Below are 56,494 nucleotides of genomic sequence, written 5' to 3'. Positions count from 1 at the left end.
AGCCCACTGGAACGTGCCAGTGAACCCATGGCCGATCTCTAGGCGTCATCGCTTCTTCGCTGCGATAGAGCCAGCAACATAGTCGGCGTAGACTGTGAGCGATTGAAATCGCCACGTGCCATCGTTGCCCTTTACAAAAGAGGCCCGGGCATCCGCCGAATAGTCAAGAACCGGTGCCGGAGAGTGGGAGTCCTGCAGAGTGACCAGGACTATCGATTTGGTGTTCACCGTCTTATCGTCAACCACGTCGAACAAGGTATTGGTCACGAGGTGTCGAGTCTGGAGGCTATCGGTTTCCATTTTCTTAAGTATTATTGTCATCTGCCCGAGGAGATCGGTTGCCGACTCCGGGCCAAAGCCGAGTGTCAACTTGAGGATACTGTTGCCTGAACTGCAAATCTGATAGTAAGACGATCTCGGTTCCGCAAAGAGAGCAGTGAACGCGGCCGCATTTCTTTCGTCGATCGTCCAGGCATAGCGGGACAAAAGATCTTGAATTACCTGGCGATCTTCGGTCGGAGGATTCTCGATATTCCAACCGGCAGTAGCCTCTGCGCATGAATCAGCTGAAGCAGTGCCGCTGAAAGCAAAACAGAACCCACAAACCAGGGCAAAATTTCTCAAACTCGCGCAGTTAGTGATTATGCCTTTCCAACGCTCGCTCATGATGGCCCCCTCTTATGGAGCTTGATGGGAAAGTACCCATTCATCTTATACCACCCCAAAGAAGGTGTCAGCCGAAATCGATGGCATACGAGGCCACGGACATGATTTCGTGTTCCTTTTTTTTGAATTTGCGGTAAGTTGCAATGCCCGGCCTGCAGCAATTTCATTCCTAACTTGCAACATAGGCCGTTGGCGATTCAGGTATGTTATCGCAAACTAAAAACTCACTTAGACGAAACAATAAAGTCTAATCGTGGTTATATAGGAGCATAAAATGCCGAGTATTGTCCGAAATATTATATTGCTGCTTTCATGTTTTTTAGGCGTCATGCCTTTGGCGTTTGCGCAGCAGAATCAGGAAATTGAGATAGTTCTGCAATCGCGCGTGCCTTCTTATGGAAACGATACCCCCCTAATTATTGATTTTACTCTCACGAACCGATCACGCAGCCCGATCAGGCTGCTCAGGTGGACCACGCCGATCGACGGCGTCTCGGGCGAAATTTTTTCAGTGACGAGAGGGTCGCAGCCAATTCAGTATATCGGCCGTTTGGTAAAGCGAGGAGAACCCACCGAGGCTGACTTTATCAATATCGAACCCGGACAATCGATTTCGGTGCCCGTCGATCTGTCGTTGTACTACGCCATCTATGAGGCAGGGAACTATGCGGTTACCTATGATACAGAGAGAGTGGGTCTGCTGGTTGGCCCTCAAGGTGCCCTGAGACGCGCCCAGGTTCTGAGCAACGCCGCCACGTTCAGGCTTCTATCCGGTCGAATTCCTCCGGAACGGACACCGCTCTCGGCACCCAAATTCGATCAGTGTGACAACCCTCAACAGGATGATATTGGCACTGCGCTGGCGGAAGCAAACAACATAGCCTCGGCTGCCCTGCACGTTTTGCAGGACACGCCTCCAGCCCAACAGCCGAATTCCCAACGATATCTGATATGGTTTGGGGCGCATACCGTAGGACTGTACGCAAAGGCCACTGGAAATTTCTCGAAGATTTTGGATGCTCTTGGAAACAAAACAATATCGTTTGGATGCCACGGCAGCGAGTGCAATCCAGAAGACTATTCATATGTGCACCGTGATCAACCGTACAGAATCTTTGTTTGTCCTAAGTTCTGGTTAGCCGCTCTGAAAGGAACAGATTCAAGGTCTGGAACGATTATACACGAAATTAGTCACTTTTTTGTCGTCGCCGGAACAGACGACTATTCCTATGGTGGTCAGAATGCCGCCAAGCTACTCGCAGTTGAAAACCCACCGCAAGCCACAGAAAATGCCGATAGTCATGAATACTTTGCGGAGAACAACCCGGATCTTCCGATGTGAGGGACACCCAGGCAACTGATCCAGCATGGATGAGGGTGCCAGCTGGCGATCTTCTCCAACACGCCCGTTGGAGGAAGCTAAGGCCGACCATCGGACATTAAGGCCAGCGTCGCTGTGCGCTCGGAAACGGACCTTGCGATACAGAATCGGCAGGCGGATGCACCAACAAGCGCGCCGACGAGCAAGCGCGCCGTAAAGCAGGCGCGCTCGGTCGAAAAGTCTGGCACTTGCCTGTGACGGAGTCGGGTCCCAAGCCGATTTCAGGCCGCCGCGCTTCACGTTATTGCAAGAAGTTCAAATTTGAGCTTTCGCACTCATGCTTTGTCGAGAGTATCTCCTGTAGTCTCTTAGACCTTCTGCGCCTTAGGTTTTAGCCTCTGAATCGCCGTCGGCGACGATGACGACAAAATAGGAGAACGCAATGGCTCGAAATCACATTGAACGTCTTGGAGAGTTCAGGGAAATCCTGGTCGCGACCCGACGCGAAGGAGTCCGCAACGTGCACCATACGCGCGACGCAATGCGGGCAAGTGGCTTTCAGATCGGGGACAGCGACGGCTCGAGCTACGGAGCCGAGCTGAAGTTGCTCCAGGAGGAAATTGAGGCAGTCGATCGAGCCATCGAAGACGAGAAGCGGTTGGCCTTGGCCGACGAGAGCGCAGCTCAATCCGTCCGGCCGGCTAAACCGAGAATCGTCAAGGGAACATAGAGTCGGGTACGGCCGTTTGGCGCCGGTCGCGTCGATCGCCTGCCGCATGGTGTCGGGCTTGCCGCCGCCGTAGCGAGCGCCCTGAACGTCATCCGTTGCCGGCGTCAGATCCTGCGAAGCGCGTCAGCTGGGAGAAGGCGCGTGGCGCGCCAAGCCGGGTAGAGCGCGCCTAGGGGGCCGGCGATGAAGACGAAGATCAGCGCCTGCGCGATCGACCAGCCTGACAGGTAAGGCACGATCAGGCCCGCCGCGAACTTTGTCTTGGCCGCCATTTCCATGGTAAGGGCGCCGAGAACGATCCCTATAGCCCCGCCGGCTGCGCTCATGATCACGCCTTCGATGAGAATGAGCCGAAGAATCCGCCGCGGTGACCAGCCAAGCGCTGCGAGAACTCCGATCTCGAACGTCCGTTCGTTCACGGCCATCAGAAGTGTATTGGCAACGGCGACAGAGGCCATCGCCATGACAACCAGTGAAATCGTCTGGGCAATCGCCCGAAGCAGATCGAAGATGCGGATGCTGTTAGCAAACTGCTCGGTGTCGCCGACCTCGAACCCCGGTGCGGCTGCGATGAGCTGGGTTCGGGCAACCGCGATGTCGTTCTTGTCGAGCGGGCGCTTCAGTCTCACCTCGTACAAGGTAAACACGTCCTCCCGCGACAGGAGTTGCTCGAGCCCCTCGAGCGGAACGATCGCGCTGTTCTGGTTCAGCATGGACGAGAACGACGCGATGCCGACAACCGTATAGGGCTGGAACTGCAGCTCGACAGTATCACCGACCCGCTTGTCCAGGGCGCTGGCGATCGACTGGCCAAGGATCACCGGCCACTGGTCCCCCGGTGCAGGGATTCGCCCCGTCACGAGGTGCATGTCCTTCCACAGGAAACTGCCGCTCGGCCAGCCGGCCATGACAATATTTGCGGCGTCGTCAGCGGTGGTGATGTTCAGGAGAACGCCTGACACAGCCTCGACGTTTGGCACTGCGGAAAGCCCGGAGCCCAACGACTTGGGCACGGTGCTGCTCACCAGGTTGAATGCGCTGCGCTGGCTTACCACCAGGTCCGCACCGTTCTCGTCGATTCCCGATGCAAACGAGTGCTGGACGCCAGCGGTCAGGCCGGTAAGCGCCACAAACCCCGCGACCGCCAGAGCGATGCCGAGAACCGTGAGCAGGGTGCGAAGCGGGCGTGCAATGAGACCGCGCAAGGGGAGGGTCAGCTCAGTCATGGATTGGCGGATCGCGGCGCTGGCACCGGCGTCGCCGCCGTTCGGTTGTCCGAACGGATGCGGCCGTCGGAGATCTCGACGCGCCGCCCGCACAGTGCGGCCACGTCGTCGTCATGCGTCACCACGACCACCGCGGTACCGAACTCGCGATGCAAATTGCCAATGATGCTCATTACCGATTGGCTCGTCTGCACATCGAGGCTTCCTGTCGGCTCGTCCGCAACGAGAAGCTTCGGACGGTTGGCAAGCGCGCGGGCAATGGCAAGCCGCTGGCGTTCGCCACCCGAAAGCTCGGCCGGCCGGAGCGTAGCGCAGTCGGCAAGACCGAAATGGGCCAGAAGTTCGAGCGCGCGAAGGCGGCGCTGCCGCGCTCCGCTGAGGTTTCCCAACAACGCCACCTCGATGTTTTCGCGCGCCGACAAGGACTGGAGCAGGAAGAAGTTCTGGAAAACGATGCCGATACTGCTGGCCCGGACGGCTGCCCATGCAGCCCTGCCGTTGACCGCCCGTCCTTCGAACCAAACTTCGCCACGCGTCGGCCGGTCGAGCCCACAGATGAGGTTCAGGATCGTCGACTTGCCGCTCCCGCTGCGGCCGACAATGGCGACGGTCTCGTCATTCCCGATTGTGAGCGACACATCATCAACGGCGACAATGCGGCCGCCGTCAAAGTCGCGGCCGACATTGCTCAATTCGACGAGGGTGGACATGAAGACCCGCGAAAAGTCATACCCGGCCTTTCCTGAGATCGGCGACAAGCGCGGGGATCGATCCACCATTGCCAGCGAGCATCTGGGCAACGCGGTCCCGCTGCTGCACGGTCACGGAGCCGCCATCGACAAAGACATCGCCGATGCAGAGTTGTCCGCGGCAGTGGCGGACACGCCAGTCCACCGATGTTGGCCCGTGGAGCGGCCGGCGGAATTCGCTGCGCACCAGGATGTCGCCGTTGGCCAAAGCCTTTGTGCCGAGCACGGTGAAAGTCTTGTCCTGCGTCCGCTCCAGTTTGTCGGCCAGCCTGTGTGCAATGGCATAAAGAAGCGCATCGACCACCGAGGCGCGGTCGTCCGCACTCGCCCGGCGCCAATACGTCCCGAGCACGGCTTGCGCGATCCCCCTACCGTCGAACGCCGCGGAGATCGAGCGGAGCTGCCCCTCGGCGGATCCACCATGCCCAAGCATGATCGCCGCCTGGCGCACGGTCTCAACCAACCTGACAGCGTCACTCTGCTCATCTGCGGATGCCGAAAGCGGTTGGGCGCAGGTCGCGATCAACAGAGGGACGAGCAACAGCCGGGCCAAGGCTGCCCAGCTTGCGTGCGACCATCGGGCTGTCGTCATCATCCCATGTCATCCAATGCGCGGTTGGCTGTCAATATTGAGCGTCCCGGGAGCCTGCGCCGGCGCATGCCCAAAAGCGGCTGCCAGCGGTGCCAGGCGCGCTACGCGCGCTTTCTGCCTTTCCGTCAGGTCGGGATGGCGGCTGCGCACCTGTTTGCCGAACGTCGCGGCGACCTGCAGCATCCGCTCCTCGCAGCCGCGGGAAAATGGCAGGCCGAGTTCGCCGTAGATACGCCTCATCTCGCCCACGGGGTCGGCACTGAGTTCCTGCAGCCGCACTTCCGCGAGGTCGGCGGCTGGAATCTGGGCTCTGTCCGCCAGATAGTGCATCTCCGTCGCGAGATATTCGTGAGCGATGATCTCTTCCTGCTCGTCCTCGGGCAGTGGCGACTGCAGGGCAAATGCACGCTGCAATTCGCGCGCCAGAACGAGGTTGGACCGGAACACCACTTCCGGCGAACGGGAGATGTGGACAAACTTGGCGCCCGGGAACAGTTCCTGGAGGTAGCGGACGCGCGCCGTATGGCTCGGCGACTTGAGCAAAAGTCGCCGCCCGCCTGCAACCAGAGTGAGCTTCTGGACGAAAGCCAACTGATGTGAGCGCCAGCGGCTCAACTCGTCCGCCGAAAGCCCGTCGAGATCGTGAAATCGATTGAAGAAGGCCTGCCGGCGGGGAAGCACGGCGCGTCCCGCGAGGATCGACATCCCGCCCAGATTGTTCAGCGCGAAGTCGTCCTCCGCCGGCAGCCTGGCGCCCATGGGCACGACGGCGTCGAGGCGCGTCAACGGTAGCAAGGGGACGAAAAGGTAGCGCAGCAGAGCCCAGCCAAGAACGAATGTCTGAGGCGCCAGGACCTGCGGCCAGCTCGGCGATCTCAGGTTCGGATCGGCTGCCATCAGGTTCTGCAAGAACGTCGTCCCGGATCGGAAGTAGCCGAGGACGAACACAGGGGCTTTGTCCCGCTCCATCCGGGGAGGGCGCAGCCGCAACCATGCCCCAAGGATCACGCGCTCCGGCAGGGAGGCGATCGTGTTGATCCCCGAAAGCAGGAGCAGGAGCACCAGGCGCGGCCAGTAAGCGGGAGGGATCTGGCCTTCCGCACGCCATAAGACCCGCAGCACGGCGTCAAGAGGCGCCACGCCCATGAAGTGCGGATACGGCAAATAGGGCACCAGCCAACGGGCTGCGAAAGCTCGGATGCGGTGCCGGTTCGATGGCATCAGGCAGTCCGGAACATCATGGTCTCGGTGGTCAATCCCGGCCCGAACGCCATGCCGCAGCCGAGCAGGCCCGACGGCTCCTTCAGCATTTCGGCCATCACGAACATGACGGTTGCCGACGACATGTTGCCGTATCGCCGCAGCACTTCGCGCGATACGTCGAGCGCGGTCGGCTCCAGTTTGAGTGCCCGCTCGACCGCGTCGAGCACGGAACGGCCGCCGGGATGCACCGCCCACAAATCGATCTCCTTAGGCGGCCTGCCGCCGAGGATGGCCGGATGGTCGTTGCGCAGCGTCTCACGCACCGCGCCGGGAACCTGGCCGGACAGCACCATGTCGAAGCCGTCGTCGCGGATGTGCCAGCTCATCAGCTCCTTGCGCTCCACTGCCACGATGGCGTGGAAGCTTTCGAGCAGGATGCCGTGCGGTTCGGCTGTTACCAGCGAGGCGGCGCAACCGTCACCCCACAGGCAGAACGAGATCAGCTTCTCAAGCTCGGTGGCTTCCCTGAAATGCAGCGTGCACAACTCGATGTTGACGATCAGCACGCGGGCCTTCGGATCGGAGCGCACGATATGGCGTGACAGCTTCAAGGCGTTGATGGCGGCATAGCACCCCATGAAGCCGACGATGGTGCGCTCGACCGACGTCGCCAGGCCGCATCGCTGCACCAGCTCGAGGTCGATGCCAGGCGCCGAAAAGCCGGTGCAGCTCGTCACGATCAAATGCGTGATCAGCGAGCGGTCGTCGTCGGCCAGAAGCTTGTCGACGGCCTTTTGCGCCAGTTCCGGCGCGGCGGCCTCGTACATCTCCATACGGATTGCGGTGCTGGCGAACGAGCCCCTGACCGAGGTGCCGTCGCGGTCGATTGCCCCGCCGCGCGGATCGTCGGCGGGCGCAAAGCAGGAATAGCGATGTTCGATCCCGGCCAGAGCGACCATTCGCTCGAAGAGCGTAAGGCGCTGGGCATCGTCTTCAAGCAGCAATGCTCCATAGCGGAGGTAGAACTGATGCACGTCGTGTTCTGGAACTGACGTGGCAATGCCGTTCAGATACGCTTGAGGTGACAAAATTGCTCCGACAATGAGCCCAATCGGGTCTCACAAGAGGTCCAGGAATTGGGGAAGCGCTTCCTAAGGCTAACGCCGGCATAGAGTATTTTATTGCGTGGCGCCGATATTTCTCATTGGCAAACTGTGATACCAGCCTCCGATGTTCTACGAAAGGGACGGACCTTCGGCTTCGCCACCCAGATTTGCGCCATCTCCGATCCATCGCATGACCGACATGAATACCAGGCATCTGGAGCCAGAGCTCCTCGACGGCCTCCCGGCCGGTGATCCTCGTGCGATCGCATCCCGTCGTGATCTCGTTCGCATCAATGCATTGATGTTCCAGGCCAGGTTCATGGCATCGCTCTTGCGGGCCAACGTGCAAACGCCGCCGCTGCGCATCCTCGAAATAGGCACCGGTGACGGAAAGTTCATGCTGACGGTGGCGCGACTGATGGCGCGACGTTGGCCCAACGTCGAGATCGTCATGCTCGACAGGATCGGCCTGATCGGCAAGGATGTGTGCGACGCTTTCGCCAAATTTGGTTGGCGGGCGCAACCCGTAACCGCCGACATATTCGATTGGACTGGGGACAGGCCCTTCGATCTTGTCTGCGCCAACCTCATCCTCCACCACTTCGACGACGCGCGCCTGCTGGAGCTGTTTTCCCGGATCATGGCGATGGCCCCAATCCTCGTCGCGACGGAGCCGCTCAGGGCCAAGGTGCCACTTGTCGCGACCCGGTTGCTGCCATTGATCGGCGCCTGCGCGGTGACACTGAACGATGCGGCGCAAAGTGTCCGCGCCGGTTTTCGCGGCACGGAACTTTCCCAATTGTGGCAACTGTCAGGGGGAGCCCCCCTGATCGAGGGCCGCAAAGGCCTGTTCACTCAAGCTTTTGTCGGTGCCACCGTGCCCGGCACCGGATGATGCACGACGCAATTGTCATCGGTGCCGGCCCTGCCGGCAGTTCCACCGCCATTGCGCTGGCCCAGCATGGCTGGTCGGTGGCAATGGTGGAGAAGGTGGTGTTTCCACGCCGAAAGGTCTGCGGCGAATTCATGTCGGGGACCAGCCTTGCCTTGCTCGACCGGTTGGGCGTCGGTGACGTCTGGCGCGCGGAAGCCGGCCCCGAAATCCGTCGCGTCGGGTTCTTTTCGGGCGATGTCTCGGCGCAGGCGCGAATGCCGATCGCCAGGACGGGTCTCGGCCGCGCGCTCGGCCGCGATCGTTTGGATTACATCCTGTTGCAGGCCGCCGAACGTGCGGGTGTCGAGATTCTCCAGCCTTGCAAGGCGGTCGCCGTTGATCGGCGCGACGATCTGCAATTCGTGACCGTGGAGGCGGGCCAGCAGGACAAGGTTTTGAGCGCACCTGTCATCATTGCCGCGCACGGATCCTGGGAACCCGGGAAACTCCCAAGCCAGCTTCAAAGAACAAGCCGACCCTCCGACCTTTTCGGGTTCAAAGCGCATTTTACCGGCGCCGCGCTGCCGCCCGACCTGATGCCGCTGCTGGTATTCCCAGGCGGCTATGGCGGAATGGTAACGGCGGACCGTGGCCGGGTGTCGATTTCCTGCTGTATCCGCAGGGATGTTCTATCCGGACTGCGCCAGCGCTTTGGGAACATTGCGGCCGCCGACGCACTGTGGCGCCACGTTTTGGCCTCGTGCCGAGGCGTAGAGACTGCGTTGGCCGGTGCCGAATTGCATGGCCCATGGCTCGCCGCGGGACCGATTCATCCCGGCATTCGAGCCGGCTATGATCAGGGCATCTTCCGCGTCGGCAACATCGCAGGCGAGTCGCATCCTGTCATCGCGGAAGGCATTTCGATGGCGCTGCAATCCGGCTGGCTCCTTGCGAGAGAACTGGTCGCATCGGGCAAAGGTCACGAGGGCCACGACGAGATCGGACGTCGCTATCAAAGCGAGTGGCGTCGACAGTTCTCGACTCGTTTGCGTGCGGCGGCCTTGATTGCCCGAATAGCGCTTGGGCCTGGTGGCGCGACGGCCATGCGTGCCGTGATCAAGAATTTTCCGGCGGCTTTGACGCTTGGCGCTCGATTGAGTGGAAAGACCCAGCCTGTTCCGGGCTTTTGACGACAAGTAGCGCTGCTGCCACTTGAGGGGAGATGGCCGGCAGGCCAGAGAGGGGCGCTGTTCTGTAAACCTATCACCCGCTTCCAAAAGACCGATACCATGGGGAAAAGTTCGCCCAGCCTGGACTAAACTCCCAAGATCGGATTTTGGTGTTACATCTCAGGCAGATATCCCTAAAGAACGGATGGCGGGAAGATCATGGGATTTGGGGTCTTCATTCACCGCTCAGATTCGATCTACGATGATAGCCCCGCTGAGCAATACCAGTTTCCCCGTCAATATCTGCGTCGTGTCGAAGCATGCGTCGGTGACTGGGTCATCTACTACGAGCCCAGCAAGGTAAACGAGACACGCGGCTATTTCGCCGTGGCCAAAGTCCAACAGGTCATTCCCGACCCCGCAGCGCCTGACATGTATCTCGCGCTGATCGAACCCGACACCTACCTCGATTTCGCCAACCCTGTTCCATTTAACGGGACCGACGGCCTCGTTGAACGAGGCTTGCTCAATGACGAGGGACGGATTTCTGGTCGCGCCCAGTCGGCGGTCCGTCCGATCAGCCCAGGCGACTTCAACCGCATCATCGATCTGGGTCTGGACACAGGTGAGCCATTGCTGCCCCGCGTTGACGAGATCGGTACTGACTTGGAGGAAGAGCAGGCACCATTCGAGTTCGAGCAGACCCGCAGCCGCGTAAGCTATCTTGGATCGCGGATCATGCGAGACCGCGTTTTCCGCAGCATCGTCCTGCGAGCCTATGACGAGCGCTGCGCGATCACCGGGCTCAAATTGATCAACGGCCGCGGCCGAGCTGAGGTGTCGGCCGCCCATATTCGACCAGTCGAAATGAATGGCCCGGATGTCATCAACAATGGAATCGCACTATCGGGTACAGCCCACTGGATGTTCGATCGCGGATTGATCAGCCTTTCCGACGATCTGGAGATCCTGATCTCACGACAGGTCAACGACTTCGAGAGTGTGCAGGGGTTCATAAACAAGACCGGTCGGGCGCTTCCGCCTCGCCGGCAATTTGAGCGTCCGCACCCTCGTTTCCTGCAATGGCACCGCGAGAACTGCTTTAAGCAGTGAGCTTCCCCTCCAACGCCAGAACGCCAACCTACCCCCTTGCCATCCCCGCCACCTTCCCCTAATCTCCTCGTGAGAAAACCTTTTCCCAAATCGCCCGCAAGCGCTGACCTCACCAGTCAGCCCCTTGCAGGGCGGTAAGAGAAAACCTTTTCCCAACTAAGGGATTTGCCGCGCATCATGTCGTCCGACGCCTCGCCAGCGCCCGCCAAGACCCCGGTCACCCTGCGTGAGGTGGCCTCGGCCGCCGGCGTCAGTGTCGCCACGGCGTCGAAGGCGCTGAACGGGCAGGGGCGTATGACGGCGGAGACGCGCGAGCGCATCCGCGAGACGGCGCAGCGGCTGGGTTTTCGGCCGAACAGCCTGGCGCAGAGCCTTTTGCGCAAGCGCTCCTTCACCGTCGGGCTGCTCACCAACGATACCTACGGCCGCTTCTCGCTGCCGCTGATGGCCGGCGTGTCCGATGCGCTGGTCGATGCCGGCGTCTCGGTGTTCCTGTGCAATGTCGAGGACGACCAGCGGCTCGGCCAGCTGCATGTCGAGGCCATGCTCGACAAGCGCGTCGACGGCATCATCGCCACCGGCAAGCGCATCGACCGCCACCTGCCGGTCGATCTCGCCAATCTGCGCATCCCGGTGATCTATGCCTTCACCCAGCCCGATCCAGATGCCATCGGCTTCGTCTCAGACGATGCCGGCGGCGCGCGGCTGGCGGTCGAGCATTTTTGCGCGCTCGGGCGCCGGCGCATCGCCCATGTCAGCGGTCCCGCGAGCTTCGCCGTGGTGCATGAGCGGGCGCGGGCCTATCGCGAGGTGCTGACCGAGCACGGCCTGCCGGTCGCCGAACCGCTGCTCGGGGCCTGGTCGGAAGCCTGGGGGCACGAGGCGGTGGCAAGGCTGTTCGACGGCGGGGCGGGCCAAGCTTTCAACGGCAAGGTGGGAGAACGGCCGGATGCCGTCTTCTGCGGCAACGACCAGATCGCGCGCGGCGTCATCGATGCGCTGCGCGAGCGCGGCATCAACGTGCCCGCCGATGTAGGCGTCATCGGCTTCGACAATTGGGAGATCGTGGCCGAGGCGACACGCCCGCCGCTGACCTCGGTCGACATGAACCTGGCGGCGCTCGGCCGCGAGGCCGGGCTCACTCTGCTTTCGCTCGTCGGCGGCCAAGCGGCCGCGCCGGGCATTCGAAAACTGCCGTGCCGGCTGGTGGTGCGTCAGTCATGCGGCCGCCCGCCGGGCGGCTGAGGAACTAGGGCTGCGTGTCCGGTTTTCGCTGGGAAGCGCGGCCACAGGGAGGAGAAGAAAACCATGAGGAGGAGAACCATGAAGACCATGATCGCCGGGCTCGCCTTTGCGAGCATTTTGGGCACGCTGGCAACAGCTTCTGCCGCTGACACCGCCAACATCTGGGTTCGTGCCGACGGCTCGAACTTCATGCCGCGCATCGTCGATGCCTTCAACAAGGGCCATGAGAACCAGGTCAAGCTGGACATCATTCCCAATGCCGAGATCATCCCGAAATATGGCGCTGCCGCCGCCGGCGGCACGGCGCCCGACGCGCTGTCGCTCGACCTGATCTACACGCCGTCCTTTGCCGCCGCCGGCCAGCTGGAAGACATCACCGACTGGGCGAAGTCGCTGCCTTATTTCGCCAGCCTGTCGCCGGCGCATGTCAAGACCGGCACCTACAAGGACCACATTTACGGCCTGCCGTTCTCGGCCGACGCCTCGGTGCTGATCTGGAACAAGAAACTGTTCAAGCAGGCGGGGCTCGATCCCGACAAGGGCCCGACCAACTGGGCCGAGATCGCGACTGATGCCGAAAAGGTCAACGCGCTCGGCGGCGACATCAAGGGCTTCTACTTCTCCGGCAATTGCGGCGGCTGCAACATCTTCACCTTCACGCCGCTGATCTGGGCCTCGGGTGGCGACATTCTGAGCGAAGACGGCTCGAAGGCGACGCTCGACAGCCCGCAATTGCGCGGCGCCATCGACCTCTACCGCTCGATGGTCAAGAAGGATCTGGTGCCGGCCGGCGCGCAGACCGACACTGGCGCCAATTTCTTTGCTGCCTTTGCCGGCGGCAATATCGGCATCTCGCCATCCGGCGCCTTCGCCATCGGCGCGCTCAACACCCAGTATCCCAATGTCGACTACGGCGTCACCTTCCTGCCGGGCAAAGACAGTGGCTGGTCGTCCTTTGCCGGCGGCGACAATTTCGTCGTCACCAAGGGCACCAAAAAACTCGCGGTGGTGAAGGAGTTTCTGGACTTCGCCTATTCGCTCGAAGGCCAGACCATTTTGGCCAAATACGGCAGCCTGCCAGTGCGCGGCGACATCGCCAAGGACGCGCTGAAGGATCTCGATCCGCGCTACCAGATCGCCGCCGAAGCCATGGCCAAGGGCCGCACGCCCTATTCCGTGGTGTTCAACGATCTGATCAACTCGGCCAACGGTCCGTGGACGCAGATGATCAACGAGGTCTTCTTCGGCGACGACGTCGATGGCGCCATCGCCAATGCACAAGAGACCATGCAGTCGATCATCGACCAGGCGCAGAAATAAGGACTGGCCGGCGGCAGGGGTGGCGCAACGCCCCTGCTGTCAAAAGTCCTGATCCGGCCGCCCGCCCCGTCTCCCTGGACGGGCGGCCGGCGCTCCTTACCCTCCCCCTTGTGGGGAGGGTCGCTGCGAAGCAGCGGGGTGGGGGTCAGCGCCGGCACCCCCACCCGGACCTGCGGTCCGACCTCCCCACAAGGGGGAGGTGGGGCGACCAATTGGATCCGACGGAAGAACAGGCAAGGTATGACCGCCATCGCAACCACCACCCCGTCACGCGCCAGAAAACTGGTCGGCGCCGGCCGCCGGCAGTGGATCGGCTTGCTCTATGTCGCGCCGGCCGTGGCGCTGGTGGTCGTGTTCTTCATCATTCCGCTCGGCATGACGGCCTGGATGTCGCTGCACAATTGGCCGCTGATGGGCGAGCATTTTTACATCGGCTTCGACAATTACCTGGCGATCCTGCGCGACAACCGGTTCTGGAACGCGCTCAGCTTCACCGGCTACTACACGGTGATCGTGACCATCGCGATCTTCGCCGTCGCCTTTCCGCTGGCGCTGTTCATCGAAAGACCGCGGCAGCTGACCGGCTTCTACCGGACATCCTTCTTCATGCCGGCGGTCGTCGGTTTCGCCTCGGCCAGCCTGCTCTGGTCATGGCTGCTCAATGTCGATTCCGGCCTGTTCAGCCCGGCCGCCTTCGACCTCGGCCTGACCACGAAAAAGTTCAACCTTTTGGCGACGTTCCAGCCGGCCTTCTGGTCGATCATCGCCATGGTCGTCTGGAAGGTCGCGGGCTTCACCATGATCATCCTGATGACCGGCCTGCAGTCGATCCCGACCGATCTGCAGGAAGCCGCGATGATCGACGGGGCAGGGCCGTTCGCCCGCTTTCGTGCCATCACGCTGCCCTTGATGCGCCGCACGCTGGCGCTGGCGCTGATCCTGTCGGTCGCCGGTTCGATCCTGGCCTTCGACCAGTTCTACATCATCCTGCGCGGCGGCCCGCGCAACCAGACGCTGACCGCCGTCTACTGGATTTTCAACCAGTCCTTCGTCTCGTTCAAGCTGGGCTATGGCGCAGCGCTGTCGATGATCCTGCTGGCCATCCTGGTGGCGCTCAGCCTGGTTCAGCTGTGGCTGCTGCGCAAGCCGGAGGGCATCGACTGATGGCGCAGGCACGAAGCCGCAGGAGCCGCCTCGGGCTCAAGATCGCCGAGCATTCGACCGGCATGATCGCGTCGGCGCTGTTCATCGCGCCGATCGTCTGGGCCGTGCTGTCAACCTTCAAGCCGGCGCAGGAGGCGCGCCAGCCGCCGCTGCCGCCATGGCCGACGACAGGTTTTTCGGTCGAGAACTACCGCACGCTCAACACCTTTGGCGACGGCCTCTGGCTGCCGGCGCAAAACAGCCTCTATGTCTCGGTGATGACGGTGATCCTGTCGGTCATCGTCAGCGTGCTGGCCGGCTACGGCTTTTCGCGCTTCCGCTTTCCGATGAAAGACCTGCTCTTCATCGTCATCCTGTCGACGATCATGATCCCGTTCCAGTCGATCCTGACGCCGATCTTCCTGGTGCTGACCAAGATCGGCCTGCACAACACGCTGACCGGGCTGGTCTGCGTCTACACCACGCTGCAATTGCCGTTCTCGATCTTCATGATGCGAAACGCTTTTGACGCGGTGCCGCGCGAGATCGAGGAAGCCGCACGCATGGACGGCGCCAACAACGTCACCATGCTGTTGCAGGTGATGCTGCCGCTGGTTTGGCCGGGCATCGTCACCATCGCGCTGTTTGCCTTCCTCGGCGCCTGGAACGAGTTCCTGGCGGCACTGGTGCTGATGACCGACCAGTCCAAATTCACGCTGCCGATCATGATGACGGCGCTGCAGTCCGGCCGCTTCGGCGCCATCGACTGGGGCGCGGTGCAGGCGGGCGTCACCGTGATGATGGTGCCGTGCCTGGTGCTCTTCCTGCTGCTGCAGCGCTTCTACATCCGCGGCCTGATGGCAGGGGCCGTGAAATGACCAATACGATTTTCCAACGGAGTGACCCATGACCGTCCAACCATCCGCCAAGCCCGGCAAGCCAAAACTCGCCTTCCGCCCGCTGCCGGTGCCGCAGGTCGACGTGCGCGGCTTCTGGGGCGACCGGGTCGATGCCGTGGCGTCACGCACCGCCGACATCCTTTACGAGCGCTGCGTCGAGGCGCGCATGCTGGAGCAGATCGACCCGGACCGGCCCTCGCCGGGCGTCGTCATCCCGTTCCATTCGCCGTCGCCCGACGAGGCGGCCAGCCCCGGCTTCACCGGCTCGACGGTGACGACGCAGATGTTCTGGGACTCCGATTGGGGCAAGACCATCGAGACCGCGGCCTATTCGCTCTACCGGCGCAAGAACGCGGCACTCGAGAAGAAGATCGACGCCGTCATCGACCTGTACGGCAGGCTGCAGCAGGAAGACGGTTATCTCTCCAGCTGGTACCAGCGCATCCAGCCCGGCAAGCGCTGGACCAATCTGCGCGATTGCCACGAGCTCTACTGCGCCGGCCATCTGATCGAAGGCGCGGTCGCCTACTACCAGGCCACGGGCAAGCGCAAGCTGCTCGACATTATGTGCCGCTATGTCGACCATATCGCCGACACGTTTGGTCCCGAGCCCGGCAAGAAGAAGGGCTATTGCGGCCATGAGGAGATCGAGCTGGCGCTGGTCAAGCTGGCGCGAGCGACGGGCGAGCAGAAATACATGAACCTCGCCAAATACTTCATCGACCAGCGCGGTCAGCAGCCTCACTACTTCGACGAGGAGGCGCGCGCCCGCGGTGCCGACCCGAAAGCCTACCATTTCAAGACTTATGAGTACAATCAGTCGCACCAGCCGGTGCGCGAGCAGGACAAGGTCGTCGGCCATGCGGTGCGGGCGATGTACCTGTTCTCAGGCATGGCCGATATCGCCACCGAATATGGCGACGATACGCTCAGGGCAGCGCTCGACCGTCTCTGGAACGATCTGACGACCAAGAACCTCTACATCACCGGGGGCATCGGGCCATCGGCGCACAATGAGGGCTTTACCAGCGACTACGACCTGCCCAATGAAACCGCCTATGCCGAGACCTGCGCCTCGGTCGGGCTGGTGTTCTGGGCAAGCCGCATGCTCGGCATGGGGCCCAATGCGCGTTACGCCGACATGATGGAGCGGGCGCTCTACAACGGTTCGATCTCAGGCCTGTCGCTCGATGGCTCGCTGTTCTTCTACGAAAACCCGCTGGAGAGCCGCGGAAAGCACAACCGCTGGAAATGGCATCGCTGCCCATGCTGCCCGCCCAATATCGGGCGCATGGTCGCCTCCATCGGCAGCTATTTCTACAGCTTGGCGGACGACGCCCTGGCGGTTCATCTCTATGGCGACTCGACCGCCCGCTTTGACATATCGAACCGGGCGGTCAGTCTGATCCAGAGCAGCAACTATCCCTGGGACGGCGCGGTCTCAATCCGGATCGAGACCGACGCACCGGTCGAGTTCACCTTGCACCTGCGCATTCCCTCCTGGTGCGGCAAGGCGGCGCTCAAGGTCAACGGCGTCGCGGTCGATGTGGAGGGCGCCACCAGCGACGGCTATGCCGCGATCCGGCGCGAGTGGCGCCAGGGCGACCGGGTGGAACTCGATCTGGAAATGTCGATCGCCCGGCTCTTCGCCAATCCGGAAGTGCGCCAGGACATCGGCCGCGTCGCACTTGCCCGCGGTCCGCTGATCTATTGCGTCGAGGAGACCGACAATGCCGGCCAGCTGCACCGCATCGCTCTGCCGCGCACCGCCAGGATCGAGGCGCACCCCGAACCGAACCTGCTCGGCGGCGTCGTCACACTTTCGGCCATTGCCAGTACGGAAGCCCAGGAAAACTGGGAAAGCGGGCTCTATCGCACCGATCCGCCTTCCCTGAGCGAGACCAAAATCACCGCCGTTCCGTACTTTGCCTGGGACAACCGCGAACCCGGCGAGATGCTGGTCTGGCTGCGGGACGGCTGAGGCAACTACAGGCGCAGGAAAGCTGTCAGCGGCAGGTGATCGGAGGCAACCCGCGACAGCGGCGTGTCATGGGCTTCCACTGTCGAGATCATGTCCTCCCGGTTGGCCATGATCCGGTCGAGCGCCAGCAGCGGAAGGCTCGACGGAAAGGTGGGAACCGCCGGCGGCGAGGACCCAAAAGTCGCATGCAGCGTCTTCAGCGCCGACCGGTTTCCGAGCCGCCATTCGTTCAGGTCGCCAAGCAGCAGCGTTGGCGTCTCGTCCGGGCGGTTCATGATGTCAAGCACGACGCGCGCCTGTTCGGAGCGCGACCGGCGCAGCAGGCCGAGATGCGCCGCGATGATGCGCAGCGTCCGCTTTTCGTCGAGATCGATCTCGGCAACCAGCGCCCCGCGCGGTTCGAGGCCGGGCAGCTTTATCTGGTGGATATCGCGAACCGTGCCGCGCTTGAACAGCAAGACGTTGCCGTGCCAGCCATGTCCCTTGCCGTTTCCCGATACCGGCACCGGCACCAGGCCCGTTTCCATTTCGAGCCGCGCAAGATCGAGAAGCCCGGAACGGTCGCCGAACCGGTTGTCCGCCTCCTGCAGCGCAATGACGTCAGGGCCGATTTCGCGGATGACGCGGACAATCCGGTCCGGGTCGAACTTCCTGTCGACGCCCACGCATTTGTGAACGTTGTAGGACGCGACCAATGTGCCTGCGGCCTCCGTCCGCTCATGCGGCGCGGACCCTGCCGCCCGGGCTCGTCTGCGGCGAATGGTTGAAAGCATGTTTGCCTGAAGGCTGCGTACGGTTCTCTGCATGTATCCGCTGCTTATGTCTTTCCGGATTTCAGCTTCTATAGATAGGGCGATCCCAGCCACAGCAATCGGTCGAAGACACGAATGACAAATGGCCGCGCTTTCAACGTATCGAGTGTCACGGGTATGGCGGCGGCGATTGCCGATCCGATGCGCGCTTCGATCTCGGCGGCAAAGCCTGCATCCAGAACCTCCATGTCGATTTCGAAATTCAGCCTGAGCGAGCGGGCATCGAGGTTGGAGGAGCCGACATAGGCCCAGACGCCATCGACCGACAACAGCTTCGAATGGTCGAACGCCCCGGTGTGGCGCCATACACGGCAATAGTGCTTCAGCACCTGGTCGAATTGCGCTGTCATCGCGCGGTCGACAAGGAAGAGATTGTTCACCGCCGGCACGACGATGTCGATCTCGACGCCGCGCCGGGCCGCCGTGGTCAGCGCGCTGATTAGCTCCCGATCCGGCAGGAAATAGGGCGACATGATGCGGATCGAATGGCGGGCGACCGAAAATGCCCCCATCAGCAGTTTGTGGTTGGTCTCGATGCTGGCATCCGGCCCCGACGCCACCGCGCGCACCAGCATCGGCTCACCGGCAGGCGGCGAGGGCTTGTCCACCTGCCAGTCGTCGCCCTTGAGGGCCTCGTTGCCGGCAAAGCGCCAATCCTCGGCGGCAACCGAAAACAGGTCGGCCACCACCGGTCCGGTCACCTGGAAATGCGTATCCACCGAGCTGGCGGAGCCTGCGAACGCGGCCGAAAATCCCTTTCGGATGTTCATTCCTCCGGTGAAGGCGACCGTGCCATCGACGATCAGGATCTTCCTGTGTGTTCTTAAGTTTGCATAGGGAAGACGCAGGCCCATGACGATGTTGCCATTGAACAGATCGACGGTGATATTTGCTTCTCTGAGATGCGCCAGGATGCTGGGGACGGAGTAGCGCACGCCTACCGCATCGATCAGCACGCGGACGCTGACACCCCGTTTGACCGCGCCGGCCAGCGACTCGACGAACAGCCGCCCGACCTCGTCATTGTCGAAGATGTAGGTCTCCAGAAAGATGCTGCGCTCTGCGCCGTCGATCGCCCGGCGCATCGCGGCATAGGCTTCGTCGCCGGTCTTCAGGATTGCAATGGCATTTCCCGATGTCAGGGCGCGCCGCGCCACCCTGTCGCCCAACGTCTTCAGGCCAGTGAACCGCAGGCCATAGCGCTCGGCAATCAGGTTTTCCGCGGCAATGTCGCCGTCGCGTCTTGCGGAAGCGGCCTCGCGGGCGAGCAGCCGCTGTGCGCTGATCGTTGCGCGCCGGATCCGGTTGATGCCGGCAACGGCGTAGATAATCGCGCCAACAAACGGCGACAGCAGCATGACGCCCACCCAGCCCGTGGCCGCGCGGACGTCCTCCTTCGTCATGATGGCGTGGACGATGCCGATGGTTGCCATCACCATCGGAATGATCATCAGGATCTGGGGCCAGTGAGTCGCTAGGGTCTGCAACATCGGCAGGACTATCCAGCGAGCGGCCGCAGAAGGCAATGCAGCTGATTTTGGAGCCGACCGGGCAATTGCAAGCGCGGACGCCGCCGGCTCGCTGGCGCGTGATGACGATTGCCATGACGCCCCGCGTGCAATAGGCCTTTGCCGGAAAAGCGCAGGGGAGGATTGCCGTGACCGGAACAGCCCAGACATGGCGTGTCGGCATCCTTTTTTCGCGCAGCGGCATCACCTCGGTCACCGAAAGCGAGCATTTCTACGGGACGGCGCTCGCCATTGAGGAGATCAATGCCGGCGGCGGCGTTCTGGGGCGACAGATCGAGCCCATAGCCTACGACCCGGGCAGCGACCATGAGGCGTTTCGGTCGCTGGCCCGCAAGCTTCTGACCGAGGACGATGTCAACGTCATCTTCGGCTGTTCGATGTCGGGCAGCCGCAAGGCCGTGCTGCCCATCGTCGAGCGCTACAATGGTTTGCTCTGGTATCCCTCGATCTACGAGGGTTTCGAATATTCCGAGAACGTCCTCTACACCGGCGCCACGCTCAACCAGAACACCTTCGCGCTCGCCGACTTCATCCTGCAGCGCTACGGGCCGCGCGTGTTCATGGCTGGGTCCGACTACATTTATCCGCATGAGTCCAACCGGGTGATGCGCGACCTCCTGGAATGCAAGGGCGGCACGATCGTCGAGGAACAATATGTGCCGCTCGATGCCGACGAACGCCGGATCCGCCGCTTGATGGCCGACATCGAGAAGGCCGCGCCGGACGCAGTGTTCTCGACGGTGATCGGGCGCAGCGCGCAAATCCTCTACCGGCTCTATGCCGAGGCCGGCATCGACCGGACAAAGCGGCCGATCGCCAGCCTGACGCTCGCCGAAGGCGAGATCAGGGTGATCGGCGCCGAGCACTGCACCGGCCATGTGCTGGCCGCGCCCTATCTTGCGAGTGTCGACAGCGATGAGAACCAGCGCTTTGTCGGGGACCTCGCCCGCCGCTTTGGCGACCGCACGACAGCAACCATGTGGTCGCAGACGGCGTATACGCAGGTGCATCTGTTCGCCCGCGCACTGGAAAAGGCGGGAACCCTCGACACATTCCGCCTCGGCCAGGCAGCGCTGGAAGTCGACTATGCGTCGCCCGAGGGACGGATGATGTTCGACCAGGAGAACCGTCACGTCTGGTCGACACCGCGCATCGGCATCGCCAACGCCAGCGGCCAGTTCGACATCGCCTGGCAATCGCAGGCGCCGATCCGGCCAGACCCTTATCTCGCCGCGACCCATTTTGAGGAGCCGTGGCTGTAATGACGGCGACGCTCAAACGCATCCTCAACGACCTGCGGCAAGCGAAGATCCTGGTCATCCATCCCAAGGACGAGGATGGCGCAGCCCTTGTCGATCACTTGCGGCGCCTCGGCTGCGAGGTTCGGGCCGCGTGGCCGCCACCGGCATCGATCCCCGGCGACATCGATACGGTGTTCGTGCAGGTGGGCGAAGCGCCGACAGACGCGATGGTGTCGCTAATCGAAGGCGCCAGCGCCGCCGTGGTCGCCATCGTCACCTATGAAAGCCCGACCTCGATCAAGGCGATCATCGACCTCAACGCCCATGGCGTCATCACCAAGCCGCTGCGGCAACTTGGCGTGCTGACGCAATTTGCACTGGCCCGCTATCGCTACGGCTATGAAGGACGGCTCGCCAACAAGGTACGCAAGCTCGAGGATACGCTGAAAGGTCGACGCACGATCGAGAAGGCGGTCAAGGTGCTGGTCGAGATGAACGGCGTCGACGAGGAGACCGCCTACAAATTGATCCGTGACCAGGCGACATCGAAGCGCGTCGCGCTGGTTTCGGTGGCCGATGGCATCCTCGCGGCGCAGGAAGCGATGCGGACTTTCGGCTTCGGGATTTCCGCGCAGGGCAATCAGAAACAGCCGAACGATCGATAGGTCGACAGCGGCAGACCACAGCAGATATCTTTCGTAACATACTGATTCTGATGATATAAAAGATGCCAAGCTCCATCATTCGCGGCTCACATCTTTGGCCCTTGACGTGATCTCCCGGCTGTGCAACTTCTTAAAGCACGAGCAGGTTTGCTCTTCGGCAGGAATGCCGTTTCACATTGATGGCTATGTAGCCCTTGGCTCGCGGATGACTTCCGCGCCCAGGGGTTTTTTGCGTTTGGAGACAGGCTTTGGCACTATTGGCGACAGCATCCACGGACCTCCGTCTGGCCTGCATCCAGTTCCAACCGGCGATCGGCCGCCTGGACAAGAATCTCGAATCGATGGAGCGGTTGATCCGCCAGGCCGCCGGTCGCGGCGCATCGGTGGTGGTGCTGCCGGAACTCGCCGACAGCGGCTACGTTTTCGACAGCCGGGAAGAGCTCGCCGAACTCGCAGCGCCCATCCCTGAGGGACGCAGTGGCGTGCTGCTGTGCTCGCTGGCCAGCGAACTCGGCCTCCACATCGTCAGCGGCCTTGCCGAGCGCGACGGCGACCGGTTCTTCAACGCCGCCATGCTGTGCGGGCCATCGGGTCCCATCGGCACCTATCGCAAGCTGCATTTGTGGAACCGCGAAAAACTCTACTTCCAGCCGGGCAATCTCGGCCTGCCGGTGTTCGACACCGCGATCGGCCGGATCGGCGTGGCGATCTGCTATGACGGCTGGTTCCCGGAGACCTATCGGCAGCTGGCGCTGAAGGGCGCCGAGCTGGTCTGCGTGCCGACCAACTGGGTGCCGATGCCCGCTCAGGGCGACCACCCGGAGCCGATGGCCAACATCCTGCACAAGGCGGCCGCCCACAGCAACGGCATCTACATCGCCTGCGCCGACCGTGTCGGCATCGAGCGGGGCCAGCCCTTTGTCGGCAGGAGCCTGATCGTCGGCCCGACCGGCTGGCCGATCGCCGGGCCGGCTAGCGAAGCCGACGAAGAGATCCTCATCGCCACGATCAACCTCGGCGAGGTCGCCAAGGCGCGGGCGTTGAGTGAGCGCAACGACGCCATCGGCGACCGCCGCAGTGACGTCTACGGATAACCAAGAAGAAGCCGGCACCACCCGGTAAGATCAACCAGAGAAAGGGGAATACCATGAAGAACAGAGCAGTGATCCTTGCATTCGCCAGCGCCGCCCTGACCAGCGCCGCCTTTGCCGCGGACGGTCCGATCAAGATCGGCATCCCGGTCGGCCTCTCCGGCGCCAACAGCGTCGTCGCGCCGTCGGTGGTGCAATCAGCGGAACTCGCGGTTGCCGAAATCAACGCCGCCGGTGGCGTGCTCGGACGCCAGCTTGCGCTGGAGATCGCCGACGATGCCTCGGGTGCGGCGGGGGCACAGAAGGCCTTCGATTCGCTGGTCTTCCAGAAGGAGGTCAACGCCGTCATCACCATGGAGACGAGCGCTGCCCGCAATGCCGGCCTGCCGATCATCTCGAAGGGCGACATCCCCTACATCTACACCTCGTTCTACGAGGGCAAATCCTGCAATCCCAATCTGTTCGTCAATGCCTGGGTGCCTGAGCAGCAGGTGCCGCCGATCGTCGACAATTTCATCAAGACGCAAGGCGCCAAGAAATTCTTCCTGATCGGCTCGGATTACGCGTTCGGCCGCGGCATGCTGGAATTCGCCAAGGCCTATATCGAGAAGTCGGGCGCCAGTGTCGTCGGCGAAGAATATCTGCCGATGGAAGGCAGCGACTGGACGGCGATCATCTCCAATCTGAAGAGCTCCGGCGCCGATGCGGTGATCACCTCGACCGCCGGCGGAGCACCCAATGTCACCTTGACCAAGCAGTTGCGGGGCGCTGGCGTCACCATCCCCTATGGCAACCTCGCCGTTGACGAAGGGACCGCCAAGAGCATGGGCGCGGATGCTGCCGGCATCTTCATTTCCGCGTCCTATGTGACCAGCATCGGCAGCGACGCCAACAAGAGCTTCCTTGCCGCCATCGAGAAGAAGTACGGCGCCGAGCTGCGCACCCCCAACGACCTCTCGGTACCTGAGTATGAAGGCATCTATCTGTACAAGGCCGCGGTCGAGAAAGCCGGGTCGACCGACACCGCGGCTGTGCTCGCGGCACTTGCCGAGGTATCCTTCGTCGGCCCGCGCGGCACGGTCTCGATGAGCAAGCAGCACCATGCTCCGCTGACCATGTATCTCGGCCAGGTGAAGGCGGATGGCTCGGTGACCGTCGTCGACAAATTCGAAGGCGTCGACCCCGGGCAACAGTGCCCGAATCTGTAATCGCGCCTCTGTTCGCAACGGGGCGGCCCTGTGCCGCCCCGTTCCACATCATCGGGGACCTGCCATGACGCTTCTCCTGGACATGGTGACGACGGCGGCGATCCTGTTCATCGTTGCCGCCGGCCTGCTTGCGATCTTCGGTGTGCTGAAGATCATCAATTTCGCCCACGGCGCCTGGCTGACAATCGGCGCCTATTGCGCGGTGGCGACGGCCGGCCTCGGGCTCAATCCCTGGGCAGCGCTGCCGATTGCCTTTGCCGTCGGCGCAATCCTTGGCGGCATCACCGAACTGGTGATCGTGCGGCCGCTTTATCGCCGGCCACTCGACGCGATCCTGGCGACCTGGGGGCTCGGCATCGTCATCGGCCAGCTGATCACGCTTTGGTTCGGGCGCGACGTGCAGTTCACTGCCAATCTGCTGTCGGGCACCGTCGATGTCTTCGGCGTCGGCTATTCGCTCTACCGGCTGTTCGCGGTCGCTGCCGCGCTGGTCATCGGGCTTGCCTTCACCTTCCTGCTCGAAGGCACGCGGCTCGGCCTGTCGGCGCAAGCGGTGATCATGAACGAGATGTTGGCGCGCGCACTCGGCATCGACACGGCGCGGGTGCGTCTGGCCACCTTCATGGTCGGCACCGGACTGGCGGCACTTGCCGGCGTGCTGCTGACGCCGCTGACCAGCGTCGATCCGAACATGGGCGTTGCCTGGCTGATCGGCTCGTTCATGTTGGTCATGGTCGCCGGATCGTCCTTCTCGACGCTGGCCATCGCCTGCCTCGTCTTCGGTGGCGCCCAGGTTCTGGTCAGCACCTTCGTCAGCCCCATTCTCGGCGGCATCACGGTGGCGGTCCTGTGCGCCCTGGTGTTGCGCATCAGCCCGAAGGGATTTGCCCGTGCCTGAAAACCGTTCCATCCCACCGAGGGTCTGGCTGTTTGCAGCCCTTGCGCTTGCGACCGCGGTCGTCGTCATCATCGGGCCTGCGCTGTTCGATCGCTTTACGCTCAACGTGCTGACCCGCTCGATGATCTACGCCATGTTGGCGGTGACCGTCGACATTCTGTGGGGCTATACCGGCATCCTGACCTTCGGCCAGGCGGCATTCTTCGGTACCGGCGCCTATGCCAGCGCCATGGTGCTGAGCCATCTCGGCTCGACGCCCGCCCTTCTGGCATTGGCGCTGGCCCTGGCGATCCTCGTGCCTGTGCTGCTTGGCGGTTTCGTCGGCTGGCTGTCGTTCGGCCATGGCTCGACACCGCTCTATGCGACGGTGATCTCGCTGGTGGTGCCGATCGTGGTGACGCAGCTGGTGTTTTCGGGCGGTGTGTGGACAGGATCGAGCAGCGGGCTGGTCGGCTACTCCGGCCTGCCGCTCGGCCTGCCGGGCTATTTCCGGCTGACCGGCATCTGCCTGATTGTCACCACTGTCGTCGCCCTGGTTTTCACCCGCTCCGATGCCGGCAAGCTGCTCATCGCCATTCGCGACAATGAAGCGCGCTGCGCCTATCTCGGCCTCGATCCGCAGCGCCTCAAGATCGTGCTCACGGCGCTGCTGGCCGGCGTCGCCGGCATTGCCGGCTTCCTCTATGCCAATGCGTCGGGCGTGGTGGCGCCGGAAAACACCGGTTTCGTCTTCGGCACCGAGATCGTCATCTGGACCGCGCTGGGCGGCCGCGGCACCATCATCGGGCCGGTCATGGGCGCGATCGGCATCGACTATCTCAGCGCCCAGCTGTCCGGCGATCTGCCCTTCCTGTGGAACCTGGTCGTCGGAACCCTGTTCGTGGTCATGATCATCCTGTTGCCGAACGGGCTGGCGCAGCTGGCCAGAATGGCCCTGCCGCGCCGCAATGCTCAGCAGGCCAACGCCGCCGGCAGCCCGGTCATCGCCGTCGAGACGGCCGGGACCGGCAGCGCCGGCGACAACCGCGTGCTCTCAGTCAGCGGCCTCGGCAAATCCTTCGGCAGCCTGCAGGTGCTGCAAGGCATAGACCTCGACGTGCGTCCCGGCGAACTGGTCAGCCTCGTCGGTCCCAATGGCGCCGGCAAGACGACGCTGATGCGGTGTCTCAGCGACGGCACCGAAGCCACCACCGGAAGCGTCAGCATCGCCGGCCAGGACATCGGTGGCATGACACCGGACGAAATCGTGGCGCTCGGCGTCGGCCGAAAATTCCAGGTGGCGAGCGTCTTCGACAGCCTGACCGTCGCCGACTGCCTGCGCATCGCACGCGCCTCCCGCCAGGCGCCGAGCCTGCTGCGCCGCTCCGCCACGCTTGGATTGCCGGCAGCGGCCGCCGACATCTTGCACTCCACCGGGCTCGATCGCATGCTCGGCCAGCCGGTGTCGCTCTTGTCGCATGGGCAGAAGCAGAGCCTCGAGCTCGCCATGGTCGTTGCGCTCGAGCCGAAACTCATCCTGCTTGACGAGCCGACGGCCGGGCTGACCAAGGTCGAGCGCACCACCATCGGCGCCACGCTGCAGAAACTGACCGGCGAGCTTGGCTTCGCCGCCATCCTGGTCGAGCACGATCTCGATTTCGTCCGCGACATCTCAACCAGGATCGTCGTTCTCCATCAGGGCAAGCTTGTCCTCGACGGCAGCGTCGCCGAGGTGGTCGATTCCGAAACGGTCAGGACGATCTATTCGGGAGCCGCCCATGCTTGAGACCAGAGAGGCCAGAACCACCGTGCCGAAACTCTCGCTGTCGAACGTTTCGAGCGGCTATGGGCCGGTCGCCGTCATCGAGGCGCTGTCGCTTTCCATCGCGCCCGGGCAGATTTTTGCGCTGATGGGCAAGAATGGCATGGGCAAGACCACGGTGCTCAAAACCATTCTCGGCTTCGTGGCGCTGCGTTCGGGCGACATCCGCCTCGATGGCGCGTCGATCTCCGGTGTTTCCCAGGCCTCGTTGATCGCATCGGGCGTCGGCTATGCGCCACAGGAGCAGGCCCTGTTCCAGGATCTCAGCGTGCGTGACAATCTGCGGCTCGCCCTGCGTTCGGATCGCGGCTTCGCGCAAGCGGTGGAGCGGGTCTACGGGCATTTTCCGTTCCTGCGGGAGCGCCTGTCGCAACGCGCCGGAACGCTGTCCGGCGGCGAGCAGAAGATGCTGATCCTCGGCCGTGCGCTGATGCTGCAGCCGAAGCTGCTTTTGATCGACGAGATTTCGGAGGGTCTGCAGCCCTCCGTCGTCGAACGTATCGCCACGGCTCTCAGGGAAGAACGCAGGGCCAACGGCACGACGATCCTGATCGTCGAGCAGAACCTGCCCTTCGCGCTCGGCATAGCCGACAGCTGGGCGGTGCTGAAGCTCGGCCGCGTCGACGATGCCGGCGAGGTGACGGAGGGAACGGCGGCCCGGGTGCTGCAGCACCTGAAAATCTAGGGCACCAAAGCGGAAACCAGCTTCAGCCGAGGCTCTCCGCACCGCGCGGATATTTGCCTCGGCTTAGCCATTGGTGCCTGCTGGCACGGATCAGTCCAGATTGGCGCCTATCAGCCCCACTTCATTTCGCCGGTGGCAACCTTGGAACCGATGTCGAGCGCGACCCCCATGCCGAGGCCGGGGAAGCGGGCTTCCATGGCGCTCTTGAGCGCGGCTGCGTCCTTGGCCTTGGCCAGCTCTTCCTCGAAAGCAATGAGGTAGGCCCTTGTGTGCTCGACGCCAGAGAGGTCGGCAGGAGATTGCGGTGTCATGTGGCCGGCAACCACGATCGCCGGCTTGCGTGCTGCGATTTTCTCGAGATTGGCAATCCATGCCGCACGCTGTTCCTTGGTCGGCGTGTCGGCGGTCCACACATGCACGCCCGCAAAGATCATCACGCCGCCGAACACCGCGTTCAGCGACGGCACGAACAGATAGCGCCGGTTGGCGAGGCCTTCGGCATTGACGATTTCAATGGTCTCGCCATCGACGCTGAGCGTCTTTTCGTCGAAGACCTCCGGGATGACGACATCGGCGAGCGTCTGCGGACCGTTCTCCTTGAGCTGCGGACCCCATACGGCGAGCTTCTTGTCGATGCTGCCTTTGATGGCGGCCACCGTCTCCGAGGCGGCGATCACGCGCGCGTCGGGGAAAGCCTCCTGGATAGGCTTGAGGCTGAAGTAATAGTCCGGGTCGGACTGGCTGACATAGATGGTGGTGAGCTTCTTGCCCGTCGCCTTGATCGCCTCGGCCAAAGCCTTGCCATCGGGAAATGTGAAGCCACCGTCGATCAGCACGGCTTCAGTGGCTCCGGAAATCAGCACCGGGGCGCGGAAGAAGCCGTTTTCCCCTGCGGGAAAATGCTTCCAGGAAAGTCCCGCGGCAGCATGGCCAAGTCCTGCGGGAGCAAAGACGGCAGCGGCGCCGGCGGCGAGGGTCGTTTTCATGATGGTTCTCCGTGTGAACATGACTGTCTCCTTGGTGGTGGTTGAGGATGCGAGTTCAGGGGCTGTCTAGCTGGTGGCCAGGCTCAGGCCCTTCAGCCTGCCGACGAGAGCGTCATGGCTGCCGTAAAGCGCATTGCCGGGCACAAGCCGGCGGCTCGCTCCGGCGCCCTCGATCAGGGCTGGCACACCATCGGCGCCAAAGTGGCGCATCTCGGCGCGCGCGGCCTCGATGCGCTGGCGATAGGCGGCAATCAGATCGTCATCGGACATTGTCAGGCGTTCGGCGGCCTTCGGCAGGCCCAGCGCGCGCAGAATATCGGAGAGGACGGAAATATCGGTGATGTCGCGGCCGTCGACATAGCGCGCCCGCTGAATGACTTTCAGCGCTTCGAACTCCCGGCCCGGCGCGGTGCCGGCGACAGCGGTGAGCGCCAGCGTCGCCGGGCCGGAGTCGAAAAGGCGCGTACGGTCGCCAAGCACGTCGTGCCGATAGGCTTCGCTGAAGGGCTGGCCGCTCAAGCGCGAAATGCGCTGGTCATTGGTCCAGGCATAGGTGGCAAATCCGTCGTCCATCGGCCGGGCGCCGGCGCCCGCGAAAAGACCTGTCGGCGCGAGTTCGATGACGAAATCCGGCCTGGCGACCAGTTTTTCGAGTGCCGCCGAGGCGCCGTAACACCAGCCGCAAAGCGGGTCGAAGAGATAGGTGATGTGTGTGGCTGCGGTCATATCCGGGGTCCTCTGGAACCAGATATGGCAGACGAAGATTGGTTGAAGAAGGTCGACAGATACGACAGAATGTATGCTATTATTTGACAATTAACGCGCGAGCTTTGATCGAACCATGAATCTCAATCGATTGGCCTATTTCGCCGCTGTCGTTGATACCGGATCGTTCACCCGTGCGGCGGAGCGGCTCGGCATCACCAAGGCCGTGGTGAGCCATCAGGTGGCGCAGCTTGAACGAGATGTCGGGGCAAGCCTTCTCGTCCGGACGACCCGACGCGTCCATCCGACCGAGGCAGGCATCATGTTTCACGCCCGTTGCGTGATGATTTTGCGCGAGGCGGAGGACGCCTTCGACGAACTTGCCCAGGCCGCCACCGAGCCGACCGGAACCCTACGGATAACCGCACCCAACGACTATGGCACCGCAGTCGTCGCTCCGGTCGTCGCCGCCTTTGCGGCGCGCTATCCCGCCTGCCGCGTTGAGCAGACGCTGAGCGACCACACGATCGATCTCACATCCGGCAAGATCGACATGGCGGTTCGCGTCGGCTGGCTCACGGATTCCACGCTCCAGGCGCGCAGGATCGGTTCCTTCCGGCAATTGTTGGTCGCAGCGCCTGAGTTTAGCGACCGGATCGCGGCGATCCTCGATCCGGACGATCTTGTGCAGCTGCCGTTCGTCGCCAACATGGCGCTGCGCGAACCGCTGCTGTGGCGATTTTCGCGCGGGGACTTCGAGCGGCGCGCGGTTCGCATGCAGGCGAGAATAGCCATCGACACCACGCCAGGGGTGCTCGAGGCGGTTCGAGCCGGGGGCGGTCTTGCGATCCTGCCGGATTTCTCGGTGGCCGACGAACTGGCATCGGGGCGGCTGATCCAAATCCTCAAGGAATGGTCGCTGCCCTCCGGAGGCATCCATACGGTCTATCCGGCGGCACGCTTCCGGCCGCGCAAGGTGACCGCCTTCGTCGAAATGCTCATCGCATCCGAGCAGCAGAAAGCTTCGGTCGCGCTAGATCAGGGACGGACGCCGTAAACAATTTTACGCGCGTCCGTAGCTCGATGTTCTCAGTCCTTGGCGCGCTCGACATAGGCGCCATCAGCCGTCATCACCACCACGCGCGTGCCCGGGGCGATGTGCGGCGGCACCAGCGTGCGCACGCCGTTGGACAGCACGGCCGGCTTGTAGGACGACGAGGCCGTCTGGCCCTTGGTCGTCGGCTCGGTCTCGACCACTTCGAAGGTAGCGCGCTGCGGCAGCACCAATGAAATGGCAATGCCATTGAACTGTGACACCTGCACGGCCATGCCCTCCAGCAGGTAAGGCGCCATATCGCCGACCACGGCTTCCGACACCGCCACCTGGTCGTAGCTTTCCGGGTTCATGAAATGAAAACCTTCGCCATCGCGATAGAGGAAGGTGTGCTCGCGTTCTTCGACATAGGCACGCTCGACCTGTTCGGTGGTGCGGTAGCGTTCCGAAACCTTCACCCCGTCGCCGATGCGGCGCATGTCGAGCTGCGTCACCGGCGTGCCCTTGCCTGGGTGGATGTTTTCGGCAAAGAGGATCACATAAAGCTTGCCGTCCTTGTCGACGACATTGCCCTTGCGGAGCGAACTGGCGATGACTTTCACCACGGTTTTCAATCCTGCTAAAGTTTGTTGGCCTGAAACATTTGTTCGGCGCAATTCGGCTGCGGAAGCCGTCGCCCTAGCGCATCTTGGCCGCATCCGCCAGTCCTCCGTGCAAATCCGCTGCTCATGACCGCCGCTTCGCCCTGGTGGACGCCGCATGTTCATGCCGACCGCCGGCCGCGGCTGATCCTGCGCAACGCCATAACGACCACCATGCGCGACTGGTTTGCCCGTCGCGATTTCATCGAGGTCGAGACATCGGCGCTGCAAGTCTCGCCCGGCAACGAGGCGCATCTGTCGGCTTTTGCCACCGAGGCGATCGGTGCGGATGGGCTGTGCCAGCCGCTCTACCTCCACACCTCGCCGGAATTCGCCTGCAAGAAGCTGCTTGCCGCTGGCGAGCGGCGCATCTTCAGCCTGGGCGCGGTCTATCGCAACCGCGAGCGCGGGCCGTTGCATCATCCCGAATTCACCATGCTCGAATGGTACCGGGTCGGCGAAACCTATGAGAGCCTGATGCGCGACTGCGCCGAACTGCTGGCGCTGGCAGCCGAGCGGGCAGGCGCCAAACGTTTCAGTTTTCGCGGTCGCGAGGCCGATCCGTTTGCCGAGCCGGAACGGCTGAGCGTCGCCGACGCGTTCATGCGCCATGCCGGCATCGACCTTTTGGCCACCGTTGCCACGGACGGCAGCACCGACCGTGCGGCGCTGCACAGTGCTTTGACCAAGGCCGGTCTGCGCACGGCGCCGGACGACAACTGGGCCGACCTGTTCAGCCGGGTGATGGTGGAGAAGGTCGAGCCTCTGCTGGGGCAGGGGCGTGCCACCATCCTTTACGGCTATCCGATCTCGGAAGCCGCCCTTGCAAGGCCGAGCGCCGATGATCCCAGGGTTGCCGAGCGCTTCGAGCTCTACTGCTGCGGCGTCGAACTGGCCAACGCCTTCGGTGAACTGACCGATGCGTCCGAGCAGCGCCGGCGCTTTGCCGCCGAGATGGACGAGAAGGAGCGCGTCTATGGCGAGCGCTATCCCCTCGACGAGGATTTTCTCGACGCGCTGACCATCATGCCGCAGGCCAGCGGTTCAGCACTTGGTTTCGACCGGCTGGTGATGCTGGCGACCGGCGCGCAAAAAATCGAGGACGTGATCTGGACGCCGGTGGCTTGAGGGGCGCTAGGCGTTCGCGCCCGGCCGCCTTTGGCTGCGCCGCGCCAGAAGGTTGGCCACGATCAGAAGCACAATCGAAAGGCCCATCATCAGCGTTGCGGCGGCGGTGATTGCGGGCGAGAGTTTTTCGCGCAGGCCGATGAACATTTCGAGCGGCATGGTGCGCTGGTTGGCGCTGGCCAGGAACTGCACGACGACGACCTCGTCGAATGAGGTGACGAAGGCAAAAGCTGCCCCCGACAGCACGCCGGGCAGGATCAGCGGCAGCATCACCCGGAAGAACGATGTCACCGGCCTGGCCCCGGAGATGGCGGCGGCGCGCATCAGATTGCGGTCGAAGCCGGTCAGGCTGGCGCCGACGGTGACGACGACGAAGGGACTGGCCAGTGCGGTATGCGCCAGGATGATGCCGGCATAGGTGCTGGCGAGACCGACGCGGGCGTAGAACAGATACGAGCCGACGGCGGTGATCACCACAGGCACGATCAGCGGCGACAGAAGCAGCGGCATGACGATGCGGCGGCCCGGGAATTTGTCGTCGGCTAGTGCGATTGCCGTCAGCGTGCCCAGCGTCGTTGCGATCAGCGTCGTGCCGAAGGCGATGATCAGGCTGTTGCCGATCGCCGCCTGCCAGCGCTGGGTGCCGAGCACGAATTCGTACCAGCGCGTCGAAATCCCCTCCAACGGAAAGATGAAGAAGGTGCCGCTGTTGAACGACAAGGGAACGGGAATAAGGATCGGCACGACCAGGAACAGGATCACCAGGGCGCACCACAACCAGAGCAGCCCGATGCGGATGCGTTCACCAACGGTGGGGTAGGGCGACAGCAACATGGCTACACCAGCTTCAGACGATCAAGGCCGAGGATGCGGGCAAAGATGCCGAACAGCGCCAGCGTGAAGACGAGCAGAATGAAGCTGAGCGCCGCCGCCATCTCCCAGTTCAGTTCGACATTGACGTAGTTGGCGATGAAATTGCTGATCAGCTGGTCGCTGGCGCCGCCGATCAGTGCCGGAGTGATGTAGTAGCCGAGGCACAGGATGAAGGTCAGCAGGCAGCCTGCCATGACGCCGGGAAAGACCTGTGGGAGATAGACGCGGCGGAACGCGATGAAGGGTTTTGCACCGAGCGAATAGGCCGCCTTCATCTGCGACGGTTGGATGGTGCGCATGACGCTGTAGATTGGCAGCAGCGTGAACGGCAGCTGGATATGCGTCATGGCGATGATCAGGCCAATGCGGCTGTACATCAGGTCGAGCCGGTCATTGGCGACGCCGAGCCACAGCAGCAAGTCGTTGACCAGCCCGAATTTCTGTAAAAGCACCGTCCAGGCGGCGGTGCGCACCAGGATCGACGTCCAGAACGGCAACAGCACCGCGACGATAAGGATGGCGGCGAGGCCTTTTGGAACGCTGGCGATGAGATAGGCCAGCGGAAAGCTCAGGATCAGCGTCGCCAGCGTCACCGCGGCGGCAACGAAGAATGTGCGCATGAACACCTGCAGGAAGATCGCCTGTTCGGGCGGCACGCGCTCGATGCCGCCGTCGGCATTCCAGCGCAGGTCGAGAGCGCTGAGCAGGTAGAACGAGGTCACGCTGTGGGTGCCGCTGGCGATGGCAGGCCAGGTGCCGGGCGCCGACCAGAACGGCACGGATTTCATGATTTCCAGCGGCGGTTTGTCGCCGGCGCCTTCGAGCTGGCGCACGGTTTTCAGCACCTGGCTGCGCGCGCCGGGCAGGCGGGCGTTGAGGCTCTTGGCCAGTTCGTAGGCGGTCCCCTTGGCCTGGTTGTCCCGGAGGTCGGCAGCCAGCGCCACGAAGGCGGCATCGTCGGGCAGGCCCTGGCCGCTCCAGCTGCTCAGCGCCTGGCAGGTCTGCGGCAGGGCGTTGGCGATGGTCGGGTCGTAGACGGCACGCGAAAGCAGCAGAACGATCGGAATGCCAAAACTCAGCGCCAAAAGCACTAGCAGCGGTGCCGCCAGCGCCAGCGCGCGCAGCCGGTCGCCGAAATCGGCGCGCCGCAGCGCCGCCGACACCGATTTGAGGTCGGCGTCGGCGGTTGACCGGCCGCGGGCCAGCACTGGCCGGTCGAGTTCGCTGGGCGGGAGCGCCGACATCCTCGTCCTACTGCGCGAGCCAGGCGTTGAAGCGCTTGACCAGGTCATCGCCATAGTCGCCCCAGAACTCGGTGTCGGCGACCAGATAGGCGCCGCTCAGATGATCCGGCGCATTCGGCAACTTCGGCAAGGCGTCCGCCGCGACGAAGGAAGCCGCATCGGTGCGCACCGGCCCATAGGTGATGTAGCTGGCGAGCTTGGCGTTGTTTTCCGGCGTGCTGATATAGGCCAGGTATTTGTAGGCGAGGTCCGGGTTCTTGGCGCCCTTCGGAATGGCGATCATGTCATATTCGAGGATCTGGTTGTTCCAGACGATCTTGAACGGCTTCTTGTCGGTGTCGATGGCATTCTGGATGCGGCCGTTCCAGGCCGTCGTCATCACCACTTCCTGCGAGGCCAGAAGCTGCGCCGGCTGCGCGCCGGCATCCCACCAGACAATGTCCTTCTTGATCGTATCGAGCTTCTTGAAGGCGCGGTCGACGCCTTCCGGCGTGCCCAGCACCTTGTAGACATCGGCAGGCACGACGCCATCGGCCATCAGCGCCCATTCCAGATTCTGCGCCGGGAATTTGCGCATCGCGCGCTTGCCCGGGAATTTCGTCGTGTCGAACAGATCGAGCACCGAGGTCGGCGCTTCCTTCAACACCGTCGGGTCATAGGCGAGGATATCGCCGTAAGCATCGAGCCCGACTCCACAATCGAGCGCCGAACCTTCGATGAACTTTTCACGCGGCGCGATCTTGGAATAGTCGAGCCGCTCGAGGATGCCGGCGTCGCAGCCCTGCAGCACGGTTGCGGTCTCCACAGTCACCAGGTCGATCGGCACATTGCCGGTATCGACCATGGCTTTGACCTTGCCGAGATCGCCAAGATATTCCTGTTCGAGGATCTTGGCGCCGGTCTCCTTGCTGAACGGCTCGAACCACGCCTTGCGCTGCGCGTCCTGCCAGGCGCCGCCACTGGCCATGATCGACAGTTCCTCGGCAAACGCCGCCTGTCCGATGGTGGTGAAGGCAGTGGCCGCCGCGAAAGCGAAAAGCCGGGCTTTGGTGATTTTCATTTTTTCTTACTCCCCTGTTTGAAGATTGGCCTGTTTTGAGATTGGCTTGTTTAGAGATTGGGCTGTTTGGAACCGCCCGTTCCGGCTTCAGCCGGAAAGGCGCGGCAATCACTGGCGGCGCAGGAAACCGTCACCGGTTCGCCGTTCGCTATGGTCGCTTCTGGGCCGACCTTGACTGTCAGCACCTGCTGATTTGGCAGCCTGGCCAGCAGCCGCTGATGGTCGCCGAGATAGATGCGGCCATCGACCGTGGCGGCGACCGCGTTTTCGCCTTTCGAACCGGCAGCGAGCCGCAGCCGCTCGGGCCGGATGGCAACGTGGCAGGCTGCACCTTGCGCGACGCCGATGGCCAGCGCTGTGACTTCGCCGCCGCCATTCAGGCGCACAAGGCATTCGCCGCCGGAAATGCGCTCGACCTTGCCTTCCAGCGTGTTGTTCTCGCCGATGAAACTGGCGACGAAAGAACTCTTCGGCGTGTTGTAGAGATCGTCGGGCGAGCCGAGCTGGGCGATGCCGCCATTGTTGAAGACGGCGACGCGGTCCGACATCGTCAACGCCTCGCTCTGGTCGTGCGTGACATAGACGATGGTGACGCCAAGCATTGTGTGCAGCTGCTTGATCTCGAGCTGCATATGCTCGCGCAGCTTCTTGTCGAGCGCGCCCAGCGGTTCGTCCATCAGCACCAGGCTGGGCTCGAACACCAGCGCGCGTGCCAGCGCCACGCGCTGCTGCTGGCCACCGGAAAGCTGAGCCGGCCGCCGGTCGCCGAACTGCTTGAGCCGCACCATGTCCAGCGCGCGGCTGACGCGCGATGCGATATCGGCCTTGCTGATCTGGCGCACAGAAAGCGGGAAGGCGACGTTTTCCGCGACTGTCATGTGCGGAAACAGCGCGTAGTTCTGGAACACCATGCCGATGTTGCGTTCGTAGGGCGGCAGCCGGTCGACCGAACGCCCTTCGAGCGTGATGACGCCGTTGGTAGGCCGCTCGAAACCGGCAAGCATGTTGAGCGTCGTCGTCTTGCCTGAGCCGGAAGGGCCGAGAAGGGTGAGGAACTCGCCGCGGGCAACGCTGAGGTTCAGCCGCGTCACCGCGAAGGCACGGCCATCATAGGATTTCTCGACATCGACGAATTCGACGAACCCCTGGCGGCCGGCATCTGTGCCTTCGGCCTGACCAGCGCTTTTGGCTGATGCGGTTGCCGCTTTGGCGATCACCGGGGGGACTCCGTTGTGCGACCGCAGGGGCCGCTTGTCGAAAAGAGCTGTTGCTTGCCGTGCATGTCCGGGTCTCGCATGACGCTGGCCGCACAAGGCGGCAATCCAAACTTGTATGCTCACACAATCGATGGCTAATGAACCATAGATGCAGACAACTTTGTCCGTCAAGCCGATTTTTTAACGATTGTGTGAGATTTTGGCAGCCATATTTTGAATTGCATGTCAGACAAGCGCTATTGTCCGGAGAATTGTCTTATGCTAGATGCGCCGGTAGCCAATTGAATCAACCCGCCGAAAGCCGCATGCTTCAAGACCTCCAGCTCGCCTCGGATGAAGGTCCGGTCTATCGCCGCCTTGCCGACGCGATTGCCGAACGCATCGCTGCCGGCACGCTGGCCGTCGGCGACCGGCTGCCGCCGCAGCGCGAGATCGCGCGGGCGCTCGGCATCAACGTCACCACGGTGACGCGCGCTCTGTCGACGCTGCAGCAGCGTGGCCTGCTCGAAGCCCGGCCCGGACGCGGCACCACGGTCGCCGCCCGTGACGCCGGCGAAAGGCCCGGCTTCGTCTCCGCGCCGAGCGACGACACCGGCGTCATCGACCTTTCCGTCAACCGGCCGGCAACATCGGCCTATCTCGACGCGCTGGCGCTGCTTTTGCCGCGCCTGTCCAAGGACCGTTACTATCCCACGCTGCAGGACTATCATCCGCCTGAGGGGCCGCTATGGGCGAGGGCGGCGATTGCCGAATGGATGAAGCCGGTCGCCGGCGACGGTGACCCGGGGCGCGTCGTGCTGGCTGCCGGCGCCCAGCACGGGCTGGACTGCGTGCTCGGCGCGGTGACCAGGCAGGGCGAGGTCATACTCGCCGACGAAGTCACCTATCAAGGCATCAACGCGCTGTGCCGTGTGCATGGGCTCGATCTCAGGGGCGTCGGCATGGACCGTGGCGGCATGCGCCCCGATGCGTTTGAAGCCGCTTGCGCGCAACTGCGTCCTCGCGCGGTGTTCTTGGTGCCGACGCTGCACAACCCGACCACCATCACGTTGAGCGCCGAACGCCGGCACGAACTGGTGGCAGTTGCCCGTCGCCACAACGTCCTCATCATCGAGGACGATGTCTATCGCCCGCTGGCCGACAACCCGCCGCCATCGCTGGCCAGCATCGAGCCTGAGCTGACCGTCCATATCGGCGCCCTGTCGAAATGCCTGGCGCCGGGTCTGCGCCTCGGCTTCGTCATCGCGCCACGCACCATTGCCGGCCAGGTCGCGGCGGCCTTGCGCATCAATTGCTGGAGCATCAGTCCGTTGACGGCGCTGATCGGCACGCGGCTGATCGAGGAGGGTGCCGCCGCCCGTATCATCGAGGCGCAGAAGCAGGAATTGCGCCAGCGCCAGGCGGTGCTCTCCGAAATCCTCGGCCGCTACGATGTCCAGAGCCACGCCACTTCGACCCATGCCTGGCTGCGGCTTCCCGAGCCCTGGCGCGGCGCCGGTTTCGCCCGCACCTGCCTGGAGCGTGGCGTCGCCGTCCTGCCCGGCGATGCCTTCGCTGTCGGCCGCGAACCGGTGCAGCACGGTGTGCGCATCAATGTCGGTGCGGCGCGCTCGCTGGACGATCTGCGCAGTGCGCTGACCACGATGGCCGAACTGCTCGCCGCCGGCCATTTGCAACTGCCCGGCTTTGTCTAGGAACCTGAAAGTGGCAGCATCGGAAACCGTCGAAATCGCCATTGTCGGCGCTGGTGTTGTCGGGTTGGCGACGGCGCTGCAGCTTGCGGCGGAGGGCCGCGAAGTCCTGCTCATCGATCCCAACGAGCCCGGCTCCGGCGCCTCGTTCGGTAATGCCGGCACGGTCGCCGAATATGCCTGCATGCCGGTTGGCAATCCTTCCGTGCTGCGCGCGCTGCCAAAGCTACTGCTCGCTCCCGACAGCCCATTTTCCTTGCGCTGGACGGCGCTGTTCCAGCTGGCGCCCTGGCTGGTTCAATTCGTCCGGCAGTCGCTGCCGGCGGCCACCCGCGCCAACGCGCTGGCGCTCGCCGGGCTGTTGGCTGACGCCTTGCCGGCCTGGGAGGAAATGGCAAAGGAAGCCGAGCTGGCGGACCTTTTGCGCCGCAATGGCTGCCTCTATCTCTATCGCCGCGAAAGCGATTTTGTCGCCGGCGCCGGGGGCAGGGCCCTGCGCGCCAAGTTTGGCGTCCACCAGGAGGTGTTGACGCCACAAGAGGTGGCAGCACTGGAGCCGGGCCTGCCGGTGACCGGGACGCGTGGTCTGTTTTTTCCGGACTCGATCAACGTCACCGATCCGGCAACGGTGATGCGGCGGCTGCTCGGTGCTGCGACCGCCCGTGGCGCGTCGGTGGTCAAGGCTGATATTACAGGACTGCAGGTCGAGACTGGCGGTATCCGGCTCAGCGGACCGGGTTTCCAGATCAAGGCAGGCACGGTGGTGATCGCCGCCGGCGCAAGGTCACTGCCGCTTGCCGCGCAGGCCGGCGACAAAATTCCGCTCGAGACCGAGCGCGGCTATCACCTGGAATTCCAGACCGATGCGCCGCTGCTCAACCGGCCGGTCTGTCCCGTCGAACTCGGTTTCTACATGACGCCGATGGCCGGCCGGCTGCGGGTCGCCGGAACTGTCGAACTCGGCGGCCTTGCCGCACCGCCCAATCCGCGCCGGCTGGCGCTGCTTGATCGCGGTGTCAGGCAGTTCTTTCCCAAGCTCGGCCGGCCTTCTTCCGAATGGCTTGGTTTCCGGCCGTCGCTGCCCGATTCCCGCCCGGTCATCGGTCGCTCGCGCGGCAGTGCCAAAGTGATCCATGCCTTCGGTCACGGTCATCTCGGCCTGACGCTGGCGCCGATCACCGCGCGCCTGGTCGCCGACCTTATCGCTGGGCGTGGCGATACTGCCCGCCTTGCGCCCTTTGCCGCGGATCGGTTCGGCGCCTGACCAGGCGTGCCTTCGTCATCTCAGGCTCAATGCGCGAAAATCTGCTCCAGCGAGCGGAAGCCCTTGAATTCCAGCGCATTGCCTGAGGGATCGCGGATGAACAGCGTTGCCTGTTCACCGGGTTCGCCCTTGAAGCGCACCATCGGCCGTTCGAGCCAGTCGATGTCGGAACGCGCCTCCAGCCGTGCAGCGAGCCGCTGCCATTCGTCCATCAGCAGCACCGCGCCGAAATGCGGGATCGGCACGACGATGCCGTCGACCTTGCCGTCACTGGCGGCCTGAGCAGCCTTTGGCCGCAAATGCGCCGACATCTGGTGGCCGAAAAGATCGAAATCGACCCAGGTCGCCGACGAGCGCCCGATGGCGCAGCCAAGCACCTCGCCATAGAAAGCGCGGGTTTCATCGAGATCACGGACCGGAAAGGCGAGGTGGAACGGCGTCATGGCGAATGCTCCAAACAGGCTGCTAATGCATCTTGATTGCCGCTTCTCCCATTGCACAAGCGGCAGTGGAACAATAGATGGTGCACCAGCGGCTGCTCCCAAAGCCTGCTGAAAAACAGGATCATTCGCATGACCGATACGCTCGACGCAGCCAAACTGACCGACCGCGTCGCGGCCCTGGTCGAGGCTGCCAAACGGGCCGGCGCCGACGCCGCCGACGCAGTTGCCGTGCGCGGCCGCTCGGCCGGCGTGTCGGTGCGGCTCGGCAAGGTCGAGAGCACCGAAGCCTCCGAGGGCGACGATGTCTCTTTGCGCGTCTTCGTCGGCAAGCGGGTGGCGAGCGTCTCGGCGACGGCGGCGTCCGACCCGAAGGCGCTGGCCGAGCGCGCGGTTGCCATGGCGAAGGTGTCGCCAGAGGATCCCTATCAGGGCCTCGCCGATCCGGCTCTCCTGGTTGGCACGCCGCGCGACCTCGATCTGTTCGACGCCACCGAGGTTTCGACCGACCAGCTGAAGGAAGCGGCATTGGCCGCGGAGGCTGCGGCGCTTGCCGTCAAGGGCGTCACCAATTCCGCCGGCAGCGGCGCCAGCGCCGGTCTGGGCGGGCTGGTTCTGGCCACCTCGAACGGCTTTGTCGGCCACTATGTCGCGTCGCGCTTTTCGCGCTCGGCAAGCGTCATCGCCGGCGAGGGCACCGGCATGGAGCGCGACTATGAATATTCCTCGCACCAGCATTTTTCCGATCTCGACGCGCCGGAGACGATCGGCCGCAAGGCCGGCGAACGCGCCGTGCGGCGGCTCGGCGCGCGCAAGGCGGCGACCGGGCCGGTCAACGTGGTGTTCGACCCGCGCGTCGCGCGCGGCATTGCCGGCCATCTCGCCGGCGCCATCAACGGCGCCTCGGTGGCGCGCAAGACCAGCTTTCTGCGCGACATGATGGGCAAGCAGGTGGCCTCGGCGGCGATCACCGTGACCGACGAGCCGCTGCGCCGCCGTGGCCAGGCCTCGCGCCCGTTCGACGGCGAAGGCATCGAGGGCGAAAAGCTGCTCATGGTCGAAAAAGGCGTGCTGAACCACTGGTTCCTGTCGACCTCGGCCGCACGCGAATTGGGGCTGACCACCAATGGCCGGGGATCGCGCAGCGGCTCCTCGGTCTCGCCGTCATCGACCAATCTTGCCATCGAACCAGGTGAAAGGTCGCCGGAGGACCTGATCAAGTCACTGGTATCGGGCTTCTACGTCACCGAAGTGTTCGGCCAGGGCGTCGACATGGTGACCGGCGAATACAGCCGTGGCGCCTCCGGCTTCTGGATCGAGAACGGCGAACTTGCCTATCCCGTTGCCGAAGTGACCATCGCCTCCAATCTGAAGACCATGTTCCTCAACATGGTTCCGGCCAGCGATCTCGACCGCAATTTCGGCACCGCGGCGCCGACACTGCTCATCGAAGGCATGACCCTTGCCGGTGCGTGACCAGGCCCTGTCAGCCGGGGCCTCTGAAGACTTGGCCGTGCTGCGCGAAGCCGCCCGCGAGGCTGGTCTCATCGCCATGCGCTATTTCGGCAAAAACCCGCAAGTGTGGATGAAGGAGGGGACGTCGCCGGTCAGCGAGGCCGACCACGCCGCCGATGCCTATTTGCGCGAGACGTTGCTTGCCGCCCGACCCGACTATGGCTGGCTGTCTGAGGAGACAGCCGACGATCCGGTCAGGCTTTCTGCACGCCGCACCTTCGTCGTCGATCCCATCGACGGCACGCGCGGCTTCCTCGAGGGCCTTCGCTCCTGGTGCGTCAGCGTCGCGGTGGTCGAGAATGGCCGCACGCTTGCCGGCGTGCTCGAATGCCCGGCCAGGGACGAGACCTATTGGGCGCTGCCCGGGCAGGGCGCGTTCCTGAACGGCCAGCGCATTGCCGTGCGCCGCCCGGCGGCGATGGTCGAAATTGGCGGGCCGAAGCTCTTGCTCGACCAGATGCCGGCCGAATGGCAAAGCCGGATGCAGCGCGTGTCCCACATTCCCTCGCTGGCCTACCGGTTGGCCATGATTGCCGCCGGCACGCTCGATGCGAGCTTCGTCAAGCCCAATGCGCATGACTGGGACATTGCCGCGGCAGACCTCATCCTGCGCGAGGCCGGTGGCGCCTTGCTCGACCGGCATGGTCGCGCGCCGCTTTATGCCGGCGAAATCATCCGTCACGGCGCATTGGCCGCCGGCAGCAGCGAACTGCTGGCCGTGCTTGCCGGTGTGATTGCCGGTACGGAAGCGTGATCGAAGGTTCCAAAGTCGGCGGCTTTGGTCTAGACCTGTCACAAACTCACAATATGTGAAGGACCGACATGGCCGCGGAAGACGGAAAGAAGCAGCTTTTGCACCTGGTGTTCGGCGGCGAACTGAAGAAGCTCGGCGGAACCGAATTCCGCGATCTCGACGGGCTCGACATTGTCGGTATCTTTCCGGATTACCAGTCCGCGCATACCGCGTGGAAAGCCAAGGCGCAGGCCAGCGTGGACAATGCCCATATGCGTTACTTCGTCGTTCACCTGCATCGGCTGCTCGACCCAGACAGCAAGGCTGCCGGTTGACTTCGATGGATCATGAAGCGGTCAAAGGGCCGGCCAACGAGGCCGCCCCTGCGAGCCGTGGCGGCAGCCGTGCCACCAAGGCTTTCTGGCGCCGGATTCGCCAACCGCTGGCACAGTCGCGATTCGTCAAGAATATCATTGTCGGCCTGCTCGCCCAGTTCGTGCGTCTGGTGCGCCTGACCAACCGCTTGGTCGAAGGATCGGCGCAATTCTCGGGCGGCGCCTATGCTGAATTCGAACCCGGCATCATCGCACTCTGGCACGGGCAGCATCTGTTGACGCCGGCCTATTACCCCAAGCGCAAGCCGCTGGTCGCCATGGTGTCGCGCAGTGCCGATGCCGAGCTCAACGCGCTGATGCTGGAGAAATTTGGCATCGAGGCGGTGCGCGGTTCCGGCGGCCGCGAAAGCACCAAACATCTCGACAAGGGCGGTGCCAAGGCGTTGATTGCCCTGAAAAAGTCGCTCGCCACCGGCAAGAACGTCGCCATGATTGCTGACATTCCCCACGGCACGCCGCGCGACGCGGGGCTTGGCATCGTTCTTCTGGCGCGCCTCTCTGGCCGGCCGCTGCTGCCTGTCGCCATCACCACCAGCCGCCGCAAGGTGCTGGAGAAGAGCTGGGACAAGACCACCATCAACCTGCCGTTCGGCCGCTCGTCCATCGTCATCGGCACGCCTATCTTCGTGCCCGCTGCCGCCGACGCTGCCGAGATGGAACGCAAGCGCCTCGAACTTACCGTCGCGCTCAATGCGGCGACCGCCGAGGCCTATCGCCTCGTGGATATCAAGCAATGAGCGTGCGCTGGGCGCGTGCCTTCCTGACGGCGTACCGTTTCGCCGGTGCGGCCATCTATCCGGTGATCGGACCTTATGTTGCCTGGCGCACCTCGCAGGGCAAAGAAGACCGCAGCCGCAGCCGCGAGCGCTACGGCGTCGCCGGGCGCGCGCGTCCGGACGGTCCGGTGATCTGGATCCATGCGGCGAGCGTCGGCGAGACCATCGCCGTCGTGCCGCTGGTCGAGAGCATTCTCGACTACGGCGTCAACATCGTCTTGACGACCGGGACGGTCACCTCGGCGCAGGTTGCCGACGAGCGGCTCGGCGACCGCATCATCCACCAATATGTGCCGCTCGACCTCAAGCCGGCGGTCAGTCGTTTTCTCGACCACTGGCGTCCGGATCTTGCGATCATCGCCGAATCGGAGATCTGGCCGATGACGATCCTGGAACTCGGCGCCCGCCGCGTGCCCCAGGTGCTGGTCAATGGCCGGTTGTCCGACCGCTCCTTCACCTCCTGGAAGAAGCGCGCCAACATCGCCGAGGCCCTGTTCGAGAATCTCGCCCATGTCGTCGCCCAGTCCGATGTCGACGGTGAACGCTTCCGCTCGCTCGGCGCGAGGCCGGTTACCGTGTCGGGCAATCTCAAGGTCGATACCAATCCGCCGCCGGTCGACGAAAGGGTGCTGTCGATGCTGCGGCGCCAGATCGGCAGCCGCCCGACCTGGGCGGCGATCTCGACCCATGACGGCGAAGAGGTTGTGGCGGCCGAAGTTCACGCCACGCTCTACAAGCGCCACCACGGCCTGTTGACGATCGTCGTGCCGCGCCATCCCGACCGCGCCGAAGCGCTTGCCGCGCAGATTTCCGGCATGGGCCTGACAGTCGCGCGGCGCAGCAAGGGCGACAAGATCACCGCCGATACCGATATTCTGCTCGGCGATACGATTGGCGAGATGGGGCTGTATCTCAGGTTGACGGAAATCGCCTTCGTTGGCCGGTCGCTGACCTCGGAGGGCGGCCAGAACCCGCTGGAACCGGCCATGCTCGACACCGCGGTGCTCGCCGGCCGCAATGTCCAGAATTTTCGCGAAGCCTATCAGCGCCTGCTCGACAGTGGCGGCGCCAAGCTGGTGCGCGACCGCGACATGCTGGCCGGCGCCGTCAATTTCCTGTTGAGCAACGAGGTCGCCCGCCACGAGATGATGGCGGCAGGCGCGGCCACCGTCGATGAGATGCGCGGCGCGCTGGCGCGCACGCTGAAGTCGCTCGAACCCTACATCCAGCCGCTGATCGTCAAGTCGCGCCTGAAGGGCGCCGACGGGCGCTAGCGTGTCCAGCGAAGCACCGCCCTTCTGGTGGGAGGAGCCGGACTGGCGCGTGTTCGCACTGTCGCCGCTGTCGGCGGCCTATGCCCTGGTCGCCGGCCGCCGCATGCGCGCCGCAGTGCGCGAAAAGGTCGGCTCGCCAGTGCTTTGCGTCGGCAATTTCACCGTCGGCGGCAGCGGCAAGACGCCGGTGGCTATCGCCCTGGCCAGGCAGGCCAAACGCATGCAGCTCAATCCCGGCTTCCTGTCGCGTGGCCATGGTGGCTCCTTTGCGCAGCCGCATGTCGTCGATCCGCATTACGACACCGCCAAACATGTTGGTGACGAGCCGCTGCTGCTGGCCGAACAGGCGCCGGTGGCGGTGACGCCGAACCGCGCCGCCGGCGCCAGGCTGCTCATGGAGAAGCACGGCTGCGATTTCCTGATTATGGACGACGGCTTCCAGAGCGCCCGCATTCACATCGATTATGCGCTGGTCGTCGTCGACGCGCGCTACGGCATCGGCAATGGCCGCGTCATTCCAGGCGGGCCGCTCAGGGCAAACATCGTCGACCAGCTGGTTTTCACCAGCGGGCTGCTGAAGATGGGCGAGGGCACCGCGGCCGACGCGGTCGTGCGCCAGGCGGCGCGCGCCGGCCGGGCGATCTTCGAGGCGCATACCGAGCCAAGCGGCAAGGAAAGGCTTGCCGGCAGGCGCTTTCTCGCCTTTGCCGGCATCGGTCACCCCGAGAAATTCTTCGATACGATCCGCGACGCCGGCGGCGACGTGGCGCTGACCCGGCCATTCCCGGACCATCATTTCTATGGCGAGGACGAACTTGCCGAACTGGCGGCGACGGCGCGCAAGGACGGCCTTGGGCTTATCACCACCGCCAAGGACGCCGCCCGGCTGCGCCACGGGGCATCGCCGGCGTTTCTGGACCAGCTCGACGTGCTTGAGATCGAGACCGTGTTCGAACTGGACAACGTGCCGGAACGCATCATCGACGAGACGCTGGATGCCTGGCGGCAGCGCAAGCTGAGGGGCTGAGCCCGACCTAGCGCCGGCTGCGCAGTTCCGGGTGCGTTTCGATTTCGCGGCGCAGCGAGGCGGCGGCACTCACATAGGGCTCCTGCCTGGCGACGCTCCAGTATTTGAGCTCGTCCAGCGGGATGTTCTCGCCGGTTACCGCGCAGCGCACGAATGCGCCGGGACTGGTGACCTGGAAGTCACCGTCGAGATAACGGATACGGGCTTCCTTGCCGCCGGGGCCTTCGAAGCGGTTCATCATGTGGGGACGCCAAGGTTCATGATGATTTCATCGCCACAAATTGCCGGCAAGGTCAAGCTTGACGCAATGCAGAAGCGCTATTGTCAGGTTGGAAACCACCTGTTGTGGGAACGGTATGGACATTTCATCTGCCCGCCTGACCGCGTTGCTGAAGGAGGCAATGACACCGCGGGCCGTGCCGTCGGCCAAGGCCGATCCGGTCAGGACAGCGCTGATCAAGGCACTGGTGCAGCCGTCGGTACCAATAGGCGCATCCCCGCAACCAGCAGCGCCGGCACTGCCGGTCTTGTTGCCGGCACCCGCCGCAAAGGCACAGCAGCTAGCCTCGGCTGAGATCATGCAGGCCTATCTGGCCTTGGCCGAGCCGGATGCGGCCAGCGATGCCGCACCCGTGACGGTTGCGGCGAGGCGGCCGGACGGCGAAGAGGCGCAACGCGGTCTTGCGGTGCCTTTGGCAAGACCCGATGACGGTGGAGTCGTTCGGCCGACAAGCCTGCCATGGTTGGCATTTCTGGCACCCGAGCTTTCGCCGCTGCGCCGTGTTTTCGTCACCAAGGCGGCGGCGGAGCGAGGGCAGGCAATCTCCCGGCCAAGCGACGCGGCGCGGCCGGAAAACCGGCAGATGAGCGTCGGGCTGTTGTCGCTGGGAGCGGGGCTGCTGGCTGCCGCGATCGTCGGGTTTGTCCTGCTGGTGCTTCGCTAGCGCTCGGCCTCGATGAACGCTTCCATCTTTTCCATGGCCAGCCCGGCTTGGGTGGCGATGCGCCGCGCGAGTTCCGCTGCGGCGCTACGCGGTCGCCCTATCGGCCGGTCGAGCCAGTAGGACACCGGATTGAGCGCGGTGCGCTCGTCGACGGTGACGATGCGGCCCGACTTCAGTTGGTGCTCGGTCAAGGGCGGGCGCGCCAGAGCGATGCCGAGGCCGTGGGCGGCGGCGTCGAGCACCAGATTGTAGTCCTCGAAGCGGCGGTCCTGTGGGCGCGGGCGGTAGTCCATGCCTTGCGCCGCGAACCAGGCGCGCCAGGCTGAGGCATCGGAATCGTTGATCAAAGGAAATTTAAGCAGCCGTGCGGGATCGCCACGACCGATCTCCCGGGCAAGGCCCAGTGAGGCGACGGGGAAAACATGCTCTTCGAAAAGCTGCACCGAGACGCGGCCCGGAATGCCGCCGCGCCCGCAGCGGATCGACAGGTCGATGCCTTCGTCGGCAAGGTCCGCTTGGCGAATGTCGACATCAAGCACAATGCGCAGCTTGGACGGGTGATTTTCCAACGCCGCCATGCGTGGCATCAGCCAAAGCCCGCTGACCGACGGGATCGAGGTCAGCCGCACCACGGCGGTGCCGCGCGGCTCGACCCAGCGGTCCGAATGGCTTGATATCAGCGCGAAGGCTTCCGCCGTGCGCAGATGCAGGCGATTGCCCTCGATCGTCAGCGACACGCCGCGCGCGCCGCGGTCGAACACTTTCAAGCCCAGCCAGTCCTCGAGCTTGGCGATCTGCCGGCTGACGGCGCCGTGGGTGATGTTGAGCTTCTCGGCGGCGGCCGAAAAGCTGCCTGTTCGCGCCGCCGCGTCGAAGGCGCGCAAGGTCTCGAGCGGCATCATTGTGTCTGAGCTGTGATCCATAGTCACAGGTGATCCTCGATTTGATCGTTTGTCAACCAGCCGGAAAAGGCGTTTTTTTGCATCTAGGCACGCAGAAACACGAGGACAGTGAGATGAGCGCTATGACCGGCACGTTGAATCCGACACAGCGGATGGACACCACCGCAGCCATCGCTGTGGCGCTGACCGTGGTCGGCTGGGCTTCTGCCTTTCCGGCGATCCGCGCCGGCCTCGCCGCCTTCGGCCCGCTGGAGCTCGGCGCGCTGCGCTTTGCCATCGCCGCCGTGCCGGCGGCAATCTTCCTCGCTGTCAAGCGTCCGGCGCTACCAAGGCTCGACGAATTGTGGCGCCTCGTCTTTGGCGGCGCTATTTTCGTCGCGCTCTACACCGTCATGCTCAACTTCGGCGAGTTGACTGTCTCGGCCGGCGCTGCCGGCTTCATCATCAACGTCAGCCCGATCTTCACCGCCATTATGGCGATGGCACTGCTCGGCGAACGCTTCTCGAGCTGGGCCTGGGCCGGCACGGCCATTTCCTTCGCCGGCATCGGCATCATTGCGGTCGCCGACGGCAATGGCTTGCATTTCAACGCCGGTGCGCTGCTGGTGCTGGGTTCCGCACTCTGCTCGGCCGTCAACACCATCGTCCAGAAGCCGCTCTTTGCCCGCCATCACCCGCTGACCATCTCGGCCTCGAACATGATCCTCGGCGCACTTTGCCTGTCGCCGTTCCTGCCGAGCGGCTTTGCGCAGGCAGCGGTAGCCGACACAGCCGGTCTCGGCGCCGTGATCTTTCTTGGCATCGTGCCCAGCCTGATCGCTTATGCCGCCTGGGCAACCGCGCTGTCGCGTCTGCCGGCCGCCCGCGCCTCGAACTTCCTCTATCTGGTTTCGCCAATGTCTGCCCTGATCGGCTTCTTCTGGCTGGGCGAAGTGCCAACGCTGCTCGGCATCCTCGGCGGTGCACTGGCGCTCGGCGGCGTCATCGTGGTCAATTTGAAGAGGTAAAACAAAGGGCTAGAACCGTTTGAGGATTCAAAACGGCAACCATGTCAGCCGGCATGCAGACACCCGGAGGAATGGCCGCTATGGTGAGCTGCTTTCGCCGGGGGACGGAATGGGAAGACTAATCATATCGGCAATCTTTTGCGTTCTGCTGCTGACCGGGAAAGCCGATGCGGGCTGGTATCAGGTCGAAAACTACGAAGGGTCCATCGGGCAGACCCCGGTCCACCTGTCGTTGCAGAGATATAACAGTTTCGGCAGCGGGATCACGGTCGAGGGGAGTTATTTCTACGACGCGAAGCAAAGCCCGATAGCGGTGTACGGCACGATCAGCGGCACCCGCGTCTCGCTTTGCGAGATTGCCGACGACAAGGAATTCGACCGGGTTCTGGTCATGGGATCGAAAACGCCGGTCGACACCGCCGGATGTCCGCTTTCTCTCGACCTTGGCGAAAGCGGCGCAACGGGGACCTGGAGCAGGGGCCAGGACAAGGTCCCGATCGTGCTGAAGAAGGTCGCAAGCCTCGACGATACCGGTGGGGCGAAGGTTGACGGGACCGTCGAGATTCCCTTCTGGGCGCAGACAGCCACCCACAGATTTGCCGGGGTCTACGAGAAAGCCGGCTTTCTCGTCTGCATGAATAAGCTGCGGGTCATCGACAAGAAGAAAAAGAAGGTCGTTCAGGAGATCGCTTTCGATGACGACGATTGCGATGCCGGCATGCTGATGACTCCCATCTACATGAATGTTCAAAAACAGGCCGGGGGAAGCTTCGAGATAATCTCCGTGAATTTTCGCGGCGGTAGCGCCGGCTACTCAAGGGATTACGTTTTCTCGGATAGATTCAAGGATTATCGCCTGTTGGTGAATTGAGCGTGTGCCCTGACCTGGCTTGTGCTCACCGCCGCCCGAACAACCTTTCGATGTCGGCGAGCTTGAGCTCGATATAGGTCGGACGACCATGGTTGCAGGTGCCGGATCCTGGCGTCGCTTCCATCTGGCGCAGCAGCGCGTTCATCTCCTCGGCTTTCAGCAGGCGGCCCGAACGCACCGAGCCGTGGCAGGCCATGGTGGCGGCGATCTTGTCCAGCCGCTCTTTCAGCGTCTCGACCGTGTCGTTGTCGGCGATCTCGTCGGCAAGGTCACGCACCAGTTGCTGGACATTGGTTTCGCCCAGCATCGATGGCGTTTCGCGCACCGCCACCGCACCCGGGCCGAAGCGCTCGACGCCGAGGCCGAATCTGGCCAGCGTTTCGGAATGCATGGCCAGCCGCTCGGCGTCTTCCTCCGGCAGGTCGACGATCTCCGGCAACAGCAGCATCTGCGACGGCACCGCGCGCGAATGCAACGCGTTCTTCAAGGCCTCGTAGACCAGCCGTTCATGCGCGGCATGCTGGTCGACGATGACAAGCGAATCCCTGGTTTGCGCAACGATGTAATTCTCATGCACCTGCGCGCGGGCGGCGCCCAGCGCCGTGCCGAGCAGCGTCTGCGCCGCTTCATCCGACCCGGCGCGCGCGTCGGCGCTGGCAAGCGGGCCAGCGTCGAATGCCGACTGGTCGCTTTCCCGGAAGCTGCCGTTCTCGAAGCCCCTATTTTCAAAACCCATGTCGAGCGGTCGCTGCGGCGAGCGATCGAAACCGGCGAAACCAGAAGCTCGGGAAGCCGCATCATAGCTGCGATGGCCGTTGGCCGGGCCGCCATGCGCGTAGGACGCCGCACCCGGCCGGAACGCCGCCATCATGCCGGCCGCCCCTGATGTGGCGGCCCGGATGCCGGATTCAGCGAGGGCTTGCCGGATGGCGCCGACGATCAGCCCGCGCACCAGTCCCGGATCGCGGAAGCGGACATCGGCCTTGGCCGGGTGAACATTGACGTCGACAATGGCAGGATCGAGCGTCAGGAACAGCACGGTCACCGCATGGCGATCGCGCGGCAGCACGTCGGCGAAGGCGCCACGAATGGCGCCGGCGATCAGCTTGTCGCGCACCGGCCTGCCGTTGACATAGGCATATTGCTGCAGCGCGTTGGCACGGCTGAAGGACGGGATCGAGACATGGCCGGTCAGATGCACGTCGTCGCGCACGGCATCGATGGCAATCGCATTGTCGGGAAAGTCGGTGCCCATCACCTGCGCGACGCGGCGCAGGCGGCCTTCCGGACTGTCGTCGGTCGCCGGCAGCTCCAGCGTCGAGCGGTCGGACCCGGCCAGCGTGAAGCGCACGGCGGGGAAGGCGATGGCGATGCGCTTGATCACGTCGCTAGTGGCCGAGCTTTCGGCGCGTTCGCCCTTCATGAATTTGAGCCGCGCCGGCGTGGCGAAGAACAGGTCGCGCACCTCGACCGTGGTGCCGCAATTGGCCGCCGCCGGCTTGACGGCGGAAACGCGGCCGCCCTCGATGCCGATTTCGGCGGCGCTGTCACCCGATGCCGTGCGCGAGCGGATCGACAGCCGCGACACCGAACCGATCGACGGCAGCGCCTCGCCGCGAAAGCCGAGCGAGCGGATATCGTGGATGTTCTCGGTCAGCTTCGAGGTGCAGTGGCGCGCGATCGCCAGCGCCAGTTCCGGTTCGGGAATGCCCGAGCCGTCATCGGTGACGCGGATCAGGTTCAGCCCGCCGCCGGCGGTGACGATCTCGACGCGAGAGGCGCCGGCATCGAGCGCGTTCTCGACCAGCTCCTTGACCACGCTGGCCGGACGTTCGATGACTTCGCCGGCGGCGATCTGGTTGATCATCGTTTCGGAAAGCTGGCGAATGGGCATGCGGCACTATAGGCGGATTCGACGTCGATGCGGATAGGCCATTTGCATCAAACCATCTGCTGTCATCCGATCAGCCAGGTTTAACCACTTGGCGCAGATCCACGCCATCCGGCAGTCGAACTTGCCGTGTCAGCTTTGGGATATCCTTCCAGCCTTTCTTGCTCAGAATCTGAACCTTCTGGGTGAGAAGTTGTGTTTTGCAATGCGTGCAACCGAGAAGGTCCGACCCGACCAAAACCGTATCCAAAGCGGGTTTGCGGATTCTCGGATTAGCGCTCATCAAATCTGCAAAAGGCTTACTGTCGACAGGGTGCTGAAAAAGGCTGTCGTAATGTTTGCCGAACAGATCGTGGTCTGAAAACATCTGACCTGTTTTGCTTAATTTCCGCAGGTATCGACTGCATTTCCAGCAACTCGGATAAGTCTGCAGCATGAAAAAGACAAACAACCCACCAAGGACGAAACCGATGAAATCTATCACCGCCAACCAGTAGCCAAAATCGCCAACCTCGCCTGTGTCGATATGGCCGCCATGCCCAGCCCTAAGATGCATCGATCGCAGATAGATATCGAGGTAGTCCCAAAAACCGATGGCGTCGGAAGCCATTGTGCCGTCATCGAGCACCAACGAGCGGTATTCGCCATAGTAGATGACCAGTTGGGCCGTAGCGGTCACAACGAGGATTTGGACGAGAAGGAACCAGGTAGGTCGCGTATGAAAGAATAGGCTGCCGAAATAATAGCCAGAGGCTGCAGCCACGCCTGTGAACAATGCTCCTGCCGGAACGATCACCCAGAAGCTGAACGAAAAAACGTTGAAGCCGGTTAAGCGGTTGACGACCATTACAGCCAGAACAACCAACGCAAAGGAAATCAGGCCGAATACCGCAACGCCGAGATGGCCACCGAGTTTGGCGATCATCGTTCCCCCCATCCAACAGGCAATCACTAAACCAGACTGCCTACTACTGATAGAGCGTATCTTCGGCTGCAACCACATTCTTCAAGCCTGCGCCACCAGCCAATCCCTCACCTTGCGCGCATTGTCGCTAAGCTCGCGGTTCTTTGGCCAGATGACGTAGAATCCGATGCCGGTCCTCAGCACATGATCCGTCACCGGCACCAACAGTCCTGATGCCACGAGGCGCTCGACCAGATGCCGCCAGCCGAGCGAGATGCCTTGTCCCTCCATGACCGCCTGGATCACCAGGGCATAATCATTGATGCGCAACCCGCGCTCGGCATTGCGCAGGCTGGTTCCGGCTGCCGCGAACCATTCGTCCCAGTTCGGGGCCTCGCGATAGGGCTCCTCGAGATGGATGAGTCGGTGCGTTGCCAGTTCCTCGACGGTCTTCGGCAGCCCAAACTTGGCCAGATAGTTGGGGCCCGCGACCGGGAAGATCTCTTCGTCAGAGAGCGACAGCGAGTGATAGTCCGGCCATTGTTCGGGCACGCCGCCGCGCACGCCGAGCGGGATGCCCTCGGCGATGATGTCGAGGTCGCGGTCGGCGGTCTGGATGCGCAGATCAACGCCTGGCAGTTCGTCGCGGAATTGCTGCAGGCGCGGCATCATCCAGAACGAGCCGAAGGCGGTCGAGGCGGCAAGCGTCACATGGCCGCCGGTCGCCTGCAGGCGCAGATCCTCCGCCGACTTGCGGATATGCGAGAGACCCAGCGAGACATCGGCGTGGAAACGCTCGCCGGCCTCCGTCAGGACAACCTGGCGATGGCGGCGCTGGAACAGCTTGGCGCCGAGCTGCTCCTCCAGCCCGCGTACGGCGTAGGACACGGCCGCCTGCGTCATGCCGAGCTCCCGCCCGGCGGCGGTGAAGCTCGACAGTCGGCCGGCCGCCTCGAAGACGATCAGGCTGCCGGCGGAGGGCAGCAGGTGGCGCAGGCTTCGCATAAGGAGAGTTTATACAAGAGATCAGGATTTTCCAGCGTCACAGGCATATTCCGTCTCGCTAAGTTGACGGGCTGTTGGAGGATGAAGTTGCCATGAATGCACCGGCCGTTGCAGTGACCGAACACGCCAACCGCAGAAGCGGCGGCCGCCTGGGGCGCAAGGCGACACGCGGCGCCCCCATCGCCTCGTTTCCGACGCTGGTGCGCCAGATCCCCGCCTATCAGATGGTGCCTGACGAAGCGGTGGAGCTGATCCACCAGGAATCGCTCGCGATCCTCGAAGAGGTGGGGTGCGAATTTCGTGACGACGGGGCAATCGCCCTGTGGAAGGCCGCTGGAGCCGATGTCAGGGAAACGCGCGTCCGCATCGACCGTGCGCTCCTGATGGAGCTGGTCTCCAAGGTCCCGCCGGAATTCACCCTCAATGCCCGCAACCCGGAGCGTACGGTCCGCGTCGGCGGCAAGAACTCCATCTTCGTGCCGATGTATGGCGCACCCTATGTGCGCGACCTCGACAACAACAGGCGCTACGGCTCGCTCGCCGACCTCAACAATTTCCACAAGCTCGCCTACATGGCGCCGGCGCTGCACTCGTCGAGCTCGGTCATCTGCGAGCCGATGGAAATTGCGGTGCCCAAGCGTCACCTGCACATCATTCATTCGGCGCTGAAGCACTCCGACAAGCCGTTCATGGGCATCGTCACCTCGAAGGAACGCGCCGAGGACACGATGGCGATGGCCGGCATCGTGTTCGGCGAGGAGTTCGTCCGCGACAACCCGGTGCTGGTGGCGATCACCAACTGCAATTCGCCGCTGGTGTGGGACGCCACCATGATCGACGCCATGCGGGTCTATGCGAGCCACAATCAGCCGCTGATCCTGGCGCCTTTCGCGCTGTGCGGCGCCTCGACCTCGGCCTCGGCCGTCGGTGCGGTGGCACAGGTCAACGCCGAGGCGCTGGCCGGCGTGGCGCTGACCCAGCTCATACGTCCCGGTTCGCCGCAGATCTACGGCCAGTTCATGGTGACGGTCGACATGAAGACCGGCGCGCCGATGGGCGGCACGCCGGAGGCCGCCCAGATGATGTATCTGATGGGCGCGCTGGCGCGGAGATACAAACTGCCGTGGCGCACCTCGGGCTTCCATGTCGGCTCGAAGCTGAACGACGCCCAGGCCGGCTATGAAGCGAACATGCTGATGCACGCCGCCATCCTAGCCGGCGCCAACTACATCTGGCACTCGGCCGGATGGCTGGAAGCCGGCTTGACCTGCGGCTATTCGAAATTCGCCACCGACTGCGAGCAGCTTGTTGGCTGGTACAAATATGCCGGCGGTCTGCCCTTCGACGATTTCAAGGAAGCGATGGCCGCGATCCGCGAGGTGGGGCCGCAGGGCCATTTCCTCGGCACCCAGCACACGCTCGAACATTTCGAGTCCGCTTTCTTCATGCCCTCGATCATGGACTTCAATTCATACGAGCAGTGGAACGCCGAAGGCGCGAAGGACCACGACACGCGCGGCCGCGAGAAGGCGCGCAACATGCTGGCCGACTATGAGGAGCCGAAGCTCGACGAGGGCATCGCCGAGGGTCTCAAGGATTTGATCGCGCGGCGTGAGGAAAAACTGCCGGACAGCGTTAGTTAGTTAAGACAGGCGAAGAACCTGACGGAAAAACAAAGGGAGGAAAACATGACGCTCTTCAGAAGCAATGGCGACCGCGTGCCGGGCGCTATCGAGGCAATGGCGAAAGAGACGCGTGCAGGCCGCATGGACCGGCGAGAATTCCTGGCGCTGGCCAGCGCCTTCGGCGCATCGACGGCTTTCGCCTACGGCATGATCGGCCTTGCCGCGCCGACTAAAGCCCTGGCCGACGAACCGAAAAAGGGCGGAACGCTTCGTGCAGCGATGTCGGTCAAGGCGCAGAAGGATCCGCGCACCTACGACTGGACCGAGATGGCAAACGTCACCCGGTGCTGGCTGGAGCCACTCGTCCGCTACACCCACCAGTTCACTTTCGAGCCGGTCCTGCTCGAAGGCTGGGACGTCAACGACGACGCCACCGAATACACACTGCATCTGCGCAAAGGCGTCACCTGGAACAATGGCGATGCCTTCAACGCCGATGATGTGGTCGCCAATCTGAACCGCTGGTGCGACAAGGGTGCGTCCGGCAATTCCATGGCAGCACGCGTCGGCGCGCTGATCGATACAACGACCGGCAAGGCCAAGGATGGCGCCATCACCAAGGTCGATGACCTCACGGTCAAGCTAAAGCTGGCCGAACCCGACATCGCCATCATACCGGGCTTCACCGACTATCCGGCGCTGGTCGTGCATCGCGACTTCGACAAGGATGGCGCCGACCCGATCAAGAAGCCGATCGGCACCGGACCTTTCGAACTGGTGTCCTATGCGGTGGGTACGAAGGCGGTCGTCAAGCGTCGCGAGAACGGCAAGTGGTGGGGTGGCGAAGCGCCGCTCGACGGTGTCGAGTTCATCGACTACGGCACCGACTTCAACGCCACGCTGAATGCCTTCGAGTCCGGCGAGATCGACCTCGATTTCGAAACGCCGGCCGATTTCATCGACGCCCTCGATAAGATGGATCTGGTGAAATCGGAGGTCGCGACGGCGACCACCCTCGTTGCCCGCACCAACATCACCCACAAGCCCTATGACGACCAGCGGGTGCGCAATGCGCTGCAGATGGCCGTCGACAACAATGCTGTCATGGAGCTCGGCTACGCCGGGCTTGGCACGGTCGGTGAGAACCACCACGTCGCCCCGATCCATCCCGAATACTATCCGCTGCCCAAGAAGACACGCGATGCCGCCGCCGCCAAGAAGCTGATGGCGGATGCCGGGCAGGCCGACTTCGAGCACGAACTGATCACGGTCGAGGACGAATGGCAGAAGAACACCGGCGATGCGATCGCCGGCCAGTTGCGCGATGCCGGCATCAAGGTGAAGCGTACGGTGTTGCCGGGCTCGACCTTCTGGAATGACTGGACGAAGTATCCGTACTCGATGACCATCTGGTACATGCGGCCGCTGGGCGTCCAGGTGCTGGCGCTCGGCTATCGCTCGGGCGAAGCCTGGAACGAAACGGCCTATGCCAACCCGGATTTCGACGCCAAGCTGAAGCAGGCGCTCTCGCTGGCCGATCCCGACAAGCGCAAGGAGGTGATGAAGGACGTCGAGCAGATCCTGCAGGATTCCGGCGTCATCATCCAGCCGTTCTGGCAGAAGCTCTACTGCCACATGAGCAAGAAGGTGAAGAATTACGGAATGCACCAGACCTACGAAATGGACTTCCAGAACGTCTGGCTGGACGCCTGACGTAACTCCCGAGACTTGCAAGCAACAGCCGCCGGCACCTCTGACAAAAGGTGCCGGCGGCCCGTAAATCACTGACAAGCAATTGGCGCAGGCAAAATGGCCGACGACGAGATCATCCTTTCCGAGCTTTCCGACGACGAGTTGGTGCAGCAGATGCACGACGACCTCTATGACGGGTTGAAGGAAGAGATCGAGGAAGGCACCAACATCCTGCTCGAGCGCGGCTGGGTGCCCTACAAGGTGCTGACCGAGGCACTGGTCGAAGGCATGCGCATCGTTGGCGAGGATTTTCGCGACGGCATCCTGTTCGTCCCCGAAGTGCTGTTGTCCGCCAACGCGATG

General features: G+C 63.3%; 54 protein-coding genes. 33 read left to right on the top strand and 21 right to left on the bottom strand.

Annotated features, from left to right (window positions below; genetic code table 11):
- Positions 1-45 precede the first annotated feature (45 nt).
- Positions 46-666 (bottom strand): nuclear transport factor 2 family protein, encoded by a 621-nt coding sequence (locus AC1DX6_RS29930; protein ID WP_477320087.1) that lies wholly within the window; start codon positions 664-666, stop codon positions 46-48.
- 274 nt (positions 667-940) lie between these two features.
- Here AC1DX6_RS29930 and AC1DX6_RS29925 point away from each other — a divergent pair, with 274 nt between their 5' ends.
- Together AC1DX6_RS29925 and AC1DX6_RS29920 are read left to right on the top strand one after the other, a co-directional pair.
- Positions 941-2,008, top strand: a complete 1,068-nt coding sequence (locus tag AC1DX6_RS29925) for a M35 family metallo-endopeptidase (RefSeq protein WP_477320085.1) — start codon at positions 941-943, stop codon at positions 2,006-2,008.
- A gap of 421 nt (positions 2,009-2,429) precedes the next feature.
- Positions 2,430-2,717, top strand: a complete 288-nt coding sequence (locus tag AC1DX6_RS29920) for a hypothetical protein (protein ID WP_477320083.1) — start codon at positions 2,430-2,432, stop codon at positions 2,715-2,717.
- A gap of 104 nt (positions 2,718-2,821) precedes the next feature.
- Here AC1DX6_RS29920 and AC1DX6_RS29915 read toward each other — a convergent pair whose 3' ends face one another.
- From AC1DX6_RS29915 to AC1DX6_RS29895, 5 genes are read right to left on the bottom strand one after another with little or no spacing between them, the layout of a single operon-like run.
- The gene (locus AC1DX6_RS29915; protein WP_477320081.1) at positions 2,822-3,943 is read right to left on the bottom strand and encodes an ABC transporter permease; all 1,122 of its coding nucleotides are present in this window, start codon (positions 3,941-3,943) and stop codon (positions 2,822-2,824) included.
- On the bottom strand, positions 3,940-4,653 hold the full coding sequence (locus tag AC1DX6_RS29910) for an ABC transporter ATP-binding protein (protein WP_477320079.1): 714 nt from the start codon (positions 4,651-4,653) through the stop codon (positions 3,940-3,942). The genes AC1DX6_RS29915 and AC1DX6_RS29910 overlap by 4 nt, the downstream gene beginning before the upstream one ends.
- Positions 4,654-4,669: 16 nt before the next feature.
- The gene (locus AC1DX6_RS29905) at positions 4,670-5,245 is read right to left on the bottom strand and encodes a Tgt2/MlaC family protein (protein ID WP_477320077.1); all 576 of its coding nucleotides are present in this window, start codon (positions 5,243-5,245) and stop codon (positions 4,670-4,672) included.
- 48 nt (positions 5,246-5,293) lie between these two features.
- Entirely contained in the window at positions 5,294-6,505 is a 1,212-nt protein-coding gene (locus AC1DX6_RS29900; RefSeq protein ID WP_477320075.1) for a sulfotransferase family protein, read from the bottom strand.
- Positions 6,505-7,521: a type III polyketide synthase gene (locus AC1DX6_RS29895; RefSeq protein WP_477320073.1), complete on the bottom strand. Its 1,017-nt coding sequence runs from the start codon at positions 7,519-7,521 to the stop codon at positions 6,505-6,507. Before AC1DX6_RS29895 ends, AC1DX6_RS29900 begins: the two co-directional genes overlap by 1 nt.
- Before the next feature lie 262 nt (positions 7,522-7,783).
- Here AC1DX6_RS29895 and AC1DX6_RS29890 point away from each other — a divergent pair, with 262 nt between their 5' ends.
- The 8 genes from AC1DX6_RS29890 (at position 7,784) to AC1DX6_RS29855 (ending at position 17,337) form a co-directional block, all read left to right on the top strand.
- Entirely contained in the window at positions 7,784-8,488 is a 705-nt protein-coding gene (locus AC1DX6_RS29890) for a class I SAM-dependent methyltransferase (protein ID WP_477320071.1), read from the top strand.
- Positions 8,485-9,657: an NAD(P)/FAD-dependent oxidoreductase gene (locus AC1DX6_RS29885; protein ID WP_477320069.1), complete on the top strand. Its 1,173-nt coding sequence runs from the start codon at positions 8,485-8,487 to the stop codon at positions 9,655-9,657. Before AC1DX6_RS29890 ends, AC1DX6_RS29885 begins: the two co-directional genes overlap by 4 nt.
- Before the next feature lie 198 nt (positions 9,658-9,855).
- Complete coding sequence (locus AC1DX6_RS29880; RefSeq protein WP_477320067.1) at positions 9,856-10,749, top strand: HNH endonuclease; 894 nt, start codon at positions 9,856-9,858, stop codon at positions 10,747-10,749.
- Positions 10,750-10,926: 177 nt separating this feature from the next.
- On the top strand, positions 10,927-11,994 hold the full coding sequence (locus AC1DX6_RS29875; RefSeq protein ID WP_477320065.1) for a LacI family DNA-binding transcriptional regulator: 1,068 nt from the start codon (positions 10,927-10,929) through the stop codon (positions 11,992-11,994).
- Between the two features lie 78 nt (positions 11,995-12,072).
- A complete protein-coding gene (locus tag AC1DX6_RS29870; protein ID WP_477320063.1) occupies positions 12,073-13,314 on the top strand; it encodes an ABC transporter substrate-binding protein in 1,242 nt (413 codons plus the stop codon).
- A 240-nt stretch (positions 13,315-13,554) separates the two neighbouring features.
- Entirely contained in the window at positions 13,555-14,478 is a 924-nt protein-coding gene (locus AC1DX6_RS29865; RefSeq protein ID WP_477320061.1) for a carbohydrate ABC transporter permease, read from the top strand.
- On the top strand, positions 14,478-15,335 hold the full coding sequence (locus tag AC1DX6_RS29860; protein ID WP_477320059.1) for a carbohydrate ABC transporter permease: 858 nt from the start codon (positions 14,478-14,480) through the stop codon (positions 15,333-15,335). The genes AC1DX6_RS29865 and AC1DX6_RS29860 overlap by 1 nt, the downstream gene beginning before the upstream one ends.
- Positions 15,336-15,363: 28 nt before the next feature.
- The gene (locus AC1DX6_RS29855; protein ID WP_477320057.1) at positions 15,364-17,337 is read left to right on the top strand and encodes a glycoside hydrolase family 127 protein; all 1,974 of its coding nucleotides are present in this window, start codon (positions 15,364-15,366) and stop codon (positions 17,335-17,337) included.
- Between the two features lie 5 nt (positions 17,338-17,342).
- Here the strand turns inward: AC1DX6_RS29855 and AC1DX6_RS29850 are convergent, their stop codons facing one another.
- On the bottom strand, positions 17,343-18,143 hold the full coding sequence (locus tag AC1DX6_RS29850; RefSeq protein WP_477320055.1) for an endonuclease/exonuclease/phosphatase family protein: 801 nt from the start codon (positions 18,141-18,143) through the stop codon (positions 17,343-17,345).
- Positions 18,144-18,178: 35 nt separating this feature from the next.
- Complete coding sequence (locus AC1DX6_RS29845; protein WP_477320053.1) at positions 18,179-19,639, bottom strand: phospholipase D-like domain-containing protein; 1,461 nt, start codon at positions 19,637-19,639, stop codon at positions 18,179-18,181.
- 167 nt (positions 19,640-19,806) lie between these two features.
- Between AC1DX6_RS29845 and AC1DX6_RS29840 the strand changes: the two genes are divergently transcribed.
- The 7 genes from AC1DX6_RS29840 to AC1DX6_RS29810 all read left to right on the top strand — a co-directional run bounded on the left by AC1DX6_RS29840 (position 19,807) and on the right by AC1DX6_RS29810 (position 27,267).
- Complete coding sequence (locus tag AC1DX6_RS29840; RefSeq protein ID WP_477320051.1) at positions 19,807-20,940, top strand: transporter substrate-binding domain-containing protein; 1,134 nt, start codon at positions 19,807-19,809, stop codon at positions 20,938-20,940.
- Positions 20,940-21,584, top strand: a complete 645-nt coding sequence (locus AC1DX6_RS29835; protein WP_477320049.1) for an ANTAR domain-containing response regulator — start codon at positions 20,940-20,942, stop codon at positions 21,582-21,584. Before AC1DX6_RS29840 ends, AC1DX6_RS29835 begins: the two co-directional genes overlap by 1 nt.
- Before the next feature lie 248 nt (positions 21,585-21,832).
- Positions 21,833-22,678: a nitrilase family protein gene (locus AC1DX6_RS29830; protein ID WP_477320047.1), complete on the top strand. Its 846-nt coding sequence runs from the start codon at positions 21,833-21,835 to the stop codon at positions 22,676-22,678.
- A 53-nt stretch (positions 22,679-22,731) separates the two neighbouring features.
- Positions 22,732-23,883, top strand: a complete 1,152-nt coding sequence (locus AC1DX6_RS29825; RefSeq protein WP_477320045.1) for a substrate-binding protein — start codon at positions 22,732-22,734, stop codon at positions 23,881-23,883.
- Positions 23,884-23,947: 64 nt separating this feature from the next.
- Entirely contained in the window at positions 23,948-24,781 is an 834-nt protein-coding gene (locus AC1DX6_RS29820; protein ID WP_477320043.1) for a branched-chain amino acid ABC transporter permease, read from the top strand.
- Positions 24,768-26,546 carry a branched-chain amino acid ABC transporter ATP-binding protein/permease gene (locus AC1DX6_RS29815; RefSeq protein WP_477320041.1) on the top strand — a complete coding sequence of 593 codons (1,779 nt, stop codon included), beginning with the start codon at positions 24,768-24,770 and terminating at the stop codon, positions 26,544-26,546. Before AC1DX6_RS29820 ends, AC1DX6_RS29815 begins: the two co-directional genes overlap by 14 nt.
- Positions 26,539-27,267, top strand: a complete 729-nt coding sequence (locus AC1DX6_RS29810; RefSeq protein ID WP_477320039.1) for an ABC transporter ATP-binding protein — start codon at positions 26,539-26,541, stop codon at positions 27,265-27,267. Before AC1DX6_RS29815 ends, AC1DX6_RS29810 begins: the two co-directional genes overlap by 8 nt.
- A gap of 110 nt (positions 27,268-27,377) precedes the next feature.
- Here AC1DX6_RS29810 and AC1DX6_RS29805 read toward each other — a convergent pair whose 3' ends face one another.
- Positions 27,378-28,274 carry an MBL fold metallo-hydrolase gene (locus tag AC1DX6_RS29805; RefSeq protein ID WP_477320037.1) on the bottom strand — a complete coding sequence of 299 codons (897 nt, stop codon included), beginning with the start codon at positions 28,272-28,274 and terminating at the stop codon, positions 27,378-27,380.
- Between the two features lie 45 nt (positions 28,275-28,319).
- Positions 28,320-28,979 carry a DsbA family protein gene (locus tag AC1DX6_RS29800; RefSeq protein WP_477320035.1) on the bottom strand — a complete coding sequence of 220 codons (660 nt, stop codon included), beginning with the start codon at positions 28,977-28,979 and terminating at the stop codon, positions 28,320-28,322.
- A 115-nt stretch (positions 28,980-29,094) separates the two neighbouring features.
- Between AC1DX6_RS29800 and AC1DX6_RS29795 the strand changes: the two genes are divergently transcribed.
- Positions 29,095-30,015 carry a LysR family transcriptional regulator gene (locus tag AC1DX6_RS29795; RefSeq protein ID WP_477320033.1) on the top strand — a complete coding sequence of 307 codons (921 nt, stop codon included), beginning with the start codon at positions 29,095-29,097 and terminating at the stop codon, positions 30,013-30,015.
- A gap of 32 nt (positions 30,016-30,047) precedes the next feature.
- On the opposite strand, the gene efp is transcribed toward AC1DX6_RS29795, so the two are convergent.
- Positions 30,048-30,617 carry an elongation factor P gene (gene efp, locus AC1DX6_RS29790; protein ID WP_027038615.1) on the bottom strand — a complete coding sequence of 190 codons (570 nt, stop codon included), beginning with the start codon at positions 30,615-30,617 and terminating at the stop codon, positions 30,048-30,050.
- A gap of 123 nt (positions 30,618-30,740) precedes the next feature.
- Here efp and epmA point away from each other — a divergent pair, with 123 nt between their 5' ends.
- A complete protein-coding gene (epmA, locus tag AC1DX6_RS29785; RefSeq protein ID WP_477320031.1) occupies positions 30,741-31,781 on the top strand; it encodes an EF-P lysine aminoacylase EpmA in 1,041 nt (346 codons plus the stop codon).
- Positions 31,782-31,787: 6 nt separating this feature from the next.
- Here the strand turns inward: epmA and AC1DX6_RS29780 are convergent, their stop codons facing one another.
- From AC1DX6_RS29780 to AC1DX6_RS29765, 4 genes are read right to left on the bottom strand one after another with little or no spacing between them, the layout of a single operon-like run.
- A complete protein-coding gene (locus AC1DX6_RS29780) occupies positions 31,788-32,615 on the bottom strand; it encodes an ABC transporter permease (protein ID WP_477320029.1) in 828 nt (275 codons plus the stop codon).
- A 2-nt stretch (positions 32,616-32,617) separates the two neighbouring features.
- Positions 32,618-33,898, bottom strand: coding sequence for an ABC transporter permease (locus AC1DX6_RS29775; RefSeq protein ID WP_477320027.1), 1,281 nt, complete (start codon positions 33,896-33,898; stop codon positions 32,618-32,620).
- A 7-nt stretch (positions 33,899-33,905) separates the two neighbouring features.
- Positions 33,906-34,958, bottom strand: coding sequence for an ABC transporter substrate-binding protein (locus tag AC1DX6_RS29770; protein ID WP_477320025.1), 1,053 nt, complete (start codon positions 34,956-34,958; stop codon positions 33,906-33,908).
- 50 nt (positions 34,959-35,008) lie between these two features.
- Positions 35,009-36,175 carry an ABC transporter ATP-binding protein gene (locus AC1DX6_RS29765; protein ID WP_477320023.1) on the bottom strand — a complete coding sequence of 389 codons (1,167 nt, stop codon included), beginning with the start codon at positions 36,173-36,175 and terminating at the stop codon, positions 35,009-35,011.
- Positions 36,176-36,480: 305 nt separating this feature from the next.
- Between AC1DX6_RS29765 and AC1DX6_RS29760 the strand changes: the two genes are divergently transcribed.
- Positions 36,481-37,869 (top strand): aminotransferase-like domain-containing protein, encoded by a 1,389-nt coding sequence (locus tag AC1DX6_RS29760; RefSeq protein WP_477320021.1) that lies wholly within the window; start codon positions 36,481-36,483, stop codon positions 37,867-37,869.
- Between the two features lie 10 nt (positions 37,870-37,879).
- On the top strand, positions 37,880-39,130 hold the full coding sequence (locus tag AC1DX6_RS29755) for an NAD(P)/FAD-dependent oxidoreductase (protein ID WP_477320020.1): 1,251 nt from the start codon (positions 37,880-37,882) through the stop codon (positions 39,128-39,130).
- 26 nt (positions 39,131-39,156) lie between these two features.
- Here the strand turns inward: AC1DX6_RS29755 and AC1DX6_RS29750 are convergent, their stop codons facing one another.
- A complete protein-coding gene (locus tag AC1DX6_RS29750; RefSeq protein ID WP_477320018.1) occupies positions 39,157-39,573 on the bottom strand; it encodes a VOC family protein in 417 nt (138 codons plus the stop codon).
- Between the two features lie 129 nt (positions 39,574-39,702).
- On the opposite strand from AC1DX6_RS29750, the gene AC1DX6_RS29745 reads away from it, so the two are divergent.
- From AC1DX6_RS29745 to lpxK, 6 genes are all read left to right on the top strand, one after another.
- Positions 39,703-41,046 (top strand): TldD/PmbA family protein, encoded by a 1,344-nt coding sequence (locus AC1DX6_RS29745; protein WP_477320016.1) that lies wholly within the window; start codon positions 39,703-39,705, stop codon positions 41,044-41,046.
- A 37-nt stretch (positions 41,047-41,083) separates the two neighbouring features.
- Positions 41,084-41,839 carry a 3'(2'),5'-bisphosphate nucleotidase CysQ gene (locus tag AC1DX6_RS29740; protein ID WP_477320014.1) on the top strand — a complete coding sequence of 252 codons (756 nt, stop codon included), beginning with the start codon at positions 41,084-41,086 and terminating at the stop codon, positions 41,837-41,839.
- Positions 41,840-41,907: 68 nt separating this feature from the next.
- Positions 41,908-42,153 carry a DUF4170 domain-containing protein gene (locus AC1DX6_RS29735; protein ID WP_477320012.1) on the top strand — a complete coding sequence of 82 codons (246 nt, stop codon included), beginning with the start codon at positions 41,908-41,910 and terminating at the stop codon, positions 42,151-42,153.
- A 5-nt stretch (positions 42,154-42,158) separates the two neighbouring features.
- A complete protein-coding gene (locus tag AC1DX6_RS29730; protein ID WP_477320010.1) occupies positions 42,159-42,950 on the top strand; it encodes a lysophospholipid acyltransferase family protein in 792 nt (263 codons plus the stop codon).
- Positions 42,947-44,263, top strand: a complete 1,317-nt coding sequence (gene waaA / locus AC1DX6_RS29725; RefSeq protein WP_477320008.1) for a lipid IV(A) 3-deoxy-D-manno-octulosonic acid transferase — start codon at positions 42,947-42,949, stop codon at positions 44,261-44,263. Before AC1DX6_RS29730 ends, waaA begins: the two co-directional genes overlap by 4 nt.
- Before the next feature lies 1 nt (position 44,264).
- Positions 44,265-45,290, top strand: a complete 1,026-nt coding sequence (gene lpxK, locus AC1DX6_RS29720) for a tetraacyldisaccharide 4'-kinase (protein WP_477320006.1) — start codon at positions 44,265-44,267, stop codon at positions 45,288-45,290.
- Positions 45,291-45,297: 7 nt separating this feature from the next.
- Here lpxK and AC1DX6_RS29715 read toward each other — a convergent pair whose 3' ends face one another.
- Positions 45,298-45,531 carry a DUF2093 domain-containing protein gene (locus AC1DX6_RS29715; protein ID WP_477242707.1) on the bottom strand — a complete coding sequence of 78 codons (234 nt, stop codon included), beginning with the start codon at positions 45,529-45,531 and terminating at the stop codon, positions 45,298-45,300.
- 115 nt (positions 45,532-45,646) lie between these two features.
- Between AC1DX6_RS29715 and AC1DX6_RS29710 the strand changes: the two genes are divergently transcribed.
- The gene (locus tag AC1DX6_RS29710; protein WP_477320004.1) at positions 45,647-46,234 is read left to right on the top strand and encodes a hypothetical protein; all 588 of its coding nucleotides are present in this window, start codon (positions 45,647-45,649) and stop codon (positions 46,232-46,234) included.
- Here AC1DX6_RS29710 and AC1DX6_RS29705 read toward each other — a convergent pair.
- Positions 46,231-47,157 carry a LysR substrate-binding domain-containing protein gene (locus tag AC1DX6_RS29705; protein ID WP_477320002.1) on the bottom strand — a complete coding sequence of 309 codons (927 nt, stop codon included), beginning with the start codon at positions 47,155-47,157 and terminating at the stop codon, positions 46,231-46,233. The two genes, AC1DX6_RS29710 and AC1DX6_RS29705, sit on opposite strands and share 4 nt — an antisense overlap.
- A gap of 92 nt (positions 47,158-47,249) precedes the next feature.
- Between AC1DX6_RS29705 and AC1DX6_RS29700 the strand changes: the two genes are divergently transcribed.
- On the top strand, positions 47,250-48,143 hold the full coding sequence (locus tag AC1DX6_RS29700) for a DMT family transporter (RefSeq protein WP_477320000.1): 894 nt from the start codon (positions 47,250-47,252) through the stop codon (positions 48,141-48,143).
- Positions 48,144-48,252: 109 nt separating this feature from the next.
- Positions 48,253-49,014, top strand: a complete 762-nt coding sequence (locus tag AC1DX6_RS29695) for a hypothetical protein (protein WP_477319998.1) — start codon at positions 48,253-48,255, stop codon at positions 49,012-49,014.
- 25 nt (positions 49,015-49,039) lie between these two features.
- On the opposite strand, the gene mutL is transcribed toward AC1DX6_RS29695, so the two are convergent.
- From mutL to AC1DX6_RS29680, 3 genes are all read right to left on the bottom strand, one after another.
- Positions 49,040-50,908, bottom strand: coding sequence for a DNA mismatch repair endonuclease MutL (gene mutL / locus AC1DX6_RS29690; protein WP_477319996.1), 1,869 nt, complete (start codon positions 50,906-50,908; stop codon positions 49,040-49,042).
- A 70-nt stretch (positions 50,909-50,978) separates the two neighbouring features.
- Positions 50,979-51,830: a hypothetical protein gene (locus tag AC1DX6_RS29685; protein ID WP_477319994.1), complete on the bottom strand. Its 852-nt coding sequence runs from the start codon at positions 51,828-51,830 to the stop codon at positions 50,979-50,981.
- Between the two features lie 81 nt (positions 51,831-51,911).
- A complete protein-coding gene (locus AC1DX6_RS29680) occupies positions 51,912-52,814 on the bottom strand; it encodes a LysR substrate-binding domain-containing protein (protein ID WP_477319992.1) in 903 nt (300 codons plus the stop codon).
- A 92-nt stretch (positions 52,815-52,906) separates the two neighbouring features.
- Between AC1DX6_RS29680 and AC1DX6_RS29675 the strand changes: the two genes are divergently transcribed.
- The 3 genes from AC1DX6_RS29675 to AC1DX6_RS29665 form a co-directional block, all read left to right on the top strand.
- Entirely contained in the window at positions 52,907-54,457 is a 1,551-nt protein-coding gene (locus AC1DX6_RS29675) for a trimethylamine methyltransferase family protein (protein WP_477319990.1), read from the top strand.
- 45 nt (positions 54,458-54,502) lie between these two features.
- Entirely contained in the window at positions 54,503-56,152 is a 1,650-nt protein-coding gene (locus AC1DX6_RS29670) for an ABC transporter substrate-binding protein (RefSeq protein WP_477319988.1), read from the top strand.
- Between the two features lie 96 nt (positions 56,153-56,248).
- Positions 56,249-56,494 (top strand): B12-binding domain-containing protein (locus AC1DX6_RS29665; RefSeq protein WP_477313726.1); only part of this gene is annotated, 246 nt, incomplete at its 3' end.

It is taken from the genome of Mesorhizobium sp. P2_C4 (assembly GCF_056404575.1).
Note: the sequence above shows the minus strand (reverse complement) of the source record. Positions and strands in the feature narration are given on the sequence as shown.

Coding starts and splice junctions, on each gene's coding strand:
- AC1DX6_RS29930 (WP_477320087.1), bottom strand. CDS start 666: ATGAGCGAGCGTTGGAAAGGCATAATCACTAACTGCGCGAGTTTGAGA.
- AC1DX6_RS29925 (WP_477320085.1), top strand. CDS start 941: ATGCCGAGTATTGTCCGAAATATTATATTGCTGCTTTCATGTTTTTTA.
- AC1DX6_RS29920 (WP_477320083.1), top strand. CDS start 2,430: ATGGCTCGAAATCACATTGAACGTCTTGGAGAGTTCAGGGAAATCCTG.
- AC1DX6_RS29915 (WP_477320081.1), bottom strand. CDS start 3,943: ATGACTGAGCTGACCCTCCCCTTGCGCGGTCTCATTGCACGCCCGCTT.
- AC1DX6_RS29910 (WP_477320079.1), bottom strand. CDS start 4,653: ATGTCCACCCTCGTCGAATTGAGCAATGTCGGCCGCGACTTTGACGGC.
- AC1DX6_RS29900 (WP_477320075.1), bottom strand. CDS start 6,505: ATGCCATCGAACCGGCACCGCATCCGAGCTTTCGCAGCCCGTTGGCTG.
- AC1DX6_RS29890 (WP_477320071.1), top strand. CDS start 7,784: ATGACCGACATGAATACCAGGCATCTGGAGCCAGAGCTCCTCGACGGC.
- AC1DX6_RS29885 (WP_477320069.1), top strand. CDS start 8,485: ATGATGCACGACGCAATTGTCATCGGTGCCGGCCCTGCCGGCAGTTCC.
- AC1DX6_RS29880 (WP_477320067.1), top strand. CDS start 9,856: ATGGGATTTGGGGTCTTCATTCACCGCTCAGATTCGATCTACGATGAT.
- AC1DX6_RS29875 (WP_477320065.1), top strand. CDS start 10,927: ATGTCGTCCGACGCCTCGCCAGCGCCCGCCAAGACCCCGGTCACCCTG.
- AC1DX6_RS29870 (WP_477320063.1), top strand. CDS start 12,073: ATGAAGACCATGATCGCCGGGCTCGCCTTTGCGAGCATTTTGGGCACG.
- AC1DX6_RS29865 (WP_477320061.1), top strand. CDS start 13,555: ATGACCGCCATCGCAACCACCACCCCGTCACGCGCCAGAAAACTGGTC.
- AC1DX6_RS29860 (WP_477320059.1), top strand. CDS start 14,478: ATGGCGCAGGCACGAAGCCGCAGGAGCCGCCTCGGGCTCAAGATCGCC.
- AC1DX6_RS29855 (WP_477320057.1), top strand. CDS start 15,364: ATGACCGTCCAACCATCCGCCAAGCCCGGCAAGCCAAAACTCGCCTTC.
- AC1DX6_RS29850 (WP_477320055.1), bottom strand. CDS start 18,143: ATGCAGAGAACCGTACGCAGCCTTCAGGCAAACATGCTTTCAACCATT.
- AC1DX6_RS29845 (WP_477320053.1), bottom strand. CDS start 19,639: ATGTTGCAGACCCTAGCGACTCACTGGCCCCAGATCCTGATGATCATT.
- AC1DX6_RS29835 (WP_477320049.1), top strand. CDS start 20,940: ATGACGGCGACGCTCAAACGCATCCTCAACGACCTGCGGCAAGCGAAG.
- AC1DX6_RS29825 (WP_477320045.1), top strand. CDS start 22,732: ATGAAGAACAGAGCAGTGATCCTTGCATTCGCCAGCGCCGCCCTGACC.
- AC1DX6_RS29820 (WP_477320043.1), top strand. CDS start 23,948: ATGACGCTTCTCCTGGACATGGTGACGACGGCGGCGATCCTGTTCATC.
- AC1DX6_RS29810 (WP_477320039.1), top strand. CDS start 26,539: ATGCTTGAGACCAGAGAGGCCAGAACCACCGTGCCGAAACTCTCGCTG.
- AC1DX6_RS29805 (WP_477320037.1), bottom strand. CDS start 28,274: ATGTTCACACGGAGAACCATCATGAAAACGACCCTCGCCGCCGGCGCC.
- AC1DX6_RS29800 (WP_477320035.1), bottom strand. CDS start 28,979: ATGACCGCAGCCACACACATCACCTATCTCTTCGACCCGCTTTGCGGC.
- AC1DX6_RS29795 (WP_477320033.1), top strand. CDS start 29,095: ATGAATCTCAATCGATTGGCCTATTTCGCCGCTGTCGTTGATACCGGA.
- epmA (WP_477320031.1), top strand. CDS start 30,741: ATGACCGCCGCTTCGCCCTGGTGGACGCCGCATGTTCATGCCGACCGC.
- AC1DX6_RS29780 (WP_477320029.1), bottom strand. CDS start 32,615: ATGTTGCTGTCGCCCTACCCCACCGTTGGTGAACGCATCCGCATCGGG.
- AC1DX6_RS29775 (WP_477320027.1), bottom strand. CDS start 33,898: ATGTCGGCGCTCCCGCCCAGCGAACTCGACCGGCCAGTGCTGGCCCGC.
- AC1DX6_RS29770 (WP_477320025.1), bottom strand. CDS start 34,958: ATGAAAATCACCAAAGCCCGGCTTTTCGCTTTCGCGGCGGCCACTGCC.
- AC1DX6_RS29760 (WP_477320021.1), top strand. CDS start 36,481: ATGCTTCAAGACCTCCAGCTCGCCTCGGATGAAGGTCCGGTCTATCGC.
- AC1DX6_RS29750 (WP_477320018.1), bottom strand. CDS start 39,573: ATGACGCCGTTCCACCTCGCCTTTCCGGTCCGTGATCTCGATGAAACC.
- AC1DX6_RS29745 (WP_477320016.1), top strand. CDS start 39,703: ATGACCGATACGCTCGACGCAGCCAAACTGACCGACCGCGTCGCGGCC.
- AC1DX6_RS29735 (WP_477320012.1), top strand. CDS start 41,908: ATGGCCGCGGAAGACGGAAAGAAGCAGCTTTTGCACCTGGTGTTCGGC.
- AC1DX6_RS29730 (WP_477320010.1), top strand. CDS start 42,159: ATGGATCATGAAGCGGTCAAAGGGCCGGCCAACGAGGCCGCCCCTGCG.
- waaA (WP_477320008.1), top strand. CDS start 42,947: ATGAGCGTGCGCTGGGCGCGTGCCTTCCTGACGGCGTACCGTTTCGCC.
- AC1DX6_RS29715 (WP_477242707.1), bottom strand. CDS start 45,531: ATGATGAACCGCTTCGAAGGCCCCGGCGGCAAGGAAGCCCGTATCCGT.
- AC1DX6_RS29710 (WP_477320004.1), top strand. CDS start 45,647: ATGGACATTTCATCTGCCCGCCTGACCGCGTTGCTGAAGGAGGCAATG.
- AC1DX6_RS29705 (WP_477320002.1), bottom strand. CDS start 47,157: ATGGATCACAGCTCAGACACAATGATGCCGCTCGAGACCTTGCGCGCC.
- AC1DX6_RS29700 (WP_477320000.1), top strand. CDS start 47,250: ATGAGCGCTATGACCGGCACGTTGAATCCGACACAGCGGATGGACACC.
- AC1DX6_RS29695 (WP_477319998.1), top strand. CDS start 48,253: ATGGGAAGACTAATCATATCGGCAATCTTTTGCGTTCTGCTGCTGACC.
- mutL (WP_477319996.1), bottom strand. CDS start 50,908: ATGCCCATTCGCCAGCTTTCCGAAACGATGATCAACCAGATCGCCGCC.
- AC1DX6_RS29685 (WP_477319994.1), bottom strand. CDS start 51,830: ATGATCGCCAAACTCGGTGGCCATCTCGGCGTTGCGGTATTCGGCCTG.
- AC1DX6_RS29680 (WP_477319992.1), bottom strand. CDS start 52,814: ATGCGAAGCCTGCGCCACCTGCTGCCCTCCGCCGGCAGCCTGATCGTC.
- AC1DX6_RS29675 (WP_477319990.1), top strand. CDS start 52,907: ATGAATGCACCGGCCGTTGCAGTGACCGAACACGCCAACCGCAGAAGC.
- AC1DX6_RS29670 (WP_477319988.1), top strand. CDS start 54,503: ATGACGCTCTTCAGAAGCAATGGCGACCGCGTGCCGGGCGCTATCGAG.